Source organism: Fibrobacter sp. UBA3718, from assembly GCF_002371935.1.
Taxonomy (GTDB): Bacteria; Fibrobacterota; Fibrobacteria; order Fibrobacterales; family Fibrobacteraceae; genus Fibrobacter.
In genome coordinates this window covers 1-56,614 of record NZ_DFHR01000024.1, presented here as the reverse complement: position 1 = coordinate 56,614, position 56,614 = coordinate 1, and the positions used below count along the sequence as shown (strand labels likewise).

Below are 56,614 nucleotides of genomic sequence, written 5' to 3'. Positions count from 1 at the left end.
GCTGATTGTGGCGTCGGCGACGCTCGATGCCAAGCTCTTCGAGGAATTTTACGACAACAGTTGCGTGCTCGAAGCCGAGGGAAGAACGTTCCCCGTTGATGTGGAGTACTATTTCGGCGACGGGAATGGAGATCCCCGCCTTCGCGGGGATGACAATACGGGTCGCGACACCAGCGGCAAGGGCGATTCGGGCTTGCTCGACGAGGCGCGTGATGCGATTCTCGATTTGGAAACGCGCCACCGTGACCATCTGCTCTGTTTTTTACCGACGGAACGTGACATCCAGGATTTGGCGGGCGAACTTGCGCACGAACTGGATTCCGCAACCTTCGACATCTTGCCGCTTTACGGGCGCATGAGTCCCGATGAACAGCGACGCATTTTCAAGCATACGGAAAAGACCCGCGTGGTGCTCGCGACGAACATCGCCGAGACCTCGCTCACGATTCCGGGAATCGCCTACGTGGTGGATACGGGTACGGCCCGCATTTCGCGGTACAACGCGCAGTCGCGCATCCAGGGGCTGCCTGTCGAGGACATCTCGAAAGCGTCTGCGCGGCAGCGCACAGGGCGTGCGGGGCGCGTGAAGCCTGGCGTTTGCATTCGCCTCTATTCTCCCGAAGATTTTGAGAAGCGGGACGAGTTTACGGAGCCGGAAATCCGGCGGAGTAATCTCGCGAACGTTGTCCTGCAGTTGCGCAGCCTCGGGCTGGAACTCGAGAATTTCCCGTTCCTGCAGTCGCCACCGCATTCGGCGTTCCGTGGCGCGTACAAGACGCTTTTTGAACTCGGTGCGCTTACCGCCGACAATGCCAGCGGGCATGTGACCAAGCTCGGCCGCGAGATGACGCGCCTCCCGATGGACGTGGCACTCTCGGCGGTGCTCCTGCGGGCGCGCGATGCCGGCGTCTTGCAGCCCGCGTTGATTGTCTGCTCGGCGCTCTCCATCCAGGACCCGCGCGTGGTACCCAGCGAGGAACCCGAACGCACCCGCATTCGCCAGCTGCACCGTAGGTTTGCAGGCCACAAGAGCGATTTCCTCACGTTCATCTGCATGTGGAATGCCTTCTGCGCCGAATGGGATGGCAAGACCTGGAATAAGCTGCGCAAGTTCTGCGACAAGAACAGCCTGCACTTTTTGCGGTGCCGCGAATGGATCGATCTGTACGAACAGTTCGGGCGCATCCTCGATGTGAAATTCGAGAATCGCGTGTGCCCGCTGGATAGCTTCCATCGCGACAACCTGCACATCGCTTTGCTTTCGGGATTCCTGGGCGGTATAGCCCTGCGTGATATTGAGAACGGTTGCTACCGCCTGGTGAGCGGCCGCGAGACGCACGTGTTCCCGGGCAGTGACCTTTACGGCAAGAGCGTGGAATGGCTTTTTAGTGCCGAGGTGCGGGAGACCAGCCGCATATTCCTGAACAAGGCCGCCGAAATCAAGCCCGAATGGATTATGCAGGTGGCGGAACCTTTCTGCACGCGCCGTTGGTATGCGCCCACGTGGAACCAGGAACGCGGTTTCGTGGAAGCGGTGGAAGAGGTGAGCTTCCGCGGGCTCGTGATTAGCCGCGGCCACCGCGTGGATTTCGCCCGCGTGAACCCCGATGAATGTGCCGAGATTTTCTGGCGCGAGGCCGTTGTGCTTGGTCAGATGGCGCGCCCCTTCGCATTCATGACGCACAATGAACGCGTCGTGGAGGACCTGCATGCGTTGGAAGCCCGCAAGCGTCAATTCGGGCTTGCCCCGAGCGAAGACGCCTTGGTGGATTACTACACGCGCATTGCCCATGAAGTCAATTCCATCAAGACATTGAAGGACTACATCCGCGAACACACGGACCAGTTCCTGAAATTCGATGCGAAGTTCTGGCTGGATCAATTAGACGAAAGAACGGGTGAAGCCCTACAGACGGGTGGCGAGAGGTTTAGAAGTCGGTTGTCGGATTTCATGGGCGAGTTCCCTGAGCGTGCCGAAGGGAACAAGACTGCAAAGAAATCTTCCGTTAAAACACCGGAACTCGGCGGCTCCCTCGAACAGTTCCGCATCGAAGGGCTCGACGGCTCCAGCCGCATGGTGGTGGGCGAAATGGTCTTCGATGCGACCCGCGACTGCGACGGCATTACACTGGACCTGCCTTACGACATGCTTCCGCAGGTGACGCCCGCGGCACTCGCGCTTTCGATTCACCAGTGGCGCGAATGGATGACAGAATCCATTATCCGCGAGATGCCCAAGGCTGCAAAAAAGCAGTTGGAAGGCAAACGCACGTTTATCGATGACGCCTTCTGCGACAAGCTCAAGGAAAACCCGCACAAGGCCCCGTTGTTGCTCCTGTACGAAACGCTTGCGAACCTGAAGGAACTGCGCGATGGCACCGGCGGAACCGTTGTCGATATCCCGACGGTCACGCCCGAGAAGGAAAACCACCTGCGCTTGCACATGAAGGTGTTCAAGCCCGGTTTCCCGGAAAAGTTTGCCGTCGAACTCAATCCCGAGTGGGGGAGTTTCCGGCTCTTTGCCGCGGTGCGCCCCGTTCTCGTAACTTTCGGTATTGACTTTGCGCTTGGCGACATGCGCTTTGGCTGGCGCCTCGGCGAGTCCGCGCTCATGACCCCGGCAGAATCCGCCTTTTGGCAAGCGTTCCGCAAGCGCGTGGAAGGAAGATCCCCGACCGGGTCGGGGATGACAGAGGGGGACTCCTCGCTTATCGTTGATCGCCTGAATATGCTCGAGACGGGCGGCCTCTATTCCGACGGTTTCAAGACGGCTCTCAAGTCGTGGGTTTTGAAGTCGCTCGCTGCCGACAATCTGGACGCAAACCGTTGCGTGCGTTTTTCGGGCCTCGAGTATTCCCGTGGCAAGAAAATTCGCGACTTCAAGAATCTTGCCGCAAGCACCCGCAGCGAAGACGAAGAGATGCGCCTCGCGCTCGTGCGTGCAACTTATGAATCGGCGCTTCTCGGGGCCGACGCTTTCGTGAAAATTTGGGGCTTTCTCCGTGAATTCTCGGTGGCGATGCGCCAGGGCGGAGACCATGCCCGCGATGCCATCGCCGCGCTCATGGCAAAGAACAAGTCCATCTCGAAAATCGTGGCGCTCTACCTGCCTGACCACAAGGAAAATACTTTGTTCGAAAGATTGGCCGCGCTCGGTAGCTCACTTGATGCCGGCGACAAGTTGCTTGCATCTTCAATCGGCGATAAAGTCGACCTCTCCGTCAAGGACCTTCGTGAAAAGTTCCGCCCCTTCCTCAAGGCCCGCTTCATGAAGGACCACGAACTCAAAAATGCCCGCGAAATCCTCTCGAAAATGGAACGCATGCAGCAGGACGATGCGGAATACCCCGAACTCTACCTGCAGGCATCAGCCATGATTGAGGATTTTGAAATCCTCAAGTTCAAGCGCAAGGGCGACGATAGCGAAGAAATCATCGAAGACGATGCCCTTGCCAAACTCAAGGGGCGTTTCGGTCGCCTGAAATAGTTGAAGATTGGCCTTGGACGGGTCAAATTTGCTAAATTTGGGGCGATGAAACTATTTGAGAAAATACTGGCGTGTCTTGTTTTCCTTTGCCTTTCGGCGTGTAACCTGCCGTTCGGCAAGGATGATCCGGTCGTGGTATCGGTTGGAAACAGGAAACTTACGCAGTCTGAAGTCTATCGCATGGTGCCGCAGTGGGATTCCATTTCCGACCGTGAAAAACTGGGCTTTCTGGAACGCTGGATTGACGAAGAGGTTATCTACCAAGAGGCGATGGATGCGAATGTCATGAACGACACCATCCTTTCGACGCAGATCGAAAGCACGATTCGCAAGATGGTGGTCGATTTCTACCTGCAGACGTTTGCCGATACCATGATGATAGGGGACAGCGAAAAACTGAACTACTACCAGACGCACCGGAATGACTATCTCCGTGGAAAGACGACCGTGTCGGGTGCTATCCTCCATTTCAAGGATTGGGCGAGTGCTGATGCCTACTATAAGGAAATGAAAACCCGCGTGTTCAATGTGGTCCCGACGCAGACTCCCCAGGTTAGTTCGATTGTGGAGTTCGAGAACGTGGCCGCCACGCCGGATTCTTGCATGATTCCCGATATCGTGAGCTATCCTCTCGGGAAACTCTCCGTAATGCGCTATTGCAATGGCGGGCTCAAGATGGCGGTGGTCACGGAACGTCTGGATTCTGCCGATGTCCGTCCTTACAAGGAGGTGTCCGAAGACGTGTCCAACATGGTGTGGATTGAGCATCGCAGGGCTGTCATGGATCGCCTCAAGAAAGAATGGAAAATGAAGCGTCCTATCTTTTCGAAGATGAACGTGTTTAATGAAAAGGAAAGCCAATGAAAAAGTTTGGTCTGTTAGTTTTTGCTCTGGGAACCCTTTTGTCGGCGTCTTTTGCCGCCCCGGTGCTTATGGAAGGCATTGCGGCGATTGTCGACGGCAAGCCCATTATGCGTTCGGAGTTCTTGAACAATCTTTACCATTTCCAGGAGACTCCTACGGCTGCCTCGATGAGCGAGCAGGAGCAGAAAGATTACGTTCTCGACAAGTTGATCGAAGAAAAAGTTCTTTTGAGCCGTATCGACCGTGATTCCATCGTGGTGAGCGATGCCGAAATCGACCAGCGCGTAACGGCGCACCTGACCCAGCTTGCGGCAAGCCAGAACATCAACATGGCGACGCTTGAAAAGGCTATCCGTTCGCAGCTCGGTGTGAGCATGGCGCAGTACCGCGACCAGCTTGCAAAGCAAATCCGTAGCCATGTCGAAACCCAGCGCGTTCGCCAGCGCCATATTGGCTCGGTGAGCCCCACGAAAAAAGAAGTGGACGCTTTCTACAAGGCCTATAAGGATTCCCTGCCGAGACAGTTCAACTGCGTGCAGCTGAGCCATATCCAGTTGAAAATTGAACCGGATCCCGCTATTGTGGATTCCGTGAAGCGGATTGCGGAAGCGCTTATCGACAGCCTGAATTATGGCATCAAGTTCGAACTTCTGGCCAAGAATCATTCGCAGGATTCGTCTGCCGAAAAGGGCGGCGATCTCGGTTACTTTAGGCGCGGACTTCTGGATCCGGCATTTGAACGCGCTCTCGATCAGCTGAAGAACGGCCAGTACTATTCGACCCCTGTCAAGACGGACCGCGGCTGGCATATCGTTCGTGTAATCGGCCGTAAGGAAGATGGTGTCCGTTCGGCGCACATCCTGCTCCGTACGATTCCGACGGCTGCGGATTCTGCCCGCGTGCTGCACCTGGCGGATTCCCTCCGTGCCGCAATCAAGACGAAGGAAGACTTTGCGGTTGCCGCGAAAAAGTTCAGTACCGACAAGTCGAGCAACTTTGCTGGTGGGCTTCTGGGCTGGTTCCAGAAAAACGAGATGGAACCTGCGTATGTCGAACCGGTTGCGAACTTGAATGTGGGCGAAGTGTCGGCTCCGGTAGAAATCGACGGTTCTTACCATTTGTTCCGCCTGGACGATTCCCGCCAGATTCGTGAACTCACGCTCGAAGAGGATTACGGTAAGATCGAGGCGATGGCGGCAAACCACCTGGAAAACGAGAAACTGAACGCGCTCATCAAGAAGTGGCGCGAGGAAGTCCATATCGAAATCCGCATGACGGAATAGCTTCGGGAAAAATCGCGAGACGCGAGGTTCACCATGATTCACTTCACCCACGTGACAAAGTCCTACGAGGACAACTGGAAGGCGCTGAACAACATCACCTTCCGTATCAACAAGGGTGAATTCGTGTTCCTGACGGGCCATTCGGGTGCGGGAAAGTCGACCGTGCTCAAGTTAATTTATATGGACGAACGTCCGGATGCGGAACGCGGTGGCCAGGTGATGGTGAAATTCACCGGCGATTGCGTTTACGACAGCAAGAGTTCCCCGGACAACAGGATACAGGCGTTCCGCCGCAAGATGGGAATCATCTTCCAGGATTTCAAGCTTTTGCCCGACAGGAACGTTTTCGAGAACGTGGCGCTCGCGCTCCGCATTGTGGGAACCCCGAGCAGCAAGATAAATGCGGCCGTTTTTGATGCGCTTGCCCTGGTGGGGATAAGCCAGAAACGATTTGCGATGCCCTATACGCTTTCGGGCGGTGAACAGCAGCGTGTGGCGATTGCCCGCGCGATGGTGCACAACCCGTACTTGCTCTTGGCGGACGAACCGACCGGAAACCTCGACCCGAAAAACGCCGACGAGGTGTTCAAGATTTTCAAGGAAATCAACGCCCGCGGGACGACGGTGGTCATGGCGACCCACAACCCTGATTTTTACCTGAACAGCCCCTTCCGCCGCCTGGTGCTTGACCACGGCGAACTCCTGACCCGTGACCTGATTTAATCGCGCTGGTTATTTTTGTAAACGGAAAAGACGTCAAGGCCCTTTCTTTTGGGTTGTGAAAAATTTATTCTTAGGGCATGAATTTCAGCGTCCGCTACAACCATGTCGGCTACGCCCCCAGGGGGCCGAAGGTGTTTTTGCTTGCTTGCGATGTGGTGGACAATCCCCTGAAGGGGATGCTGCCCTGGTTCGAAATCCTTTCCGAAAACGGGGAACGCGTGTTCGGAGCCTCGATGGCTGAGAAGGGGCCATGCACCTATACGGACGAATTTGTATGGGAAGGGGATTTTTCGACAATCAAAAAGTCGGGAAAGTATCGTGTTTCGGTAATCGACGCGAAGGGGAACGTGCTTGCCGAATCCAAATTCTTCGAAATTTCGGACAGGCTTGTGCTGGAACAGCTTTCGTCGACGCTCCGCTCGTTCTATTTCCAGCGTTGCGGCGTGGAACTGACTCCGGACCGTGCCGGAAAGTGGGCGAGGCCCGCGGCCCATCTGGATGACAACATCGAATTCCACCCGAGCATGGAACGGAAGGGAACCTGGAATGCGCATGGCGGCTGGTACGATGCGGGCGACTACGGCAAGTATATCGTGAATGGCGGCGTTTCGGTGGCGACGCTCCTTCTGGCTGCCGAATTCGCGGATGACCGGCGTGTGACTTTCGCCAATGCTGACTTTTTCGACGCGGGCTCGTTCCGTGCGAACTTGCTCGAGGAAATCCGGTTCGAACTTGAATTTTTCCTCCGCATGCAGGACGATGACGGCGGCGTGTTTTTCAAGGTGTCGCCGGTACGCTGGGACGGCTTTGTTTCGCCGTCGCAGTCCGATGCCCTGCAGAAGCGCCAGATTCTGGGGAAATCGACCACATCGACGCTGAATTTTGCAGGTGCTCTTGCGCAGGCGCATCGCGTGTTTGCCCATGCGTATCCCGGATTTGCGAAGCAGTGCCTGGATGCATCCCTCCGTGCTTACCGCTGGGCCGTCGAGAACCCCGAGGTCACCTACCCGCACAATACCGAGGGTAGCGGCGGGTATGGTGACGAGCGCTACGATGACGAGTTCTTCTGGGCGCGCGCGATGCTGTTCCGCGAGGTCTGCGGAAGTATCAAGATTTGCGCGGATTGCGAACGGGATGATTGCGACCACTTCAGGAATCATCTGCTGTCGGACATGGAAAAATGCCCGCCCGATTTGGGCATGAGCTGGCGCGATACGCAGAACCTGGGCTGGATTGCGCTTGCGTTGCAGTCGCAGGACCTTGACTTGCAGGTGCGCGCACGCAACACGCTGAAGGGCGTTGCGGACAAGATCGTGAAGCTTGCTGCCGAAGATGCCTACGGGCTTTCTATCCGCAAGTTCGTATGGGGTTCCAACGGCGAAATTGCGAACCACGCGCTAACGTTGTTCCTCGCAAACGAATGGTTCCCGTCGGCCGCTTATGCGGACTGTGCAAAGCGCATGCTCGACTTTATTTTCGGCAAGAATCCGGTGGACCGTTGCTTCGTGACGGGTTCCGCGTGGAGCTCCCCGAAGTTCATCCATCATCGCATAAGCCATTCCGACGGCATCGCGGAACCTATCCCCGGGCTTCTCGCGGGCGGCATCAATGCCGACAGGCAGGACATGCACAGGTTCCCGCATTATCCGGGCCCGCAGCCGGGACTCTCGTACACGGACGAACGTTGCTCCTTTGCGAGCAACGAGACCGCCATCAACTGGAATGCCCCGCTGGTAGCGGCACTCAGTTTCTGCTGCTAATTTTTTTTCGCAAATTCTGTTACGCTGCTTTAAATTTATATGTATATTAGAACCTGATGAAGTCTATCGGGTTCAGATTTGTGATGCTCCGCGTGCTAGTCTTTTCGTGGCTGGCTTTTTGCTGTATGGCTTGTGACCCGGTGGATGAGTGGGGTGATCCCGAATATTGGACAGACATTGCTGCATATAAGCCCGACAAGGTAGATTCCCTGGAATTGCGCGTTACGTACCAGGCCGGGGACACGGTCTGGGCGGATACATCCGTAGTACAGGATTCGGTGAATAGGATTGTTTGCAGGGACACTTGCGACAGCCTGTTTTCGCTAGGTCGCGAGAACAAGGTTTCTGTAGATATCTCCTTCTATTGCGGTGACAAGGTCGTTGCGCTGCCCACGTACGAGATTGACAGCCACTCGGAATACTGGAAACCGGATGACCTCAATTTCCGCTTTGTGGAATATGACGAACGCTCCGTCCGTGGAAATTTTGAGTTCGAGAAATTCTTGCCGCCCGAGGATACGTCCTGTGGCAAGTTCGTGAATTATGCCGCCCTGAGGTTGAAATGTTCCCACGGATGGTGCTATTAGTTGCTTGCCTGGCCTGTGCGGCGCTCGCCTTGGATGATTCGGGGTTCGCGTATTTCGAGGTGTCCCTGGGTGGCCATTATGCGTCGTACAGCATCAAGACGGAATCCTTCACGCACTGGTATCACGATACGGAACGCGACGAGATGGTCTATGACGAGGACCTCACGTACGATATCTTCTCTTTTGAAGGTGGCGGCCCGATGCTCGGTGTGCAGGCGGGATTTTCTCCTGGCGAAAGGTTCGTCTTCTTGTTGGATTTCGGTCTTTTCGTATCGATAGGTGATTCCCGCTACAAACTTTATTCCCGCGACAAGGATGAATACGCCGAAACCGAGGTTATGGTCCGCCCGCTTTTCGGCTTCGGACTCAAGGTTTTCCCCTTCACGTCCAAAAACTCTGCCTTGTACGGGTTGTTTGCGGGTACTACGCTCTCTTTCATGTGGAGCGACAACCAGTGGGAAAATTATGGGATGGAGTATTGTGATTTTGATGTCGGCTTCAAGGTCGAGGCGGGCAAACTCTGGAGCATATCGGAATATTACCTTGTCGGGTTCACCTTGACTGCGGGATTTCACGTCACTGCCGCTGGCCCCAATAACGAAGAATATGGCGACGATAGATTCCGGATAGGGGAGAACCCGAAACGCGACCCCGTCGATGAATGGAATAATTTCCACTTGGGTTTGTCGTTGACCGCCGCCAGTAAGTTGTTTTAAAGTGGCTTGATTTCCCTGATTTCGCCTGGCTTTAAATTGCCCAGTGTGTATTTGTCGAACTGGATGCGCATGAGCCGCATGACTTCGTAGCCGAGGTGGGCGAGCATGCGGCGGATTTCACGGTTCTTGCCCTCGGACAATTCAATTTCGAGCCAGCAGTTCTTTTCGCCAACGCTCGCGATGGCTGCGCGCTCGGCATGCATGAATTCTTCCTTTTCGCCGAAGACGCGGGGCGGTACGTTGAAGCCGGCTTCCATTTTCGCAAGGTCGTCAGCGGAAGGTTTGCCCGCGACCTGCACGCGGTAGATTTTCAAGTGGGATTGCTTGTGGATTCTATCGCCTGCGGCTCCAGAATGACAGCGGGTTTGACTCAGCAGTGTGTCGGCCCATTGCGTGTCGTTCGTAAAAAGCAACAATCCTTCGCTGGCGGCGTCGAGGCGGCCCACCGGCGATATGTGCGGTACGGGCCTGCAGGGGAACATCTTGGCGTATTCTTCGCGGAACAAGTCCATCACGGTCTTGCGGCCTTTTTCGTCGCTTGCGGTAGTGACGATTCCGCGGGGCTTGTTCATTGCGAAATAGAACTTCTGGGCGGCCTCGACTGGCGTGCCGTCCACAAGGATTTCGTCGTTCTCGTAGGCGGGCGTTTCGGGGTCGCGCACGATTTTACCACGCAAAGAAACCCGGCCCTCGCGGACCAGGTTTTCTGCTGCGCTGCGGCTACAGAAGCCACGCTTCGAGATGACTCGCGCGACTCCGTGAGCCTTTACTTGCCGAGATATGCCTTGATGTTTTTGAGGCATTTTTCGTTCTGCGCTTCGGTGCCCACGGTAATGCGGAGCACGTCGCCCATGGCAGGCTGCGGACGGATGATGGTGCCCTTCATCTGCAGGAACTTGAACGCGTCCATCGGATCCTTGAAACCGCTCACGGCGATGAAGTTCGCGTGGCTATCCACATAGGGGAGGCCCATTTCGCGGAAGCCGGCCTTGAGCTGGTCGAGGCCCTTCTTGTTGAGCTCGCGGACCTTGTTCACGTATTCCTGGTCGTCGATGGCGCCGATGGCGGCGGCCTGGGCGATGCTGTTCACGTTGAACGGTTCACGCACGCGGTTGATGAGGTTCACGATTTCGGGGCGGGTGATGCAGTAGCCCACGCGCAGTCCTGCGAGACCGTAGATCTTGCTGAACGTACGGCAGCAGATGATGTTCCTGCCCTCGGCGATGCGGCTGTTGAAATCCGGGACGAGTTCCGGCGTGTCCTCGATAAATTCGGTGTAGGCTTCGTCCATCACGAGCACGCAGGTCTCGGGGAGGCTGTCGGCGAAGTCGATGATTTCCTTGGCGGTGAGGTCGGAGCCCGTCGGGTTGTTCGGATTCGCGAGGAACACGATGCGGGTCTTCTCGTTCACGGCGGCGCGCATGGCCTTGAGGTCGTAGTTGTAGGCCGGGGCCGGCATGTCGACTTCGATAATCTTGGCGTTCATCGCCATGGTGGCGAGCTTGTAGACGGCGAAGCTGTGCTTGCCCATCACGGCTTCGGTGCCGGGGCCGAGGAACACCTGGGCAATCATGTCCAGGAGCTCGTTGCTGCCGTTGCCCACGGCAATCTGTTCGCGCTTCACGCCGCGGAACTCGGCAATCTTGCCGATGAGGTCGTAGCTGCCGCCATCGGGGTAGAGGTTGATTTCTTCCAGCGCCTTGCGGGCTTCGGCCATGCCCTTCGGGCTCGGGCCGAACGGGTTCTCGTTGCTCGCGAGCTTGTCGATGTCTTTCGGGTCGAGGCCAAATTCGCGGGCGGTGTAGGCGATAGGTTTGCCGGTCACGTAGAGGGGCTGGTTCAAGATGTGCTTTTGGGCGAGTTCGTTAATATCCATTTTTTGTTGCCAGTTGATAGTTAATAGTTTTTAGTAATCGCCCACAATATAGTTCTTTTATCGTCTGTTGCCTTGCTGTTTTGTGTGCTTGGGCCTTTTTAATGTATATTTATCGTATGAAGAATGTTTCCATAAAGATTCTACTTGCCGGTCTTGCCGCATTTTTTTTTGCTGCATGCACCGCGACGGGAGAGCCTGTCGGCAGTGATGATTCCTCGCCTAGCTTCAAAAAGGTTTCTTCGAGCAGTGTCGCAGAATCGTCCGATGCAGATGCCAAACGCATCTACGAGGTTGTAGAGGAAACCGGCCTGTACACGACCAGGGATTCCGTGGCTGCATACCTGTGCAAGTTCGACAAGTTGCCCGCGAACTATGTCGGCAAGAACGAAGGCAAAAAGCTTTACGAATCCAAGACGGGAAATACATTCGAAAAGTGGAATTTCAACCCGTTGACCACAATCGGTGTAATGATCGGTGGCGACAACTTTGACAATTTGGCCTCGAATCCGGAGAACTTTCACGAGACGTTGCCCGAAGGTTCTTACCACGAAGCCGACGTGGATTATTCCGGAGCAAATCGCGGAACCAAAAGACTCGTGTACCAGCCGGACTGCGTAATCTACTACACGTCAGACCACTACGAATCTTTCACTCAGCTGAAAATCCGTTAATTAGTTCTCTTTCGTCAAAATCATGCAGATGACGGGGAGTTTCTTGTCCACCTCGTTCTCGCTCGGGATAATTTCGCTTTCGAGAATCTTGCAGTTGAATTCCTTCATGAAGAACTCGAGCTGGCCGCGGTCAAAGCCCAGCCAGATGTGCCCGTGCGTAGTGCGGAACGATTCTTCCTTGTGCTGTGCGAGGTCAAGGAAAGCAAGCGTTCCGCCCGGCTTGAGGATGCGCACAGCCTCCTTGAGGGCGAGTCGCGGGTCTGTCGCGTGGTGCAGCACCTGGCTCATGAGCACGAGGTCGGCGTAGTCGTCGGGGAGGCCTGTCTTTGTCATGTCGGCGACTTTCGGCGTGATGTTCTTGATGCCCTTCTGCTTCAGGATTTTCGTAAGCCCGCTGATGACCTTCGGGTCGTAGTCGAGCGAGGTGACGTTCTTGCAGCGGCTTGCGAGCATGAGCGAGAGGTCGCCGCCTTCGCCGCACCCGATATCGACCGCGTTTTCAAAGGGAATCATAAGCTTGCTGAACAGGCTGATTTGCGCCTTGAGGCTTCCGCCCGCCTGGTTCAGCTTGTGGATTTGCCCCTTGGTCTGGTCGGTGCGTTCTTCGAGCACCTGTTCGGCCCGGCAACGCAGGATATCCTTGTCAGCAAGTTCGCCGTATGCGTCGCGGATTACGGAAAGCACGCGGTTGCTGAGCAGGAGTTCTTCGCTCAGGCGGTAGTAGGCCTTGATGCCATCGCGCCTGTCCTTGAGGAGGCCGCAGGCGGAAAGCTTCGAGAGGTGGCGGCTCGCATTGCTCTGGTGGATGTCGAGAATATCCTTGATTTCGTTGACGGTAAATTCCGCAATGTCGAGGAGCATCAGAATCTTGAGGCGCATCTCGTCGGAAATGGCGCCGAACAAATCCATCGTCGGGGTAATCGGTTCGCGTTGCATACGCTATGCAATATAATTATTTAACTTTACGGAGTGTCGCGCTTTTCGTTGAAAATCTGCATTTTCGCTATCCTTGCCTGTTGTGTTGCGGGGGCGCCTGCATCGCAAACCGTGGAGCGCCATTACGAGGTCTCGCTTCCGCTGGACATGCCGCTGACCTTTTTTTCTGCTTTTGCGAGTGTCTACGGGAATTATCTCCTGAGCAACATGTCGGTGTCCGCACCGGAGGACATGCCTGCGCGCGAGGACCTTTTGCCGTGGGACCGCGCCATTGCGGGGCGCTACAGCGAGGCGGCGGGAGATGTGAGTACGTGGTTTGCCGTGCTTGGGGCGGCTCCTGTGGCCCTTGCGGGAATCTCCTGGTTCCGGGGGGATGCCGCCGGGGGAGATTTTGCTGCCTATACCCTGATGTTCGCGCAGGCGCTCGCTCTGCAGAACGGGCTCAATCTTGCCGTGCGTTCCATGAAGTTCTGGCCGCGTCCCTACATGTATGCGACCGGGGGGGCGGGCGCGGATGCTGCTGCGGAAGCCACGGGGGAGGCCTACGGGAGCTTCTTCAGCGGGCACGCCTCGGCTGCCTTTACGGTCGCCGTGTTTACGGGCGAGTGGTTCTCGGAAATGTACCCGAATTCCCGGTATAGGTCTCTCGTCTGGGCGGGCTCGCTCTCGCTGGCGGGCTTTGTGGGGGTGCTACGCATCGCGGCTGGCAAACACTACCTGACCGATGTCGTGATAGGTTCGCTCGCGGGGGCCGGAATAAGCCTCGCCGTGATTGAACTCCATAAAAAATCGGTACGAATTGGCCCACTTTCGATTGCCGGAGTCTGGGGCGGACCCGGAGCGCTCGGATTGAGCCTCGCTTTCTAGTTTTTTAACATTTTTTTTTGACGAAGCTCCTTTTTTCCGAGCTTGTATATATATTAAGGAAAAGTTTTTACCTCTAGAGGTGTATTGAATGTTTCGACTTGTTGGCCGTTTGGCTGTGGCCTTTATTTTTGTAGCAGAATTTGCTTATGCGGACCCCGTTGTGAGGGATAGCCGCGACGGGAGAACCTACAGGGCAATCGCATCTGGAAAACTGAACTGGTTTACCGATAATCTTTCTTACCAGAAGACAGTCGCCTTCAGGGATAAAGACAAAAACGCTTTCTACAAGCAGTCGGGGTGGATGGCATCGTGCCCTGCGGGGACGCACCTTCCCGACATCCAGGAATGGACTCTCTTTGCCAAGGACCGTTTTACGGGCCCCCGCAAGCTTTCGAACGTGAAGTCCTTTGCCGGGAAGACGAGAGGCTTTTATGACATGGCGGACCCTGCGAGAAACATCCAGGGCAAGGACGCCGCCTATTTCGCGGTTGCCGACCCCGACGGGGCGCGGGCCATGATGCTCGACGTGAAGCGTGGCAACGCGAAGATGGTCACGCTCCCTCCCGAGGCGGTGGTGACGGTGCGCTGTGTCTCCGAACGCGACTTCTATGCCGAAAAGTTCGTGGACAGCAAGACGATGAAACTCACCGACCCGCGCGACAACCAGGTCTACAAGGTCGAACAGCGCGACGATAGGCTGTGGATGGTCTCGAACTTGAAATATAGCCTCACGAGCGCGAAGCAGTGCCTGCTCGAAGACACGACTTTCTGCAAGAAGTTCGGCCGCTATTACACGCATACCGAGGCGAAAAAGGCATGCCCGAGCGGCTGGCACCTGCCCGACGACGGCGAATGGCGCGATTTCCAGAAGGACCGAGCGAGGCTCAACTGGGATAACCTGGGCCGTGGCGGCTGCAAGGACTGGGACGGCTACTGCAATAGCGACATGACCGGCCATTACTGGTCCTCGACCTCCATCATGAAAAACACGGGACGTTCATGGGAATTCAGGCGGCAGGCCAAGAGTATCGACCGCACCGACCAGAATGTGCAGAAAGGACTTTATGTTCGTTGTGTAACGGAGTTGAACTGATGAAGAAGAAAGCTAGTTTCCTGAAAATCTGTGCGGCGTTGGCCGTGGCATCTTTCTTTGCCGTTGGTTGTTCCGACGATTCTTCGGCGACCAGTGGCGACGATTTCATCGATCGCGGCGAGGTGAACCTCCCGATTCCAAGTTCCAGCGCCAAGGCCCCGGCAAGTTCTTCTGCCAAGGAAGAGGCTGCGGCTTCGAGCGAAAGCAAGCCTGCGGTGTCAAGTTCTAGCGAGAAGGCTCCCGCAAGCTCTGAGACGGCATCGGCGGACTGGCGAGACTACTGTCTGGAGGTCGTAAATGCAAAGCGCGCGACCGAAGACCTTCCGCCCCTTAAACGAGCGACTGCGGAACGTGAATCCTGCGTGGAGGAACAGGCCGCCGCCGACATGAAAGCGGGCAAGGGACATGCGAATTTCGGCAGTTGCAATGAATCGGCGCAGAATACCGGCCCCAATGTCAGCACCAAGTGGTATGGTACCCCCGAGAAGATTGTCGATACCTACGTGAACATGATGTGGGACGATGAGAAGAAGCTCGTGACGAGCGGAGAACGCGATCCGAACAAGTCCGAGGACTATTCCTACATCGGCCACTACCTGAACATGAAGAATACGCGCTACACCTCGCTGGCGTGTGGCATCGCCTATAGCGAGGACGGCTCCAAGGCCTGGTTCAACATGAACTTCTATTAATTACTTGAACGTGGAGGTCAGGCGGAAGGCGAAAGCCACGTCGCTGATTTTCTTTTCGCTGTAGACGCTGAATTGGAGCCTCGAAGAACCAATCTTCTTGTTCCAGGCGACGGTCCAGGCCCAGTCGTCGTAGGTATGCTTCGAGACGGCGTACAGGTTGTCGCGCTTGTCGATGAATTCCCATTCCACCATGAGGTCGCTCATGAGGATGTTCCAGAAACCGCTTTTGGGGGCGAAGTCGAGGCCCAGGTAGAACGGCTGGAAGTAGATTCCCGGCTGGTAGTACTTCGTTTCGGGGGCAATGTAGTTCTTCGCGTCCTTGTTGAGGTCGTCGTCCTGGGTGTAGACGCAGGAGTATTCGCCGTACAAGCGGAGAATCGGAAGGACGTTGTAGCTTGCGTAGGCGGCGATACGGTGCGTAATGTAGGCGGTGTTCTGCAGGACGTCGATGAGGTTTCCGCGGTAGGCGACCTTCATTTCGAGCGGGAAGGTGAACTTCATGTCTTCTTCCACGCGGACGTACCCGCGGTTCGCGAACTCATCCTTTGTGGCGAGCATGGCGGTCAGGTAGCTGAGACCGTGCTTCCAGCCGAGTTCGAGGGCGTTGTGGCTGTAGTCGCGCATCCAGAGGCCGCGGGCCGTGAGTTCCTTGTCCACGTAGGTACCGAAATGGGTGGACTGCGACCAGTCCGTCTTCCAGTGACCGATCTTCAGGTTCAGCACGTCGTTTTCGCTGAGCTTCCACTTGTAGTTCGCCCAGTAGAGGTCGGCGAGAATCTTGTCGTACATCTTGCCTTCGATCTTGTTGCCGAATTCCGGCGCGAAGATGCGCAGCATGATGAGGCCTTCGAGGTTGTCGCTCTTGTACTGGCCACCCACGTTGGCACGGAACCAGCCCTTGTTGAAATTGGTGGAGTCGTTGGCGATGGACTTGGTGACCTGGGTCTGGATGTTGCCCTTGAGGCTGAATTCGCCATCGATGGCGAATGCGGAGGTCGCCATGCCGGCGACTAGAAGGGCAGCTGCAATCTTCAAACGTTTCATTTATTTCTCCTACAGGAAACCGTCCGGGAAGACGGTGTACACACTCCTTGAAAATCCGTTGACAAAGATAGAATTGTGCACCCTTTTTTCAAATACATGATTGCACGATTGTGTGATAAAATTCTATTTTTGGCGCGTAAATTGAGAGGTTCTTTATGAAGGTATCCGCTTTGGCCGTGTCTGTGGCCGCTTTTTTGCTTCCGGGAACTGCGCTTGTTCATGCGGGCTCGCTTGCGCCCAACAAGACGCATGCCGTGCTGAACGTCACCTACACGAACTACGATGACGTGCCGCAGGTTAAGAAAAAACTCGTATTCGTGGGGCAGAAAAAGCCGAAGAACAAGATTACGGTGACGACTGATACTTACGGCGAGGCCGCCTTCATGATTCCGCGCGAGGATTCCTATACGATCCTTTGCGAGAGCCTGACTGGCCCGTTCGAATGTGGCGAGACACCTTATGTATCCAGGACGGCAAGCACGGGCGGCATTACGGTGCTCTTTGACGACACCCGTGCCGAACTTACCGGCGTGAACTTCAAGGCGGGCAGCGCGGAACTGATTCCCTCTTCACTCAAGACGCTGGACAATGCGATTGCCGGCCTCAAGCGGAACGCGAAGGCCAAAATCGAAATCGAAGGCCACACCAGCAGCGAAGGTAGCGAAAGCTTTAACCAGAAACTTTCCGAAGACCGTGCGAATAGCGTCATGGAATACATGATTAGCAAGGGAATCGCGAAGGACCGCGTGAGCGCCGTGGGCTACGGTTCCAGCCATCCCAAGCAAGACAACGCTACAGAAGCGGGCCGCAAGGCGAACCGCCGCATCGAAATCCGCGTCGTGAACAAGGACGAAGTCGGGGCTTCCGAGGAATAAAGCTATATTTTACCCACCCAAAGGTTTAACTCTCAAAGGTTCAACTCTCAAATCAAGGCAAAAATATGTCAGATCGTTTTATCGTGACCGGAAACTTTACCGATGATCCGTTCGCCATCGACATGGCGCAGTACATCGGAATCCGTGAAGACATCTCCGACGTGGTCTCCCTGAAGACCTTCGCCAACTCCGAATTCTGCCCTCGCTACATGCTGGACGTGGACGACATGGAACATATCGGCCGCCGTCTGGAAGGTAAGATCGTGTTGATTTGCTCGGTTTCGAACCATGAACGCAGCCGTAACGACTACGCCATGCGCAACTGCATCCTGGCCCGCGCCGCGAAGGACAATGGTGCCGAGCAGGTGGTGCTTGTTGAACCCGACCTGTTCTACAGCGCTCAGGACAGAGGCCCCCACCGCATCGGCGAACTCGAAAAGGACCGTCCGGATGTCGACCTCAAGAAGTTCGATGGCCAGGCCTTCACGAGCCTCCTCTATGCCGAACTCCTGAAGAAGTCCGGTGTCGACGCCGTGGTGACCGTGCACAACCACAGCATCAAGGTGCAGAACCTGTTTGCCGACATCTTCGGCAAGGACAATTTCCACAACCTGATTCCGACCGACGTCTATGCCCACTACATCAAGAACAGCAACTTCGTGCAGACCGGCAAGGACGGCAACAACCTGGTAATCGTCTCTCCGGACAAGGGCGCTCGCCCGTTCATGAACGCCGTCTACGAGGCACTCGACCTGCCGGAATGCAAGCGCGTGGTGATGGACAAGGTGCGTACCGGCGAACGTGAAATCAGCATGACCTTCAACCCGGAACTCTCCGACATCAGCATCGAGGAAATCCAGGGCAAGGACGTGATTGTGTTCGATGACATGGTGCGTACGGGTACGACCATCGTGCAGTGCTGCGAGCATATCAAGAAGGGTAATCCGAACCGCGTGTGCTTCGGCGTGACGCACTTCCACACGAGCCCCGAGGCCCGCGAAAAGCTCAACAGCCCGGCCATCGACGAAATCCTCACGACGTCCACCCTCCCGGACATCATGAACCGCGACTGCCAGGGTCGCCTGCGCAAGAAGCTCACCGTGATGAAACTCGGCAAGTGGATTGCCCGCCACGTGATGCAGATGTACGGACTTGACGACGGACGCTTCGAAAGGGACTTCTACAAGATAGACATGTCCTCGAAGAACCCGCGTTGGCCGCCCCAGTTCTTCTAGTCGAATCCGGCTTGAACCGATATTCGAAAGGCTCCCCGCAGGGGAGCCTTCTCTTTGTTGTTGTAAGGTGCTAGATGCTCCGGAACCCGTCGTCGTCGAGCATGATTTTCCCTTCGCGGAAGAGCGTCCCCAGGATTTTCTTGAAGGTCTTCTTCGACATGCCGAATTCGCGGCGGATGTCCTCGGGATCGCTGTGGTCGCCGTAGGGCAGGAATCCGCCCGCTTCTTCGAGTTTCTGGAGGATGGCCGCGGGGCTTTCGCTTTTCATGATGCCCTTGTAGCCCACGGGAGTGAGGTTGAGGGTTATCTTTCCATCTTCGGTAAAACGTTGTATGTAGCCTGCCATCGTGTCGCCGATGTAGATGCGCGGCGTCGCGGGATTGACCATGAGGCGTCCCGTGTAGCGGTAATCGACGAGGAAGTCGATATGGTCGCGGGTCACCTCGTAGGCGGCGAGCTGGACTTTCTGGCCGATGTGGAGTTCCGAGGTGTCGGTGTCGATGAAGCTCTTGATTTTTTCGGTCGCGACGATGCGTCCGCTCTTTTCGTCTTCGAGCACGAATACGACGCAGCGGTCGCCGCGTTCAAGTTCTCCCAGCTGCTGCTTGAAGGGGAGGAAGAGGTCCTTGTTTAAACCCCAGTCCAGGAATGCGCCGAAGCGGTTCACGTCTTTTACTTCGAGAACGGCAAATTCGCCGACGGTGGCGAGCGGCTTGTCGAGGGTCGCGATGGGGCGGTCTTCGGAATCCATGTAGACGAACACGTCGAGAATTTCGCCTTCTTGGAGCGTGAACTCGTCTCGCTTGCCGGGGAGGAGCACGCGGCCTCCCGTTTCGAGTTCCAGGTAGTAGCCCTGGGGCATGATTGCTTCGACGCGTGCGCGGTTATATTTTCCTATTTCCATGGGGGACCTTCCGTTCAAGTGTTTGTGGAGAAAGATAGCAACTGAAAAAGCATGGCGCATGCATGGGCGGAGCCATTAGTTGTTATATTGGAGGTATGACGGATTCCCTTGACTTTATTGGCGACGTTCACGGCCATTGCGATGAACTTCGAGCCCTGCTGCAGAAGCTTGGCTACGAGGAATCCATGGGCGCATTCCGCTACCCGGGTGGCGAGCGTTCCGTCGTATTTTTGGGGGACTACATCGATCGCGGGAGCCAGTCGCGCGAGGTTATAAACCTGGTGCGTGCCATGCGCGACGCAGGTTCGGCGGTCGCCCTAATGGGGAACCACGAGTTCAACGCGCTCTGTTTCTGGCAAATGAACGGCGCCGGCGGCTCTCATGTGATTCACTGCATTCCTGGGGGCTACCTGCGCGAGCACAGCTTCAACAAGGTGGCGATTCATGCGAAGACCGTGGACAGCTACCGTGGGCGCCGTGCAGAATTCGAGGACATGCTCTTGTTTTTGAGGACGCTCCCGTTCTTTATTGAAGAGGATTCGTTCCGGGCGCAGCATGCCTGCTTTGACTTGGGGGCCGCACGTGCGCTGGATGCCGTGGGCATCCGCAGTTTTGCCGACGGGAACTTTGACGAACTTATTGCCCGCGCGAACGACCAGTTCAACGAATACGCCGATTCACTCTTTGACCCGATAAACTTTTTCCTGAAGGGCCCCGAGATGGACCTGCCTGCGGGAATCACGTTCCGCGATGGCGAAAACGTTCTTCGCAAGCGTGCGCGGCTAAAATGGTGGATTGACCCGAAGGGCAGTAGCCTGCGGGAACTCGCTTTCCAGCCGGGAGTGGAACTGCCGGCCTGCGATGCGCCCGCGGAAGTCCTTGGGCATGGCTATTACGGCGAGAACGAACGGCCCGTGTTCTTCGGACACTACTGGCTTACCGGACTCCCGAAACTCATACGCGACAACGTGTGTTGCCTGGACTACAGTGTGGCGGGTTACCGCGGTGATGGGCGGCTTGTCGCCTACCGTTTTGATGGCGAACAGAAACTCGACGAAAGCAAGTTCGTTTGGGTGGAGGCTGTTTAGACGAAAGTGGAAAGACGAAGGACGAAAGATTTTTTGAAAAAGTTGGCTTCGCTGAAGGTGACTGTCGCAATTCTCGTCGCTTTCCTTGTGCTTACGTTCTGGGGAACCCTGGCGCAGGCGAATGCGGAATCGGCCGGTTTTTCGGCATCGGTTGCCATCGACCGTTTTTTTGACAGCTATTTCATATGGACGCTGGGTGTGGTGCCGCTGCCTGCGTTCAAGAGTATCGCAATTCTTGCGTGCGTGAATCTTGTCGCGAGCATGGTCTTCCGGATGCCCCGCGGCTGGAAGAATGCGGGGCTCTGGCTTATGCACGTGGCGCTCCTCGTGCTTCTTGCGGATGGCGTTGCCGGAAGCGGAATCAAGCGGGAATATAACGGGTTCGGTGTCGTAACGGCGGATTCGACGGCTTTGGATGTATCCTTGGGGAAGAACCTGAAGTTCTTTGCTGCAGACGATAGCCTTGGCATGCGTCCTGTAGAGATTGCGGATGCGTGGCCCTACTATGTGCATTTCCGTGGCGATGTCCCGATGGCGGGAAACAAGAATGTCGCGATGTATAAGGCCTATTACGACCCGTTCCATTTTGTGCCGTATGCGTTCATGGCGCTGTTCCTGCTGGGGGCGGTGTTCCATTACGTGGTGAAGGTGCGCGGTGCGCGAAAGAGCGCTGCTCAAGCATCGGCTACTCGCGTGGCTTCAAAAATCGTGCCAGTGCTGGCGTATGTTGCGTGCCTTGTCGCGATGGTGCCCGCCAATTCGCAGGCGTCGGCGCGACCGGTTCCTATTTGGGTAGGCTTGAAGGCTGATTCTCCTGTTCTTGTGGATTCTGCGGTGCGTCCCTTCGATTCCTTTGCCCGCGGGTTCCTGGACGATGTGAACGGGCGCGTGACTTACAAGTGCGGGGCTGGAGTCCCGTATTGCGAAAAGCAGGATGTTCGAAAGATTTCGGCAGGGAATGTTGTCCGCTTGATACTGAACAACCCGGAAGAGGCGAAAGACCTTGCAATATTCAAGGTGCTCCGTAGCGATGTGGCCCAGGCGCTGCACTTGCCCGAAGACCGCCGTTATGTGAGCTATGCGGACTTGCTCCCGGCGCGGAACTTGCTGGAACTCTATGCGAGCCGGGATGACAGCCATCCGGCGACTCTTGAAATGCGCCGGTTGCTTGCGAATGTCCAACAATACGAATCGATTGCGAAGCGGGTGGCGTTTTCGGTCGTGGTTGACTCCGAAACTAGTGTGGATAATTCACGCCTTGCGGCGGAAGTGCTTTACCACAAGGCGAATTTTGCATTGATAGCTTTTATCCTGGCGTGTATCGCCTGCTTGCTTGCCTCGCTGAATATGGTTTTCAAGTCGCGGAAAATGGATGTTGCCGCAAATGTGGCCTGCATCGCGATGGCGGGAATCCTCGCAGTGGCGTTTGCCTTGCGCACGTATGTTGCCGCACGAGCTCCGCTCTCGAGCCTGTATGAAATCGTATTGCTTGTGGCGATGCTGCTGATGGCGTTCGAATCGGGGGCGTTTATATTCTGCAAGCGCCGCACCTTCTCGCTCGTGGTTCCCGTGACATTCATGGCGGCTCTCATGCTGTTCTTCGCGAAGTTCGTACTGGAGCCGGGCGATACGTTCCGACCGATTCCGGCGGTGCTGAATTCCTCGGTGTTCCTCACGCTTCACGTGTTTACGATTGCGCTCGGGTTTGCGGGCATGATTCTTTCGGGAGTTGTCGCACATGTGGCGCTGTTTCGGGCCTCCTCAGAAAAGGAACATGCGGCCATCCCGCTCGATTCGCTCCTGTACGGAGTGCTCGTATTTGGTGCAGTGTTCACGACGCTCGGTACGCTCCTTGGCGGCGTGTGGGCCGATTACGCGTGGGGGCGCTTCTGGGGGTTCGACCCGAAGGAGTGCGGAGCGCTGTTTGTCATTTTGTGGGCGATGCTTGCGCTTCACTTGCGTGCGGGTCGCATCGTTTCGACCCGCGGGTTCGCGCTGATCAACTGCTTCAACGTAATCGTCACGTTCCTCTGCTGGTTCGGCGTGAACTTGCTCGGTGTCGGGCTTCACAGCTACGGGTTCCAGGGCGGCACCGCCGCATGGCTATTGGGATTTTGTGTTGCAGATACGGTCGCGGTTCTCTGGCTTGTGTCCCGGGGGCCGGCTCAGGGAAAGCCTCTGCATTAGCGGGATTTTTTTGCACGCACGGCGAGGCGAATTCCGTCTGCCGCACTCGTGACGATACCGCCGGAATATCCGGCGCCTTCGCCAAGTACGAAAAGTCCTTGCGTATTGATACTTTCGAGCGTCTCGTTGTTGCGCGTGATGCGTAGCGGGGAGCTCGTGCGCGTCTCGGGGGCTACAATCAGGCCTTCTTCGATGAATCCCGGAATCTTGCGGTCGAAATTTTGGAACCCTTCGGCGAGCGACTTGCAGATTTTCTTGTCGAGCCAGTCCCACAAGTTGCATGCGGCAAGCCCGCACGGATAGGTCGACTTGGGTTGGTTCTTGTCGGCGCGGTGGGCGAGAAAAGCCTTGATGGTCTGTGCGGGGGCGGCGTAGCCTTTGCCTCCGACTTCGAATGCGTCGCATTCGGTTTTCCGCTGGAATTCAAGGCCGCCAAAGAGCGTGTCGCTGGCTTCCACGGGAACGACGATGGCGCCGTTTGCGGCCCAGCCGTTGCGCCTGCTGTAGCTCATGCCGTTGGTGGCGAGCGTCCCCGGTTCCGAAGCGCAGGGCACGAGCACTCCGCCGGGGCACATGCAGAAACTGTAGGCGCTGCTCGTCTTGTTGAGCGTCGGGGTGGCGAGGAAGTATTCGGCGGAACCCGTGAGGCGCGTGTCGACACCCCTGCCAAGCTGTCTCATGTTGATGAGCGTTTGCGGATGTTCCACGCGGACGCCCATCGCAAAAGCCTTGCTTTCGAGTGCAACTCCGCGTACGTGCAGCATAGTGTAGATGTCGCGGGCGGAATGTCCCGTGGCAAGCACGAGCGCTTCGCAACTTTTCCAGCTAGCGGCACTGTTTGCTGTCGAGACATCGCGTATCTTGATGGCGTTTACCTTCCCGTCGCTGATTTCAATATCTTCGAGCGCGGTGTTGAAATGAAATTTTCCGCCGAGCTGCACAATCTCTGCACGGATTTTCCTCAGCATCAGCACGAGCCTGTCGGTACCGATATGCGGCTTTGCGAACGTGACGACGCTTTCGTCGATTCCGAATTCCACCATGTCGCGCAGAACCGTTTCGCTGAAGATGTTGCGGGTGCGCGTGTTGAGCTTTCCGTCGCTGAAAGCACCGGCCCCGCCTTCGCCGAACAGCACATTGGAATGTGCGTTGAACTTGCGGTCAACGAAGAACCTGCGGATGTCGCGGAATCTCTCCTCTACGGGCTTGCCCTGCTCGTATAAATCTACGGTGAATCCGCGACGCAGCAGGTGGAGGGCTGCCCACAGCCCTGCGGGTCCCGCGCCTACGATGTCCACGTGCGAAGCCATCGGGATGCTGTGTGCGAATTCATCGCCGTCGAGCGCCTCGCGCTCCCGCGTAGCCTCCACGAGGCCACGCGCCGCGTTTCCCGAAACGCGCAACGGCTTTTCCACGTCGAAGATGACGTTGTAGTTCCATTTCGGATCGCCCTTCCTGCGGCAATCCAGCGAGAACCTCTCCACCTCGAGATTGAAAATGCATTCGGGATGCACGCGCAGTTCTCGTGCCAGGGCCTCGCGGACTTGGCCTTTGCGGTCGAGTGCGACCTGCAGTTCTCTGAAGCGGTAGGTGAACATTGCTGTCAAAAATAAAAAACTCTGCGTTCAAAAAAAGGCGAACCGTTCGGCCCGCCTTTTGAAATCTGAATCTAGGTTTAGAACACGTAGTGTGCGTTCACGCCCACGTAGAAGTCGTTGTATTCGTTGCTCGGATTGTCCGGACGGTAGTACAGCGCATTGCCCAGGAACCATTCCGTGTAGAACTTCTTGTTATGGTTCACGCGGAGGTTCGCGTTGCTGAGAACATCGATTTCGGTTTCGTCGAAGCTTTCGCCTTCTTCTTCCCAGTCGGTGTTCATGTAGCGGAACGAGGCGTTCACGGTCAGCACGAAGAAGCGGTTCTTGAACGGCATCTCGAATTCATCCTCGACGGTGATTTCGAATTCGCCCATGTTGTCGCGGTTGTAGCTCTTGAAGCGCGGAGTGACGGCAAAGCGGTTCTGCAGAATGTTGAGAGTCGTCGTGACGGACATGGGGTAGCTCTGTTCGAAGTAGTCGGAACCGCCGAAGAAGTAACCGAGCTTGTCCCAGGTCGTGTTCGAAAGTTCCATGCCGTCGATGAGGCTGTCGCGTTCGAATACAGAGCCGTCGGTGCGGTAGGTCCAGCGACCGTTGACCTTGAATACGGAATTGAGGGCACGGAGGGAGGCTCCGAGATTCCAGGTATGCTTGAAGAGGCGTTCCTTGAAGCGGCTCGCAATCCAGGGCTTGGTGGCGAGGCTCATGTATTCGCCCCAGCGTTCTGCATCCACGTAGGTGGTGTCGCCGTTGTCGTCAATCGCGGTGGAATCCCTGCCCTTGCGAGCATCGAACCAGTCGTCACGATAGATGCCGTCTTCGAGGATGTAGTCTCCGTGCAGCTGGAACGGACGGTACTGGTTCTTGTATTCGAAGTTGTATGCCGCGGTCACGTCGATGTCCTTGTTAATCTTGAACGTGTTGTCGAGGCCGATATTGTGGATGTACTTGGTACGGTCGTTGTCGAGCTCGTGCTTGTCGAACCACGAACCTTCGTCATCGGCGAAGAGCCCCCATTCCGAACCTTCGCCCAGGCCGAAGATGTTTGTCTTGTCTCCCTTGGCTGCATTCTCGACGTTAATCTGGTATTCGAATCCGAGATCCCAGAACGTGAGGATTTCCTGCTCGATGCGGCCACCGAATTCACGGGTGTCGGAGAGCTGGTCGGGAGAGCCTGCGCTGTAGAATTCTTCGCCCACGTATTTGATGTGGCCGTTGATGCTTGTCTTGTAGATGTTCCAGTTGAGCGATGCGCCGATGGCGAAATTCTGGCTGCCCCAGTTGAGACCCAGCACGCGTCCGTCGTCGCGGTCGTTTTCTTCTTCCGTCTGGACGAGCTTTGCCTTCTCGATAAGGGTCTTCAGCTTTTCGATCATCTGGCCCTTGCGGAGCGTCGTGTTGTCTCCGAAGATGGAAAGAAGTTCCGCTTCGGTAAGCTGGTCAATCCTGTTGGGGTTCCTCATCAGCTTGCGCAGGAGGTTGTAGGAGGCCGAACTGATTCCTTCTTCGGCGAAAACCTTGTTGATGGCGCGCTGGCGGATGACGTCGGCAGTGTCGGCGCGGCCGACGGCAATCTGGCCGTTGAGCTCGATGTCGCCCGGGAAGAACAGCCAGTTCCCGTCGGCATAGAGCGTGAGGGATTTCTGGATCGGGTCGCTCGTGGTCCAGTTGCCGCTAGCACCGTCGCGCAGGAGCGGGTCTTCGAGTTCGTCGGTCGCGTAGACGAGGCCGAACTTCGCATCGAAGCGGCGCACCGGGGCCCACTTGATGAAACCGCCAGAAGCGAGACGCTGGGCCTGGAGTTCACCGTCGTCGATGTAGTCGTTGTAGATGTAGGGATGGCGAGCGCCTTCCACGAGGCTCCTCTTGGCTTCTCCGAAGAATCCGTTCAGCTGGAAGAGCGGCTGGTTCGCGTTGTTCTTCAGGAGCGATACCGTGTAGTCGGCACCGAACACCGGAAGGTTCGCCATGTAGGTTTCCCCGCCGACGAGCTGGAAGTCGCCGAGGGCTACGTTATTGTAGCTGTCCGCATAGCGCAGGCTGACAGGATTGGGAGAGAAGTGGTTCCAGGAATCCACCGTAAGGTCGGTGTTGAACTCGATAGTCTTGCCGTCGGGAGACTGCATGTAGAGGTAAGCGCTGGCCCTGCCTGCAAGTCCGGGAACCTGGAAGATGTTCTTGTAGTCCTTGCCCGGAGCGATCGTGTCCCCGTTGGAAATGTAATCTTTGCCGGTTTCGTTCTTGCTTGTGGTGACGAGGTGGAACGTTCCGCCGAGCATGGCGTTTCCGATGACTGTCCAGCGCTTGGCGGTAGTGTCGGCTGCTGCGGCCCTCTCGCTTACGATGTCGGCAATCTTGTCGGTTTCGCGGACAGGACGCTGCTCGACGCCCGGAATTTCGGGGTTGGGCGGGAGCGCCGAGGAGGCTGCCACGGCCTCGTTGTTCATGTCGAGTTCATTGCCCTTGACGTTCTCGATGATTTCGGGAGCGAGCACTTCTGCCGAAGCAACGCCCAGTCTGTTTTTTTCAATCTTGGTGTTGCTCAGCGAGACGATGCTGTTGTCCATGCTCAGAAGGCCGAGCTCGTTGTCCGAAATTTCAGTCGAGGAGATGGATACGCTTGCGAGTTTCGAATTCAGGATGCCGATTTCGTTCTTGGTGAATGTGCTGCGTTCGATGGAACCGTCGGCATAGTTGGATATGTGGACCGCCACGCGGTTTCCCTTGAATTCGCAGTCGCTGACCTTGATTTCGGAATTGCGCGCAAAGACGCCGCGAACGGAGGTGTTCTCGACGCTCGAATTCTGGAAGTCCATCGAGCCGTTTTCGACGGCGATGGCTGCTTCGGCATCGCTAATCTGCAGGTGGCGGATTTCGGCGCGCTCGTCACCCGTAATGGATATGCCTTTCCAGTCCCCGCTTTTCGGACGGTCGAAGGCGGAACGCATAATGACGGGCGAGGTCTTGGAACCGGCGATGACCAGCTGGCCCTTGTTGACGACGAGGCCGGTCCCGGGCTTGAAGTAGAGGACGACGCCCGGCTCGACAATGAGGCTCGTATTGGGGGCGACGGTCAGGTTTTCGGTGACGAGGTAGGGCGACTTGTCCAGTTTCAAGAAGCCATGGACGTTGCCCGAGATTTCTGTTCCCGAAAGCAGTGACGGCGGGGGTGTTGTCGTGTCGGCGACAAATCCTGCGGCTGCGGAATCGGCATTGACAGTTGCCGAAGAATCGGCTTTGGCCACGGCGGGTTCTGCTGCGGGCGCTGCAGCTTGCTCCTCGGGAGCTGCCATTGTGCTGTCACTTGCAGTGGAGTCGGTTACAGCCTGCGGGGAATCGGCAGGTGTTGCCGCGGCTGTGGAGCTTTCTGCAGGCGCAGGGCTTGCTTCGGGTGCGGTTGTAGCTTCGGGAGCAGGGGTGGCTGCGGGTGTTGCCGCTGCCTGCGAGGAGTCGGCGGACGCCGCTGCAGGAGCTTCCTTGACTGCCGGGGCTGGTTCTTCTGCTACGGGGGCCGGCGCTGCCGGTTGGGTAGCCTGGGCAAAAGCCAGGGTGGAACCGAGTGCAATGGTCGAAATAAGGGTCTTGTAGGAATACTTCATTAGCGGACCTCGTAAGTCTTGGATTTAACGACCTTCATGCCATTCTTCATGTCTATGGTGACGGTCACTTTTGTCGTTTCTCCGCGGGTCAGGTTGACTTGAACGTCGTAGTCAAGGTCGGTAATCTGGCCATTGCTAATGTTTAATAGCGACTTGTTCCCCTGCGTTACCTGGAGGCGCCTGATGTGGGCCGGGTTAAGCGAGTGGACATTGGTGATTCTGAAATGCATGTTCCTGACGAAGGTGCTTGACATTCCTCGCGGCGGAGGCGGAACGCGGAGGCGCTCGAAATCGCCGCCGGTGAATTCCACAGACGTGTTGCTTTGGGGATGGCAGCTGAGTTTCTTTTGCAGGGTGCTTCTGTTGTCGGCCTGGTCCTTGGCCGTGAAGGTGTAGGTGTGGATGCCGCTCTTGAGCTTGATCTTTATGGGGTCGTCCTGCATGAAGGTGGTTTCCTTGATGAGGTCTCCGTCAATTTCGCTTTCGACAAGGACGATGTCGCTCTTTGCACCGGAAACCATGAAGGTCGCCTTGCAGCGGAGTGAGTCGCTCGACGTGAACGATACGATCGGGCGTCCCTGGTTCACCTGCTTGCAGGTCTTGTCGATGTCGAGTTCGATGTGGACGCTGCGATTTCCGCTCTTGCCCTTGTATTCGACGGTCGCCTTCTTCACGTTCCAGTTCCCGACGATGTCGTTGATGGTAACGGTGTGAGAGAATTCGCCGTTCGCGCTTAGCGGGACAAGGTTCCGGGATGTGTAGTTCCCGAGCTTCACATAGAGGGAGGCTTCGGGGTCGCTCGGGTCAAACGTACCCTCGATGGTCACGGAACCGGGGTCGCAAACCTTTACCGGGGAGGCCGTCTTTATCGAGAAAGACTTGGTGCTGGAGGTGTCTTGAACCGAGGTGTCTGCCACGGCAGTGTCCGCAACGACGGTGTCCGGGGAAACGGGAGCCTTGTAGTAGGTATGCAGTTCGCCGCAGTTGAAGGTGAGTGGCTTCGAGCATGTTTCGGGTTTCTTCTGCTTGCCTTTCTTGGAATTCTTGTCGGTGCTGTTCTTGTCGCAAGGGGTGACTGCTACAATGGAGCATGTAGCCGGGAATTTCTTATCGCCGTCCGCACTCGGGGCCCATTCGGCCGGAATGTCGAACGCGTTGCCGGTACCTTTCTGGGAGGCGCCTGCGATCTGCAGGGTCGTACCGGAGGGGCAGGATCCCTTGATGGAAACCTTGTTGACCGTTACGGTGTCTTCTAGGCTTTCGAACGTGCAGGCGCTCTCCGTGCTGATTTTGGAGAGTAGCTGTAGCAGGTTCGCGTCCGCATCTTTCAGAGATTTCGTGATTTCTTCGATGGACAGGCTGTCGTTGTCGAGGATTCTTTCGAGCTCATTGACGAAACTCGGGTCGCCGGAAGTCTGCGTTTCCACGACGTTGCAGTTGTCGTTGTTCTTGGTGAAGAAGAGCGTCTGCCCCGCGCTCACGTCACATTCCCTGCCGGTCTTGTTGTGCGTGGTGCGTATTTTACCTTCGCTGGCAGAGACGAACGCCTTTCCGCCGGGGGTTATACCGATGAAGGCGACCGTTCCGCGGATGGCTGCCGTTGCCACACCGGTCTTGAACTTGAGGTATCCACCGTTTTTCTGCTTCTGGGCTTCGAACTTGATTTTACCCGTCTTCACGTCGGTGAAGGCCATCTGGACGCCGTTCTCGGAATCCAGGGTGTCCAGTTGGACCAGGGATTGTTCTTGCACGGTGATGGAGGTTCCGTCGGGGAGGCGCACCGTCACATAGGATTCGGCGCCGGTACTGATCTGGTCCCTTTCGCGGATGCGCGCGCCTACTTGGATGTTTTCTTCCCATTTCCCGGTCTTGGCGCTCTGGACCTTGACGTCACCGACGCGGTCGGTCACTCTGCCTGTGGTGCTCTTTGCCATGGCCATGGTGCCGAGTGCCACCAGAAGGATAACGGATGTTTTTAAATTTTGCGAAAAAGACATGTAGCCTCACTTGCAAGATGAATACCATAAACAAATATATGTATTATTTTGCCCGAGGTGGAAGAAAAATGTATCTTTGGTGTGAGTGTTTTGTGATTTTTTTTTAGCGAGGTCCAAAATGAGCATGGAAGTTGAAGAACCGACCGTCGAAATGGTCGATGCCGAAACTGGCGAACAAGTGATCAAGGAACTGGACAAGGCCGTCCTCACCAAGGGCGCCTGGCAGACGATGATGTTCCTTTGTCAGGAAAAAAACGCGAAAACGGGCGAATTCGGGGAACCGAAGGTGTACCTCCGCCGCTACCAGAAGGCTGGTGGTGCTTTCAAGGCCCGCAGCAAGTTCAATATCAGTGGCAAGGCCCAGGCCGAAGCCATTATTGAAAATCTCAAGAAGTGGTATAACATTTAATGGCAGACCCTGCTAGTAGTAAAAAGAAATTTTACAGTATAGAGTTCCTTTGCGAAGGCGATATCGAAAGCTTTCCGTATAAGGACAAGTTCGAAAAAATGGCGCGCAAGCTCCTTGCCGAAGAAGGCAAGGAAAGGAGCGTCAATATCGTACTTTGTACGGACGAGTTTGTCCGTAACATGAACCGAGATTACCGTGGGCTCGACAAGGTGACCGATGTCCTTTCGTTCGAGTGGCACGATGACGGATTCCCGGGTGCCGAAGAAATGCTCGGTGAAATCTACATCGCGCGTGACCAGGTGAAACGTCAGGCTCCCGAATATGGCAATACGTTCTATGCCGAAATGAAGCGCGTGATTGTCCACGGGCTTCTGCACCTTTCGGGTTACGACCACATCAAGGCTGCCGATAGAAAGGTGATGCGCAAGCGAGAATGCGAATTCCTGGGGCTCGACCCCTACAAGGAAGGTGCATAATGGAAACGTCCGAAATCCTCGCTATCGTATTCCTCTGCATCTTTATCCTGACTTCGGCGACGTTCTCCGCGACCAAGTGCGCGTTCAGCCTCATCTTCGCAAAGCGCGATCCGCATGACCGCAGCGAGCGTGAAGAAAAAATAGCGAAGCTCGTCCGCTGGCACGGATTCAACGAGTGCGTCTCCATCGGGCGCATTTTCGGCAACGTGAGCGCGGGCGTTCTCGGGTTCTTTGTGCTCGCCAATTCGCAGTGGGATTTCGTGCGCACCTATCCCTACTTGAGTGTCGCTGCGTATCTGGTATTTGCGAGTGCGGTTCTCTATACGCTTACGGTGTTCATCCCGTACCTGCTCGCCAGTCTCAAGCCCGATACGTTGTCTGTCGTCCTCGTGCCGCTGTTCAGGCTCATTCGCCTCCCGTTTGTGCCGGTGGCCAAGTTCTGCCATGTGGTGTTTGTCAAGATGCTGAACCTTCTCGGCTACGATTCCAAGCTGAACTTCTTGCCCGAAGAGATGCGCGATGCCGTGCAGGCCGACCTTTCCGATGTCAAGTCCGGCGATGCCGAGGGCCTGGAAAAAGAGGAACAGCAGATGATCCTCAATATTTTCGACTTCGTGGAAACTCCCGTGCGCGAAATCATGACCCCGCGTGTGGAAATGTGCGCTATCGACGTGGATACGCCGCTCGAGGATTTGGTGAAGGTGCTGAACAACGAACGCCATTCGCGCTTGCCGGTCTACAAGGATACGATGGACAACATCGTGGGAATCCTCTCGAACCGGGACTTCCTGGAATGGTATACCGAACATGGCGATGAACCTTTCGACATCATGAAGATAGTGATGCCGCCGGTATTCGTGCCCTACCACAAGAAAATTGACGATCTTTTGACCGAACTGCGCAAGACGGGTAACCAGCTTGCCATCGTGATCGACGAATACGGCGGAACCGCGGGCCTCGTGACGCTTGAGGATATCCTCGAAGAAATCGTCGGCGAAATCAAGGACGAGGACGATGCCGACGAGGAAGACGACGTGCAGAAACTGAAGGACGGCCGCTACATCCTCGACCCGCTCATGACGCTTTCGGATTTGGAAGAGGAACTGGGCGTCGAACTTGAGGCTCCCGAGAATTCCCATGTGGAAACCCTCTCCGGACTCATCCAGGCGACTCTCGGCGTGATTCCCTCCCCGGGTGCCGAAATCAAGGTCAAGGGCTACACCTTCCGCGTCCTCAAGATGGACGGCACTCGCATGGAAAAGGTCATGATGATTTTGCCGCCGGGCGAAACGACACCGACGGGAAGCTTCAAGGCTATCGCCAAGTAGTTTATTTGTACATCGCTTCGATCTTGTCGGCGTACATGGCTTCCGCGACCTTGCGCCGGATTTTCAACGTAGGCGTGAGAAGTCCCGATTCGGTGGTGAGTTCGTCGCCGACGAGCGTCCACTTGCGGATTTGTTCCCAGTGGTTCAGCTTCTTGTTGACGCGCGTGATGTGGCGGTTGATTGCCTCGCGCACGCGCCCGGACTGAAGCGCCTTCTCGATGCTGAATTCTTCTTTCTGGAACTTGAGGAGCCTGCGTGCGCCTTCGGGGTTCAGCCAGATGACCGCGGAGGTGAACTTCCGATCGTTCGCGATGACGAGCGCCTGCTCGATGACGGGGTGGCGGCAGATTTCGAGTTCGATGGGACTCGGGCACACGTACTTGCCGGTACTCGTCTTGAGGAGTTCCTTGATACGCCCGGTGAAGTTCAAGAAATCGTCGGAGTCGAAGAATCCCTGGTCGCCCGTCTTGAAGAAACCGTCTTCGGTAAAAGCCCTGCTGTTGGCCTCGGGATCGTTGTGGTAGCCGCGGAACACGCTTTCGCCCTTCACGAGGATTTCGCTGTTGTCGCCGATCTTTACCTGGAGGTGGGCGAGCGGCTTGCCTATGGTCCCGGGCTTCGAGGAATTGGGGCTGTTCGCGGTGACGACCGGACTGCATTCCGTCATGCCGTAACCTTCGAATACGGGAAGCCCGATGTTCAGGAGGAACCGGAGGATAGACTTGTTCAAGGCGCAGCTGCCGCTCACGATGAGCTTGAACCTTCCGCCGAGAGCTTCCCGCATCTTGCGGTAGACGAGGCGGTCGTAGATGCGCTGCATGGGCGAACGCCTCTTTCCGGGCTCGCTTATCTTTGCAAGCTTGATGGCGTTTTGGATGAGCAGCCGCTTGGGGCCTCTCGCCTTGTCGCCGATGATGGTTATGCTTTCGTAGAGGCGCTCGAGGATGCGCGGGACGACGATCATCACGGTGGGGCGGACCTCGGTCAGCATGGTCGCCACGTTCTTCGGGGTGTCGCCGAAGTAGATGCGCACTCCGTTCAGCGTGTAGAAGTAGACCGCCATGCGCTCGAACACATGCGCGACCGGCAATATCGTGAGGCAGCAGTCCTCTTTCCGGTTCATGTGGTAGAGCTCGAGGAGGTTCTGGATTTGCACTAGCATGTTCCTGTGCGTGAGCTCCACGCCCTTCGGGGCTCCCATGGAACCGCTCGTGTAGATGATGCTGAAAAGGTCGTCGGGGCGTATCGATTGGATCTGGTCGTCTACCCAGCTGAAATACCGGTTCGTTTCTGCGAGCTCCTTGCCCTCGTCGATGAGGGTGTTCCAGTAGATGGCGTTTTCGGGGAGCTCGGAATTGGAATCGATGCAGATGACCAGCTTGAACTGTGGAAGGAATTCCTTGAGCGGAGTTTCCAGCTCGGAGACGGAATTCACGAACAGAATCTGGACGTTGGAATCCTCGCACTGGAACTTGAAATTTTCTGAAGAGATGTTCGGGAACAGGGGGGCCACCTGCGCATGGTTGATTTGCGTCGCGATATCCGCGATGAACCATTCGGGGGAACTCGGCGCGATGATGCCGACACTTTCGCGGGGCTTGAGTCCGCGGCTGTTCAGGGCGATGGATAGGTAGATGGAACTGTCGCGAAGGAATTCGCGCGAGTAGTGCAGCCACTGGCCTTCGACCCGCTTGTACCACCCGCCAAAGTCATTGCGGGAGCAGTTGGCAAAGAACATAGACACAAGCGAGGTAAACTGTAACGGTTCCATGCCCTTAAAATACTATTCTTATTACGAAATTTCATGTTTTTTTTGAAATATTTTGATTATTTTGCACAAAAAAGGATTCGCCATGCTCAAGAAACTCTCCGACTACGAAAAATCGCTCCAGGACCTTGTCGCAGAAGGGGCTCCGCTGACGGAAGCGCAGCTGCTGTCGGTACGTACGCATATCGGATTCTTCCAGCACGAGAGGCTTGCGCACGAAATTGTCCTGGTGCTGTTTGCCCTGTTGACGGTCGGCGGTTTCTTTTTCTTCGTCTCTAACCCCGCACTTGCCGTGTTTTGCCTCGACGTGATGTTCCTTGTGCTTCTCGTGCCCTACATAAGGCATTACTTCGGACTCGAAAACGGGGTGCAGAGGCTTTACGACCTGTACGCCCAGCTTGAAAAACTATAAAAAACGCGCCCTTTCGGGCGCGTGGCAAACTGTGCTTGCCGTAGGGTTATAATAAATTAATCCTTCTCGCAGCCGAGATCATCGCACTTGTACGTGGTTCCGTCGTCACACTTGATGGTGGTGTACGAGGCGGTGACCGTAATGGCGGTGGGGTTGGGACAGATGTCGTTCGCAATTTTACCCATGCGCGGGGAGGTTATCGTGCTGTCGTCTGCGGCGGAGCATGCAGAAAGGACGACTGCTGCTAAGGACGCAAGAAGAATGGCAAATGTTTTTTTCATGATGATGCCTCCCTGTTAGAAGTAGATGAACCCGCCGAAGTTGGCAATGAAGTTGAAGTTTTCATCCGCGAACCCGCCGAACGGATTCGAGTAGAACGTATTGGCGATGGAGGCTTCCACGGCGAAGTTGCTGTATTGGAAGCGGGCTCCGATATCCACGTTCGTCGTTCCCGTGCGCATGCTGATGTTTGTCGTGTTGTTCTTCACGATGTCGAGTTCGTCGTTGTAGTCGGTGATGAACTCTTCGTCTTCCATGGCGAATACGGTCCAGTTGAAGTTCGCGCCTGCAAATACCTTCCAGCAGTTGCCGAGCCTAAGTTCGGCAAAGATGTTGGGTACGGCGTAGATTCCCATGGTGAAGTAGGAATCCTTGTTCTTGTTCGTTTCGTCTTCGAATTCATCGTAGAAGACGAAGGGTGCGCGGGCGTAGATGCCGAGAAGCACCCTGGCGAACTTGTTCTGGAGGATGCTTGCGCCGATGTTGATGGACGGCTGGATGTAGATGTTCGCGTCTTCCCCGGTCGTTTCGGTGGTGGACGTGGAGTTGCCGTTCTTTGCTTCCCTTTCGTAGGCGCTTTCGTGGCGGGTGAAGTTCACGCCCGCGTTCCAGAAGATGCCCTTGGCGGAGGGGTCGTTGCTCACGAACACGTTTCCGCCGATATCCCAGTAGTCGCGGTCGATGTCGGTAGATCTCTTGGTGTCGGCGTCCTTGTATTCTTCGCTAGTGGACGTTTCGTTCTGGTAGGTGAGCCAGAAGACGGATGCGTTCAGGTCGATGGCGCCGAGGAGCATGGCGAAGCGGAGGCGGAGGATGTCACCCGCGTTGACCGTGTAGGTGTCCTCGGTTTCCATTTCGTAGGCGTCCTTGCTCTTGGTAAAGGTAATCTGCTTGCTCAGGGCGTAGCTCAAGGAGATACCCATCATGCCGTTGGCGATACCCGCGGTGGCAAGGCCCAGCCCCTGTTCCATATCGAACGAGAGGAACTTGGTGTTGCCGTTGCCAAAGGCGACTGCGCTGAAGTTGCTCGTGGGTTCCATATAGACAAGCTTGGCGCCGGCCATCTTGTAGGGCTTGTTCAGGTTGTCACGGATTGTTGCGTCTGCGGCCTGGTTGCCGACCCTGTTGTAGGCGATGCCGTGGATACGGTTTGCCTTCGGAGTTTCCGTGGTGGAATCGGTCGCCTGTGCGGTGGTAGGCGTAGTGGCTGCCGGAGCCGGGGCGGCGGGTGCGGGAGCGGGGGCTGGTGCGGGCGCCGGAGCTTCCACGGCAGGTTCTGTCTGCGGGGCTGCGCTTGTGTCTTCGCTGGAATCCTGAGCCATGGCGGTTGCGAAGGCGACTGCCGCAGTCAAGGTAATCAGTTTGATATTCATTGCTTGTCCTTTGTTATTGTTTCTTAAACTTTTTCGCTGCTAGAAGAGTTTCCCACGTCGTCCGACGAACTGGAGGTCTCCTCGTTTGATGTCGAGGATGACGGCTCCGCCGAACTGCTGGAACCCGGATCCTCTTCGCTTGATGAGCTTTCTTCTCCGGCTTCGCTGGAACTCGATTCTTCATCGGCGCTGGAAGAACTTTCCTCGTTATCTTCGCTAGAACTCGATTCCTCTTCGGCGCTGGAAGAACTTTCTTCGTCGTCTTCGCTGGAGCTCGATTCTTCTTCGGCGCTGGAGGAACTTTCCTCGTCGTCTTCGCTGGAGCTTGATTCTTCTTCGGCGCTGGAGGAACTTTCCTCGTCGTCTTCGCTGGAACTCGATGCTACGGAAGAACTCGACCTTGCGGAGCTGCTGGAAATTTCGTCGTCTTCACTGGACGAGGACTTTGCGCTGGAAGAACTCTCGATGGCCTTGCTGCTGCTGGAGGCCTTCTTCGAGCTGCTGGAATAGACGTATGCGCTGTCATGCGGGGTGGAACTGTTGTGCGGCCCTGTGATGGCGGAGTCCGAGGTGCACGCGACAATAAGGGCTAGAATCAAGAGCAGAGAAAGGAATAGCGTCTTTTTCATGTTTTCTCCCGATTAAAATTCGACAATCCCGGTAAAGTTGTACAGGACGTTGTTGCCGCTGAAGCCCCTGAAGGGGTTGCTGAATAAATTGGAGGCGACTCCCGCTTCAAGAGTCAGCTTCTTGTACTTGAAAAGGAGTCCCGTGCTCACGTCGACTGCACCGGTATTGGTGGAGAATCGCGTAAATTTGTTCTTCGTTTCGTTTTCGTCTTTCCAGTATTCGATGTAGTCTTCGTGGTTGCCGGAGGTGGTCCAGGTGTAGCTTGCCGCACCCCAGAACATCCAGTTCTCGTTGAATGCGTATTCGGCGAGTATGTTGGGAGTGAGAATGAGCGATCCGGTTACGTAGAAGTCCTTGCGATGGCTGTCCTTGTCTTCGACCTGGTCGTAGAGGGTGGCGTAGAGGCGGGCGTTGTTGCCGACATGGAGACGCGCGTTCTTCGATTTCAGGACGATGCTGCTGAAGTTGTAGAAGAGGTTCGCATAGATGTAGCTGTCCTGTGCATTGGTCTGGTTGTGGTAGTTGTCGTCGGGGTCGATTGTGCTTTTGTAGGTCGTCTCCCTTGTCCTGTTGTTGCGGGTTGCGCCTATGCCGGAGCTCCAGAAAAAGTTTTTGGCGGAAGGCCGGTTTGTGAGGCTCAGCGAGCCGGAAATTTCGTAGTTGTTTCTGTGGTAATCCAGGTTGTTCTTGCCTTCGCTGTCGGCGTACTCATTTATGGCAACGGAATCGACGCCTTGCGTGAATCTCAAGAACGCCAAGAAGTCGATTGATTGCAGGGGCATGGAGAAACGGAGGGAGAGCGCGTTCTTGCTGACGATTTCTGTGGTTTCGTCCTTGTGGTAGGCGTCCTTTTCGCTGGAAAGGTCCACTTTTTCGTCGATGATGAGCCCAAAGCCCAGGCCGAAGGTCTTTGTAGCGATGCCGAACATGGCCTCTCTGCCCTGGAGGGCGATATAGGAGGTGTGGCTGCCGGAGGCGTAGCTTGCAATGCCGCCGGTGTTCACGTTGAGGTTGATGGAGGCGAGGTTGTGCCCGAACATGAGGTGCGGGGTGTAGAGGTTTCTTAGTGTGGAAGGGGCTTCACTCGGCGCATTTACGGAATAGTAGTAGGCGCTTCCGTGAAGAATATCGAAATTGGCTGTGTCCGGTGCGTTTTCTGCAAATGTTGTTGCAAAAAGTAGGGACAACATTGTCAAAAGTAATCTAGACTTCATCTTTTTTCCAAATTGATTTTCTACAAGAATAAAAAAATAGGCGCAAAAAAGGGGGCGACTTCCGGAATAAGCGTTGTTTTTTGTTGGCTTTTGTATCATGACTTTCCGTGTTTTTTGTAATATTCTACGCAAAATCTGCGTTGAAAATGGTGTTTTTATAAAAATTTGAGAACGTAATTTTGTAAAATTACCTAAAAATAGAGAAAATAATTGCAAGTTGAGTTGAAATTGAATTATATTTTTGAGAAACAATTTGAGAACAAATAGCGGAATGTCTTCGCGGTGTTCCCGAAAAAGGGATGGATGTATGAAATGTTTGGTTATGGCTATTTCTTGCCTCGGTTTGGTGGCCGTGGCGGGTGCCCAGGTGACCCTCGGCGATGCCGGTGGCTGGCTCGAATCTGCCTACGCCCAGTGGGCCTCGGACGGCTCCGACAGTTACAACGTGTATTACTCGGGTAATGGTAAGAGCAATGTTAAGGTCGATGCGGAACTTGTCCGCAAGTACGGTTCTACCTGGCGCGTAGACGTTCCGGGCCTCAAGGCGGGCGACTACACGCTCAAGGTTGTGGGCGTGAAGGGTGGCAAGGAAGGCGCTTCTGCCACTACAAAGACGCTTTCGGTAAAGGCGCACGACCGCAGCGGTTTTGCTTTTGCTAACGGGCGCGTTCCCGGTGCGTACAAGGCCGACGGCACGCTCAAGGATGGCGCCGTGGTGCTCTACATTACCGAAAGCACCAAGAATACCGTGACGATGGACGTGGCTACAAGTTCAAAGGGTACAAAGACAACTTGCAAGAGCTTCCAGGGCATATTGAACTGCTACAAGAAGGGCTACGAGACGACTCCGCTCGACCTGCGCCTTGTCGGCAACGTGACGGATTCGGATTCGCTTGTGCAGGGCGACATGGTGATTGACCTCGGCAAGTCTGAAACCTCCTATGTGACGGTGGAAGGTGTCGGGCCCGATGCTACGGTGAACGGCTGGGGAATTCGCGTCAAGAACGCGCAGAACGTGGAAATCCGTAATCTCGGAATCATGAACGTGAACAGCGATGAAGGCGACAACGTTGGCCTGCAGCAGAACAACCAGTACGTGTGGGTGCACAACTGCGACTTCTTCTACGGCGATGCGGGCAGCGACAAGGACCAGGTGAAGGGCGATGGCGCGCTTGACTGCAAACTTTCCACGTACATTACGTTCAGCTATAACCATTTCTGGGACAACGGCAAGTCGAACCTGCTCGGGCTTAAGGAAGGTACGAACGATGGCTACTACATCACGTATCACCACAACTGGTACGACCATTCCGACAGCCGCCACCCGCGCGTGCGCTACTACAGCGCGCATGTGTACAACAACTACTACGACGGCAATGCCAAATATGGTGCGGGCTCTACGCTGGGTTCCTCGGTGTTCATGGAAAACAACTACTTCCGCAACTGCAAGTACCCGATGCTCACGTCGATGCAGGGGACTGACGTTTATGCGAGCGGCACCAAGCGCGACCCGACGAACAACGGCACGTTCAGTAAGGAAGCGGGCGGTACCATCAAGGCTTACGGCAACCATTTTGAAGGCTCCTACACGTTCATTCCGTATGGCGCGACCTCGTACAAGGTAAAGGGTGTGGAAACGACGGCGGCAAGCCAGGGAATCAATACCTCTGAAGATTTCGATGCGTATGTCGTGGATAGCCGCAGCGCGAAGGTGCCTTCTACGGTCAAGTCGTACGATGGTGGAAATACCTACAACAACTTCGATACCGACAACTCCGTGATGTACAGCTACAAGGCGGACGATGCCGTAACGGCTAGGGACAACGTTGTCCGGTATGCGGGCCGCGTGCAGGGCGGCGATTTCAAGTGGACTTTCGACAATTCTGTTGATGATGCTTCTTCTGATGTGAACCAGCCGCTCAAGGATGCGCTCGTGGCCTACAAGGGCTGGAACGGGAATGTTGTGCCGGTTTCTTCGTCATCCTCGACTCTCGCTTCTTCGTCATCCTCGGCACCGGTCGAGGATCTGTCCAGCAGTTCCGAGAAGTCGAGTTCCTCGTCCGAGAAATCTTCTTCGTCCGAAAAAGCGGAAAGCTCGTCGAGTGCGGAATCCTCGGATGGTACGGACGCTCTCGTGGTCTCGAAATCCCTGCATGGTGAGCCCATGCGCTATATTGCCCGCGAATCCCGCCTGGAAGTCTATGCGGCGGGCCCGTCCCGTGTAGATGTCTTGCAGATGGACGGTACGAAGGTGCTCTCCAGCGCCTCCCGCGTGGTCGACCTTTCGGGCCTGCGTGCGGGAGTGTATGTGGTACGGCTTACGATGGCGGGCTCTGTGCGTCAAATGAAGATTTTCAAGTCTGCCCCGTAGTGGATTTTTATTAAATTTTATGCATGAATATTCGTGTATCTGCTGTCATGCTGGCGCTCGCGTTTGGCGCCGCCTTTGCCGCTGACCCCCGCATAGAACAGGGGGCAATTTTCGAGGCGAAGGGTGAATACGAAATGGCTCTCGGTGAATACAGGGCGATCCTTGCGGAACAGCCCCAGAATTCCGAGGCCTACTTCCTTGCTGCGGAAGTCTACGTCAAGACGAAGAACTATAGCCGTGCGCTTGCCAACTACCGCCTCGCGTACAAGTTTGCGCCCACGATGAGCAAGGCCTACGAGGGAGCCGCGAAAGTCTACGAACTCATGGGGCAGAAGGCGAAGGCCGACGAGGAACGCCTGAAGGACCCGAAGAACAGGCCTGTGGAAGAAGCGCCTGTGCAGCAGGCGGAAGCTCCTGCAGCGCCCGCCGAACCGGTTGCAGAGGCGAAACCCGCCGAACCGAAACCTGCCCCGGTCGAGACCAAGGTTCCCGAAACGAAGGCCGCCGAGCCGGTGAAAACGGCTGAGCCCGTGAAACCGGCCGAACCTGTAAAGGCCGCCGAACCGGCAAAGGCCACTCCTGAGGCCAAACCGGTGGAACCCGCGAAGGCCGAGGCTGCGACGCCGACCGACCCGTTCGAGAAGGGCAAGGTCCTGCTCGCTGCCGGGAAATACAGCGAGGCGGCTCCGCTCTGGCGCGAAGTGCTTGCCAAGAAGCCCGGCGACAAGGGTGCCTATTTCTATGCCGGTGTCACGCGCTACTACATGGGCGAATACGACAAGGCAGAAATCAACCTGAAGAAGGGTATCGAGTACAAGGAAGAGGGCAACGACGCCAACTACTACCTTGCGCTTGTCTACCAGAAGACCAAGCGTGGCGACCTCGAAAAGAAATCCCTGGCGGCGTACCTGAAGAAGGCCGCTCCCGATGCGAAGTTCCGCCGCCCTGCCGAGGACCGACTTGCCGAGATGAAGGCTGTCGCCGATTCGCTGAAGGTTGCGGAAGCCGAGAAGAAGGATTCCATTGCGAAGGCTGGTGCCGTGGAACCCGTGGCCGCCGCACCTGCCGCGGCCCCCTCGACGGCATCCGCCCCCGAGGCTTCTACGGCGCCTGCGTCCGAAGGCAATTCCATCGCGAATGCGAACTTGCTCTTTAAGGCGGGTAGTTTCGAAGCGGCTCTCCAGATGTACAAGGCTCTGCTCAATACGGAAATTTCTCCGGACGAACGCTACTTCGCCATGCTCCAGATGGGCAATATCTACCGCGAACTGCGCGACTTCAACAGTGCGGCGCAGCGCTACCGCGACGTCGTGCAGCAGTTCCCGGATTCCGACTGGGCTACCGAGGCCGAACGCGCTCTCGAAGATGCCGTGTGGCTCCAGAAGCATGCGTCCGAGCTCCCGCGCCGCATGCGATAAACGTTTGTAAAATTTTTCTAGAAAATGCCCCGAAATCGGGGCGTTTTTGCGTTTGTGCGGGGGCTCTCTATTGCGTTTTTGTACAAAAGAGTATAGATTAAGCGAGGTAATAAAAGGTGGGATGTCGGAAATAAACTTTGGATGAGGTTGGTTTAGGATATGAAAAGAAAATTCTTGGTTCTCGCGGGTGCGGTTGCAGTAACTCTTGCCTTTGCTGACCCGCCGGCGAATTTCAGCGGTTGGGAGAAGGTGTTCGAGGACAACTTCGACGGCACTTCTCTCGACAAGAAAAAATGGAACCCCACGTACAACTGGGGCCCGACGCACAACCATCGCGCCTACTGCGCCGAGGAGAACGTGATTGTCTCCGACGGTACGCTTAAGCTGAAGGGCGAAAAGAGGGTGCATCCCGATGCCAACGGGCGCAAGGCGAAGTTCAACAACAAGGAAATCTCGGTGGACTACACCTCGGGCGCTATCGATACTAAGGGTCACTTCGAAGTCAAGTACGGCTACATCGAGGGCCGCTTCAAGGCCCCGTGGCAGAAGGGAACGTGGCCCGCGTTCTGGACATTGCAGGACGGCTGGCCTCCGGAAATCGACATCCTCGAAATTCCTGCGTCGCGCAAGCAGCACCACTACTACCTGCACTACACTGACCCGAGCTGGTACAACAGCCATGGCTCGGCGTGGGATCATGAGGCTTCCTTCGGCGGACACAAGGATGACGACGTGGACCGTTCTGCGGGATTCCACAACTATGCCGTGGAATGGGACGAGGGAACCCTCAGCTTTTACTTTGACGACAAGAAGTTTGCAAGCTACAGCCGCCCGACCGAAATCAAGCAGCTTGCGGCGCAGTACATCATCGTGAACCTCGCCATCGGCGGCTGGGCGGGCGACGATATCGAGATTACCTCGGACAAGCCCGCGTATTTCGAGGCGGACTGGGTGCGCGTGTGGCAGGCCAAGCCCGCGAAACCCGACACCGTGCGCATCATGTCGATGAATTTCGGCACGTGCATGGTGAGGACATCCGAGGACAAGCTCGCGCTGGGCGATTGCAATGGCGAGAATGCTGTTGCGACGGTTACGCCGCTATCTTCGACGACGTTCCGCATCAACTTCGGCGACATCTCTCTCGATACCCCGAACGAGTCTACGGATGCGGGCGTCACGATGGGCCTTTACAAGTGGAATGGGGGCGCCCACCAGAAGGTGGTGATGGAAAAGCAGTCCGGTTACGAGGGCTCCGTGGTGCGCATGAAGATGCAGCACAGCAACATGTACCTGCGCGCGACGACGGACGGCGAGCGCGTGGTGCAGAGCTGGGCCGACGACTGGGAATGGAACCAGATGTGGCGTTTGTTACCGGATACGGCGAAAACCGACACGGGTACGACTGCGCTGGGTGATTTCGCAAGCGTGTACGGAACTTCGGTCCATTACGCCGAGAACCATCTGTTTGTAGAACTCGGAAGCAGGTTTGTTGATGGCGCGGCCGTGAGTGTTCTTGACCTGCAGGGGCGTGTAATCATGCGTAGGCAGGCGGTGCGCTCGGCGGTTTTCGATGTGCAGGGCCTTGCCCCGGGAATCTACCATGTAGTTGCCCGCAATGGAAACCGCACCGATATTGTCCGGTTCAAAAAGTAAAGAACGGCGTTGCGTGAAAAAGCTATATTGAAAAAATATAGCGTATCACCTTGGACGTGGAGTCCATAAACAAACTGGAACCTTTTATGGCCGAACAGAATAAAGCAGAAAAATTCGTTTTCTACATGTACAAGATGACCAAGTCCTATCCGCCTAACAAGGAGGTGCTGAAGGACATTTCCCTCAGTTTCTACTATGGCGCAAAGATTGGCATCATCGGCCAGAACGGTGCCGGTAAGTCTACCTTGCTCCGCATCATGGCGGGCATCGACAAGGAATTCCAGGGCGAAGCGTGGATTGAACCGGGCCGCACCGCAGGCTACCTGCCACAGGAACCGCAGCTGGACCCGAACTTGACCGTCAAGGAAAACGTGATGCAGGCCGTTGCCAAGAAGCAGGCCGTGCTCGACCGCTTCAACGAGATTTCCATGAAGTTCGCTGAACCCATGGAAGACGATGAGATGAACAAGCTTCTTGACGAACAGGCGAAGCTACAGGACATCATCGACGCGCAGGACCTGTGGAGCCTCGACCGCAATATCGAAATTGCGATGGATGCACTCCGCTGCCCGCCGGGCGACTGGCCGGTGACGAACCTCTCCGGTGGTGAAAAGCGCCGCGTGGCTCTCTGCCGCTTGCTCCTCGAAGAACCGGATTTGTTGCTCCTTGACGAACCGACGAACCACCTGGATGCCGAAACGGTTGCCTGGCTCGAACGCCACCTCCGCGAATACAAGGGCTCCGTGATTTTGGTGACCCACGACCGTTACTTCCTCGACAACGTGACGAACTGGATTCTGGAAATCGACCGCGGTCGCGGCATTCCTTGGGAAGGCAATTACGCCCAGTGGCTCGACCAGAAACTTGAACGCCTCCGCGGCGAAGAGAAGGGCGAATCCGACAGGCAGAAGCGCCTTGCCCGCGAACAGGAATGGGTCAAGCAGAGCCCGAAGGCACGCCAGGCCAAGAGCAAGGCACGTCTCAAGGCTTACGAGGAACTCTTGGCCGAAGATTCCCGCGAACAGATCAAGGTGGCGCAGATTCACATTGCGAACGGCAAGCGCTTGGGCGATATCGTTATCCAGGCGGAACACTTGCAGAAGGCCTTTGGCGACAAGGTGCTGTTCGACGATTTGAGCTTCAATCTGCCGCGCTCCGGCATCGTGGGCATTATCGGCCCGAACGGTGCAGGAAAGACAACGTTGTTCAAGATGATTATGGGCCAGGAAAAGCCCGATGGCGGTACGCTCAAGATTGGCGAAACTGTCGAAATCATCAGCATGGAACAGGGCCGCGACAGCCTCGATGATAGCAAGACCGTGTGGGAAGAAATCACCGGCGGCAACGACGAGATTATGGTGGGCGACCGCAAGATGAACGGCCGCGCCTATTGCGGACTCTTCAACTTCACGGGTGCCGCCCAGCAGAAGAAACTCACGACGCTTTCGGGCGGTGAACGCAACCGCGTGCTCATGGCGAAGAACCTGCAGAAGCCGGGCAACCTCTTGTTCCTCGACGAACCGACCAACGACTTGGACATCGAAACGTTGCAGGCTCTGGAACAGGCTATCCTCAAGTTCGCAGGCTGTGCTGTGATTATCTCGCATGACCGCTGGTTCCTGGACCGCATCGCAACCCACATCCTCGCTTACGAAGGCGATTCCAAGGTCGTGTGGTTCGAAGGCAACTGGAGCGAATACGAAGCCGACCGCAAGAAGCGCCTCGGCGAAGATGCCGATAATCCGAAGCCCATCAGGTACAAGACTCTCACGAGACAGTAATCAAAAAGGCGGCCGTTGAGCCGCCATTTTTGCTCATTTCATGTAAGCGAAGATAATTAATTTTACTTTGCGTCTTTTTTTTTACATGCAGTGCGTTGAAAAAAGTTTATATTTTTTTAATAGGGGACGGGAGAAAACAGAGGAAGGTTTTCATGAAGAAATCATTTATCTTTAGTTCGGCTCTTGCCATGGCGCTGGCTGCTTGTGGCGATGACTCGCCTTCATCCTCAAATCCTGCAGATTCAGAACTTGACAGTTCTAGCTCTGTAGAAGAGACGCTTTCTTCGTCATCGGTTGAACAGAAAAGTTCCTCGTCAAAGGATGTGTCGTCATCATCAAAAGAAAAGGCGAAATCGTCCTCTTCTGTAGCTGAACAGAAATCTTCTTCGTCAGAAAAAGTTTCGTCGTCTTCGGAAGCCGTCGAGGAGTCGTCTAGTTCGGAACCGCGCGATACGACAACAGTGAACACCAGTTCTTCTACGGAAGAAGCCTCCTCGTCTTCGGGGCCGCAGGAATTGGATGTCCAGGTGTCAATGAATTGCTTTGCTGATTATCCTATTGGGGAAGTGCCGCCGCTTGCCACCAAAGCGTATATGCAGCCGGATTCGAACGGAAGGTTCTCGGGATCGATGTGGTATGTTGTAGATAACTGTAGAAGGCAGGGAGGCACCCTATCCAAGACGATGTCTGGGGACACCTTGGTCATGAAATTTGTTGACGTGCAGGCAAGTACCTATTGTCTCTGCTGGTCTGATTTCGCGATAAGTTATGGATCTGAGCTTGAAAATATCAAGTATATTGATTACACGGCGCCTTACGCCAAGCATAGCACTTACGAAGTTGTGTATGAGCCGGATCCGGGCAAGCCTCCCATGCCCGAATCTTCATGTTCGATGAGTGTTCATGATTTGTTGTCGAGTGCGCGGACACTAGAGTCTTCGTCGAGCTCTTACTGATTGCATTCGCTAAGACGGTGGCCATCGGAAATTTTTTTAGAACCAGAATCCGAGCGAAGCGTTGGCGGTAAGGTAGAAGTCGTTGAAATAGAGGCTGCTGAGGACTGTTGCCCCGAGAGAAACTTTCCAGTGTTCGTCAATCCACTTCGATACGCCTGCGTATTGGCTCAGTATGAACGGGTTGTCGACGCGCGTGCGTAAGGTGTTCCCGTGCATGTCGTTCTCTTGCAGCTCGTATTCCTGTTCTATTGTGGGCACGTAGAGTAGCGGTGAGTAAGAAATTGCCAGACCATTCATGTAGAATGACGTGTAGATGCCTGCACCCAGACGGCCTTGACGGACATTTTCTTCTTCAAGGTGTTTCTCTTCGGTTATGTCCTTGCATCCTTCCTTAGTGGGGGCGCTGCATTCGTAATAATCGAACGAAATGTCGCCCACGTTGTAGAACTCGATATCGAAATAGGCGCCGACTTCGAAATTCTTCTTGTTGATTCCGCCGATGACCCGAGCGTAGAATCCCGGGTCCAGGCCGATGGAATATCCCCATGCAAGTTCGTCTTTCGCCTTGAAAAGGTGCGTGAATGCTGCCGAGACGGGAAAGCGGTTTCGCTTGTAGCTGAACTTCTTTATTTTTGTTTCGGACATGATTTTTTTGTCATCGTCGCATCCGCTGATTAGAGGGTCGTAATCGCTTTCTTTGAGTTCCGCGTTCTTGACGTTTTTCATTTTCATTTCTTCTTCCGTCGTGTAGTCGAACGAAAGTGAAACCCCCTTGATGGACGAGCCTGCTGCAAATTCCTTGCCTGCACCGGTGAAGTTTTCGGGAACGCTTGTCTCGAAAACGCCTTGCGTCAGGTTCCCCTGCCTGTACACGGGCGTTCCGCAGCCAGCCAGGAACATGGCGGACAGTGCTGCGGCAATCCACAAAAAACGTAGCGTGAACATGGTATTCCTCCTTCCCGTAATCGCAGGGACTTTGCGATCTTAACAACCTTAATGTATATAATTGAAGATGCAAATTTATCGGAATCGGGGAACTTTATCGTGCGTTCGATGCGGATTTTTCGCTATTTGATGCATTTATGAAACAACGTGTTTCATCTGGAACACGTTGAAGCAGTACGCGGCGTTGGCGCTTTGAAGACAATTATTTCAAATCGATCGGCATCCAATTCGAATCGAAAATCATTTCTTTGCAGATTATGAACGAATTGTCCAGGCTCACCTCGGACTTGCCATATTTCCCGCCGCCCTGGTGTGCCTGGGTTGCGGTGAGGCCATGGCCCAAATAGAGTCCGGGCTTGCCGGGGTATTCCACAACGATGATGCCTTGCTTGCTACGCGAGATGGGTATGTCAAATGCGTTTCTGTGGATGGACCACGAAGCAGTGGCGTCGGATCCGAATGCCACTGCCTTGATTTTGGCGGAGGGGCTGCCAGCCTGTACGCGTTTCTTGATTTGCGTTTCCAAGGCGGTGTCGCGGTTTTTCTTGGGAGTCTCAAACGGCAACTTGTGAGTTTCTGCGTCGGAGATGCGCTTGTTGAAGAGCTCCTCGGCGGTACGCAGTACGGGTAGCGGGTTTTTAGCGAGGAGGTCGGCGGGCAATGCGGCTACGCCATTCTTGATGCGCTCGGTATAGAGGATTTCGTCATTAGGGATTACCTGCGGATATTCCACGGTGTGTTTCTCGCGGTTGACGATTACACGGTAGAGACAGACGAGCTTGCACTCGTTGCTCTTGCATTGTTCAGACTTGTCGAGCATACCCTTGATGTAGCCCGAAATGTCTTGGAATGGCAGCGGTACGTCTAAGTTTTGGTTGAGTTTGTATATTTCCGACCAGTATTTTGTGCTTCGTCCGGGAAATTTGTTGTAAACCTCAGTTTTCACAAATTCCCATGCTTCGAGTGTCAGCTTGTCGGCAGGATCTTTAATGGACAAACCTTCTTTGCTTTTCTCGAAATCCTCATATTTGACCCCCACCTTCGCGTCGAACAGTAGGTTCCAGCTGGTTACCATACGGTCGGCGTATACAAGGCGGAAGTCGACTTCTTTGTTGCGCTGGGCTTCGGCGTCTCTCTGATATCCATAGTAGAAAGCGCGGCATCTGTCGAGAATGGAGGTCGTGGAATCCTGCTTCTCAAAGATTTCCTTTGCCTCGGCCATCCATTTGTCCTTGACGTCATTCTGCGCGTCTGCGCTGTAACTTACGCTCGGCATAATGATTGCCAGCGCCACCAATGCTTGAATAATTTTTTTGCGAATTTTCATATTTTTCCTTTGACTCGTAAAGGGTCGCTATAGGGTTTGAAACACGAAAAATCCCCCGTCGTAAGAGGGGGGCACACGAAGAACGTTCGATGTAAAAGAAAGAAAAGCTAAGAAGCCGGTTATATCACCAAAACTACTGCACAAACAAGCAGTTGTGGGGGGGGTAAGCGTGTTACATAGTTTTGACTTCATAATAAAAATATAAGAAACGAGGATGATCTTGTCAACTTGCCGGAGTTCCCTGCGTTACTTAATCATAATAATACTCATTCACGTCCGAGTCATAATAGCGAGGCTTATTGAGAATGATTATCAGGTTGACCACCCAACCTATTCCGAACAAGCCAAGTGTAAACATCCACAGTAATGCTGTCCAAAATTTATCTTCGTAAAATCTGTGAATCCCTAGAAAACCTAGAAACAAGCATAGAAAGAATGCTTTTGTTCTGGAGTATATGGATACGTGAATTTATCCATAGAATACCCCTAATGAAATGACGTTTCCTTTCTAATATACTCTTTTCTATTGTATTCTGCAGTACAAGATGTCTATATAAGAATCATTTAAAACGCCTCGTTTATTGTGACGCCGCCGTTCAGGTAGCGATGTACAAGGCTGTTGATGAGCGTCTGGTAGCTTGTTCCAAGACGGGCCGCTTTTGCCTTCATGCCTTCGATATCGGCATCCTTCATCCGGATGGTGATGTTGTGGGCTGATCCTCGGATTTCTGCTTTGATTGCTTCGAGTTCTTCTTTGGGTACAGGCCTTGTGTCACCGCGTTCAATGGCCTCCATGAGAATACGTTCTTCTTCGTCCATCGGGTCAAATTCTGAGTTCGCCATTTTCGTACCTCCGCTGGTAAAGACGACTTTTGAATGCCGTCTTGAGAAAATATGTTCCGTCAGGTTCCTTGACGAATGGAGCACAATGGGCGTAACCGTTTACAAGTACAATAAACATTTTTTGCCCGGGATGTCCGTCTTGGTTTACGACATCGTCCATGTCAAAACGCTCGGCAAGTATTTCTTGCCTGACTTCTTCCATGACGACACCGTGTTTTTCGAACACGTTTTTGGCTTTTTCCTCGTCAAACCTTACTTTTATATCTGCAATATACATATATTATGCTCAAAAGTCAATATGTTTTGACGGAAAATTCTGCTTTTTAGGCAAATTTTCCTGTTGGCATTTAGCGGGATGCCGCTAAAGCACCCCACGTTGCGTAATATAAAATTTTAGAGTGTCAAATTATGACAACTACAAATTTTAGAAGTAACTAATAAAAATTAATCCGCCCGCTCCTAAGACGGCCATGCCGGTGCCAACTCCGATGCCCAATTTTGCGTCGAATTGATTGTAGTCGTCATTTCCGATTTGAACGGAGCTAATAAGTGTCATAAGTAATCCGCTAAAAACTAACGGAACGGCTATACTGGTTATAAGTATGTCGCGGATAGGGTGTTTTTTTGCAGTAGTATCTATGTCTGTTGCCGTGCTTCGATCTTCTTGCATTTTTAGAACAAGCGGTGGAGTAAGTGACACCGCAAAAGAACTGGAAACAAGCAAAGAGAGGCTTAGAATAAATACTGCCAAAAATTTCATTGATGATCTCTCGTTGATTTTATGATGCCGTTGAAGGATTTGTTTTTGGCGATGTTCTTTGCGACCTCAAGCATGTTGTCTCCGGCAAGGTCGAGTGCTGCGGCTTCCTTGAAATCGAGCTTGACGTTCGCCTTGTTTGCCGCGATGACAGCCTGAACTGTGCGGAGCACGTTGCCTCCGGCGAGGTAGTGCGCTTCAAGTAGGTCTAATTCGATAGGGTAACCTTCGCTGCGGCCGAGGACGCTCGCTTCAATGATGGTTTGTATTGGAACCTTGCGCAGTTTCATACTGACAAGTCTGAAATAGCTCACATTCACGTTGGAGTGCAAGGCCTTGATCCATTGGAAGAGTACTTGCAAAAGACCCATGCTGATGATGGATATTATAATGGCGATCGCGATGATAACGATTTTGCTGATGTACTGGACTTCCACAGATTTTCTCCGATATGATTTTTTTGTAATATACCCAATTTCACGCCATTCCGCAAGAGAAAAATGGAATAATGTTGGCTGCGGCGGGAAATGATTCAATCTGCAATCCAGCCTTCTTCGGCTCTCTTGTCGCGATCTTTCCAGGATTTGTCAAATTCTTTTTCGATAGCCTTGAAGAAATCTTTAGCGTTCGGGTCTACATGCTGTAACATCCCCGCCAAATCCTTCATCCAGTTTAAGCGAACCAATGGGTCGGCAAGATCGAAAAATTCTTTAGTGATTTCATCTCTAGTCGACTTATGCTCTTTTAAAAGCTCATCGATGGCTTCATTGTCGCCGAAGTCGTATAAGGTCTTTTTCCCTAGATTAGAGAAACCTGTACTGATGAGTTTCATGATGGTTTCGTGTCGACTCTTGAAGAGGGTGAGATTTACTACTTGTAATATATCTTGTTTTACTTGCTTTCGCAAGCGAATTGGGGCTGAGAAATCAAAAAAAAGATTGGTTCGTGATATTAGGGCCATGTTTTTGGAAATTTGTTCCTATTGACATTTTTTGACGTTTGCTTTGTGTATATTTTGTGCAAGGAGTTTTTATGGAATCGATGTGTGTTGGTGCCATTGTTGTGCTGATGATAGAGGCTGTGGCCTTTGCTTTCGGCTTCTTATGGGCTTTTGTGTGGCTTGCAATTTTGAAGCCCGCTGGCCGTTTTCTGCATAAGGCTCGCCTTCTGATCCCCGTGTCATTTGCGCTGGTGTTGCTAGCATCGTTTTGGCTGATGTACAATGACTTGTTGAGTGGAACTTTGGCTGTCTGGTCTTTTGTTGGAGGCATTCTCGCTTTGTGCGGGCTGATTGCCTGGTTTGTTTTCGATGTTCTCGCGGGGCCACGGAATGATTGATTTCCTCCAATAAATATATTGCTTCTATAGTTAGTGGAGTAAATTCAAGGAAAAAGCCCAAAAATGTATTGACAAAAGTGTAAATACAATATATGTTTGCAAAATGAAGGCCTCCGCCCGAAGGGCGCACGGAAAGGAGATAAAGCTCTATGAAGAAAAGCATGGACGTTGATTTCTACAAGAAACATGACTTCGGCGACGAAATGCGCGAGGCTGTGGATTCCGGACGCGGTTTTGTCGGTGAGAACATGACTCCCGACCAGTTCTTCGCCATGGCGCGGGCCAGAAGCGAGGCAAGGAAGGCCGAGAAGGCGTCGAAGGCCGTCACTATACGCATTCCCGTGCGCGTAATTGAGGGCTACAAGAAGAAGGCTGCGTCTGATGGTGTGGGTTACCAGACGCTAATGAATGAAGTTCTAGAAGCAGCTCTAGGCTAGGATCTATTTTCTGAATATACTTTTATTTATTCGGTTCCGCAGGCGAAAAACGGATTGATGTTGGCTTCGGCGGGTGGAAGCCCTTGTGACTGTTAGTCCCTGCGGGCTTCCTTTGAAATGTTTTTCCCTCGGCTTGTAAAAAGCTCCTATAAGATCGAAAACGACCAGTCGAAATGACCGGGCGGTGATTGGGGGAAATCATTTGCTTGGTAGGTTCATCGGGTATTGGTACATACATTCCTTTATCCGACCATCCTCAATATCTTTTGTAAAGTCCTTTAATTTATAATCCATTTTCTTGTGCCATAAATCAAAGGCGTAGGTGTAAGCATATTTTCCTTGGAAGAAGAATACTCTTACTTCAACGGCTCTCCCAAGGTCTCCAACATTCGGAGAATTGCATGTCATGAACCATGCCGCTTTGTTTCTTGCGGGTTCCCAGCATTTGTCACTTGTCGTGAACTGTTCCGACTTTGGGTCGAAAGAAACGGAGCAAACATCGCTCTCGAATGTATAGGTAGAGGCGTTTTTATTTATTGATACGCTGCTTTTGCCAAACAACTTGATTCCCGTGAAAACGAGCAGCGTAATTACTGTTATCGTGACGAGAATGAGAATCCAGAGCCTTGTTAGCGTAAATTTTGTATTTGATTCCATACCCTGAATATAACCTCAAAGAACTTGTTCTTTAGTATTTCCTCGGCTCATAAAGAGCCTCTATAAGTTTACCTCCTTAATATACCCAATTCCATCCCATTCCGCAAGTGAAAATAATTGTTTTTGCAGCGTCTTGGCCCATTCTTGTCGCGAATAAATCTATCTTTTCACCCAAACCCATGCTCCACGTTTTTAGACACGAACTTCGCCTGATATTCCGGGATCCGCGCTTCTGGATTCCGTTCATCATCCCGCCGGTGATTCTCGCGGCGAGCCAGGGAATTGCGGTTTCGCGGTACGGCGGGCAGATTATGGAAGGCATGGAAGGCTACATGATGCTCCTGCTAGGTTGCCTCATGGCCCCGATGGGTTCGCCGTTGGCAGGCGATTCGTTTGCGGGCGAGCGCGAGCGTAATTCGCTTGAACTGTTGCAGCTTTCTCCCATCGCGCCTGCGAGGCTCTTCTGGGGCAAGTTGCTCGCGATTGTTCCGTTCCCGGTGGGTTTCGCGCTCCTGGCGCAGTTCGTCTACTGGGCGTCGCATCCCGATATTTCGACCGTCGCAGCGCTCGCTTCTATTCTCGGCGCGCTCTCGGCGGTGTTCCTCACGACATCGTTCTCGCTGATGCTTTCGCTCCGCGTAAAGACGGTCCGTGCCGCGGCCCACATCTCGCTTTTCGTTGTAGTCCCGCTGCTCCTCCTGGTCCAGCTTTTCCACGAGACGTTCCTGGTCGGGCTTTTCATTCCTACGGTTACGTTGTTTGTAAGTCTGGCCCTCAGCGTACTCACTGCTATCCTAAGCATGCGCAAGTTCGTGAGCATGTAATTCAACAAGGTTCTTGATGCATTATCTGATTGTTCCCGGTTACAGCAATTCTGGCCCCACTCACTGGCAGACTTATTGGGCGAACAACATGCCCGATGCAAGCCGCGTTGAACAGCACGACTGGGAACACCCGCACAAGGCGGATTGGGTCGATACGCTCGACAGGACGGTGGCTGCGCTCGTGTCCGATACGGTTCTCGTTTCGCACAGTCTGGGGGTCGCGACGACGGTCCTCTGGCTTATGCAGAAGGCGAGGGAAGGTGCCGTTCCGGCAAAAGTCAAGGGCGTGTTCCTCGTTGCGCCTGCGGATATCGATGTGATTGACATTGTCAATGACTTTGCTCCGATGCCTTTGGAAAAGTTGCCGGTGCCCTCGTGCGTTGTCGCGAGCGAGAACGACGAGTATGTGACTATCGAGCGTGCGCGTGTTTTTGCGGATGCGTGGGGCTCGATGTTCTTTGACGTGGGCCGCAAGGGGCATATCAATGCGCTTTCGAACCTCGGCGAATGGGAAGAAGGCCGAGCCCTCCTGAAAGAATTTGAAAAAATTCTCTAATTGCTGGTTTTTCCGTTTTTAATTTTGTAGATTGAGCTCAACCCGTTTCGGGTTGTGTCGGCTGTCGAGTGACGCCCTTTTATTATAGTGTTAAAATCTAGGGGACGATTGTGCCTCGCAAAAATGCGGAGGAAAGTCGCGGATGCTTTATGCCCGCGGTAGCTTGCCTCGTTATTATTTTACTTCTTTGCCTGGGGCGCGCGTGGTGCGCTGAGCGCGACGTGCCCGACAAGGTTTCGCTCGATTTCGTGGATGCGAGCCTGCAGGATGTCGCCCGCTCGGTTTCGCTTGCCTACGGGGTGCCCGTGCTTGTGGACGTCGGTGCGGAGGCGCGCGTCACGTTCCACCTCGATGGCGTCGGGCTGCTGGAGGGGCTCACGTCGTTGTGCTCTACCCTCGGGCTGGAACTCATTCGCGACGGAACGGTCTTCCATATCCGCAAGCGGCTGGAACGTGGCGAGAATTTTTTCCGGGTCGCGGATTCGCTTGTGTCGCTCGACGTGCGGGAGCGCGACGTTCGCGAGTTTATCCGGGATTTTTCTGCGAATACGGGCCTGAACGTGGTGGCTTCGCCCGATGTCGCGGGCCCTGTGAGCGGTCGGCTGGAATCCGTACCGCCCGGGATTGCGCTCCGGGTGCTGCTCGAGTCGCACGGTTTCCGCGTGAGGCGCGATGCGGACTGCTTCCGTGTGGAACGCTCGCGCAATTCTCCCGCGGGTGGCTCGGGCCCGAATGGCGCGGGGGCGAACGGCGTTTCGCCCGCGGGCGCAAATTCCGTGCCGGATATCGTTCAGGACGATTCGCTCTATACGGTAGAACTGGACGGCACCCCGCTGGACGTGTTCCTCAAGGAACTTTCGCGGGTATCGAACCTCAATCTGGTGCTGTACGGTGACGTGCGCGAAAACCTGCAGATGCGTTTTGAGCGCGAACCGCTTGCGAATCTCCTGCAGTCGCTCTTTCGCGGGAGCCGCTACACCTATGCGCTGGATTCAAATACTTTGTTTGTGACGGAACGCGGGGCGAAAAACGTGCTTTCGCGAACGGAACTTTACCCGCTGAAGGCAACGACGCCGGAATCTCTCGTGCCGCAACTTTCCAAGCTGTTGCCGGGTTCGGGGCTTGTCGTGTCGGAAGTGAAGGAACAGAACGCGCTGATGCTGCGCGGCTCGCCCACAGAAATTGCGGAGGCAATCGCCATCCTTGAAAACCTGGACAGGCCCGCCATGCAGGTGACCATCTCGTGCGTGATTGTGGAACTCAAGCGCGGGCGCAATTTCGAAATCGGGCTCCACAGCGGCTCTACGCGCAAGACGGGCGAGAACGACCTGGGCGTGCGCGGGTTCTGGGACTTTATGGGGAAGGACGTTTCCACCTCGGGAGCGTTCGGGAAAATCGGGATTCTGCCGGCGCGTTTCGAGATGGAACTTTCCGCGATGGAAGAGAACAACAGGGCAGAAGTCCTTGCGCGTCCGCGGCTCACGACGCTCAACGGCAACAAGGCGGAACTGAACGTGACGAATACGGTCTATTACTTGGTGAGCCAGGTATCCGCCGACGGCTACCCGATTACGGATTACCGCAGTTTCAATGACGGAATCTCGCTTGAAATCACGCCGACGGTCACGCAGGGCGGGAGCATCACGCTGAACATTTCGCCCGAAATCAAGACGGCGGGGCGCTCGAGCGGCGACGGCCCGCGCGATATCAGCACGCGAAACCTGAAGACGACCGTCACCTTGAAAAACGGCGAGACACTTTGCCTGGGCGGCCTTGTACGGAAGGGCAAGTCGGAGGTGCGCACGGCGGTTCCGTTCCTCGGGAGCATCCCGCTTATCGGTAGGCTTTTCAGTTACGTGAGCGAGGTCGAAGACGAGAGCGAACTGGCCATCTTCATCACGCCCGAGGTGAATTTCTGATGCTGGAACGTGTTGCTTTTGTTGGAGCCCGCCTGTGGACTTGGGAACTTGTGACGAATTTTGATTCGGACGTGTCCCATGAAAAATTGCTGCAATGGCTCCGTGAAGATTTTCCGGAAACGCTTAGGGACCGCAATCCTGTTTGCAGGGAGATGGTGGGCTTCAACAGTTCGGGCGGGCGTCGGCACCGGTTCCTGGTGGCACTTCCCGAAAAAGACGCGGAATGTCTCAGGCGGCATTTTGACCGGGTGCTCCCGCAGACGGCGATGCTTTACGGGGCTGCCGACGCTCTGATGCGGACAAACGATGGATTCGGAAACTTGCGCTATGCGATGCTTGCGGAATCGACGCTCTACATCCTTGTCTTTTTTGAGGGGAGGCTGTGCCATTGGACGGAGGAAGTGGCGCACGACAATGCGACTGCGGAGGAACGCCTTGAACGTTTTGACGAGTTCCTGATGCGTGATGACCTGTTCTCGCGGGCGGAATCGTGGCGGAAGGTCTTTGTGGAATCAAGGGATTTTTCGGATTCGCAGAGAAAGGCGCTTCTCAAGGCGGCATCCAGGGACCCGTTCTGGAAGGATTACGACCTGGACTTGTTCGATGGAATCAAGCCTCGGGCGAAATGGCGTCTCGCCTTTGCGGCGACATTCGCTGTTGCTCTCTTTTTTTCCTTTGTTTGGCGCGGGAGCGGAGAGAATATTGCAAAAGTCGACATGGCGGCTCCGTCCTTGTCGGTTGCCCCGGAGATCACCGTCGTTGATCATCCGATGGGTATGTCAAGGGGCAAGGATGACGTCCGAGTTATGAAGGTGGATTCTCCGGAAGCGTTGTTCCCAGATTCGCCCGCATGCCTTGTGC

The 56,614-nt window shown here is 54.8% G+C and carries 51 protein-coding genes and 1 pseudogene (1 of these 52 cut by a window edge); 30 read left to right on the top strand and 22 right to left on the bottom strand.

Annotated features, from left to right (window positions below):
• The 7 genes from B4A77_RS10685 to B4A77_RS10655 form a co-directional block, all read left to right on the top strand.
• Nucleotides 1-3,487 carry the 3' portion of a DUF3418 domain-containing protein gene (locus B4A77_RS10685; protein ID WP_290740609.1) on the top strand. The gene continues 551 nt to the left of window position 1, outside the view, so only the last 3,487 of its 4,038 coding nucleotides appear in the window; its start codon lies off the left edge, out of view; the stop codon is at nucleotides 3,485-3,487.
• A gap of 45 nt (nucleotides 3,488-3,532) precedes the next feature.
• Nucleotides 3,533-4,351, top strand: coding sequence for a hypothetical protein (locus tag B4A77_RS10680; protein ID WP_173381303.1), 819 nt, complete (start codon nucleotides 3,533-3,535; stop codon nucleotides 4,349-4,351).
• The gene (locus B4A77_RS10675) at nucleotides 4,348-5,634 is read left to right on the top strand and encodes a peptidylprolyl isomerase (RefSeq protein WP_290740607.1); all 1,287 of its coding nucleotides are present in this window, start codon (nucleotides 4,348-4,350) and stop codon (nucleotides 5,632-5,634) included. The genes B4A77_RS10680 and B4A77_RS10675 overlap by 4 nt, the downstream gene beginning before the upstream one ends.
• Nucleotides 5,635-5,667: 33 nt before the next feature.
• Entirely contained in the window at nucleotides 5,668-6,357 is a 690-nt protein-coding gene (ftsE, locus tag B4A77_RS10670) for a cell division ATP-binding protein FtsE (protein WP_290723174.1), read from the top strand.
• A gap of 77 nt (nucleotides 6,358-6,434) precedes the next feature.
• Nucleotides 6,435-8,117, top strand: a complete 1,683-nt coding sequence (locus B4A77_RS10665; RefSeq protein WP_290740605.1) for a glycoside hydrolase family 9 protein — start codon at nucleotides 6,435-6,437, stop codon at nucleotides 8,115-8,117.
• 56 nt (nucleotides 8,118-8,173) lie between these two features.
• The gene (locus B4A77_RS10660; RefSeq protein WP_290740603.1) at nucleotides 8,174-8,704 is read left to right on the top strand and encodes a hypothetical protein; all 531 of its coding nucleotides are present in this window, start codon (nucleotides 8,174-8,176) and stop codon (nucleotides 8,702-8,704) included.
• Nucleotides 8,692-9,420 (top strand): hypothetical protein, encoded by a 729-nt coding sequence (locus B4A77_RS10655; protein ID WP_290723168.1) that lies wholly within the window; start codon nucleotides 8,692-8,694, stop codon nucleotides 9,418-9,420. Before B4A77_RS10660 ends, B4A77_RS10655 begins: the two co-directional genes overlap by 13 nt.
• On the opposite strand, the gene B4A77_RS10650 is transcribed toward B4A77_RS10655, so the two are convergent.
• Entirely contained in the window at nucleotides 9,417-10,223 is an 807-nt protein-coding gene (locus B4A77_RS10650) for a pseudouridine synthase (protein WP_173381298.1), read from the bottom strand. The two genes, B4A77_RS10655 and B4A77_RS10650, sit on opposite strands and share 4 nt — an antisense overlap.
• A complete protein-coding gene (hisC, locus tag B4A77_RS10645; RefSeq protein WP_290740601.1) occupies nucleotides 10,187-11,296 on the bottom strand; it encodes a histidinol-phosphate transaminase in 1,110 nt (369 codons plus the stop codon). Before hisC ends, B4A77_RS10650 begins: the two co-directional genes overlap by 37 nt.
• 116 nt (nucleotides 11,297-11,412) lie before the next feature.
• Between hisC and B4A77_RS10640 the strand changes: the two genes are divergently transcribed.
• Nucleotides 11,413-11,967: a ribonuclease domain-containing protein gene (locus B4A77_RS10640; RefSeq protein ID WP_290723160.1), complete on the top strand. Its 555-nt coding sequence runs from the start codon at nucleotides 11,413-11,415 to the stop codon at nucleotides 11,965-11,967.
• Here B4A77_RS10640 and B4A77_RS10635 read toward each other — a convergent pair whose 3' ends face one another.
• The gene (locus B4A77_RS10635) at nucleotides 11,968-12,903 is read right to left on the bottom strand and encodes an ArsR/SmtB family transcription factor (protein WP_290728965.1); all 936 of its coding nucleotides are present in this window, start codon (nucleotides 12,901-12,903) and stop codon (nucleotides 11,968-11,970) included. It lies immediately after the preceding gene.
• A 33-nt stretch (nucleotides 12,904-12,936) separates the two neighbouring features.
• Between B4A77_RS10635 and B4A77_RS10630 the strand changes: the two genes are divergently transcribed.
• The 3 genes from B4A77_RS10630 (at nucleotide 12,937) to B4A77_RS10620 (ending at nucleotide 15,555) form a co-directional block, all read left to right on the top strand.
• A complete protein-coding gene (locus B4A77_RS10630; protein ID WP_290740599.1) occupies nucleotides 12,937-13,770 on the top strand; it encodes a phosphatase PAP2 family protein in 834 nt (277 codons plus the stop codon).
• Nucleotides 13,771-13,858: 88 nt separating this feature from the next.
• Nucleotides 13,859-14,863, top strand: a complete 1,005-nt coding sequence (locus tag B4A77_RS10625) for an FISUMP domain-containing protein (RefSeq protein WP_290723155.1) — start codon at nucleotides 13,859-13,861, stop codon at nucleotides 14,861-14,863.
• On the top strand, nucleotides 14,863-15,555 hold the full coding sequence (locus B4A77_RS10620; protein ID WP_290740597.1) for a CAP domain-containing protein: 693 nt from the start codon (nucleotides 14,863-14,865) through the stop codon (nucleotides 15,553-15,555). The genes B4A77_RS10625 and B4A77_RS10620 overlap by 1 nt, the downstream gene beginning before the upstream one ends.
• Here B4A77_RS10620 and B4A77_RS10615 read toward each other — a convergent pair whose 3' ends face one another.
• Nucleotides 15,556-16,599, bottom strand: a complete 1,044-nt coding sequence (locus B4A77_RS10615) for a hypothetical protein (protein ID WP_290740595.1) — start codon at nucleotides 16,597-16,599, stop codon at nucleotides 15,556-15,558.
• Between the two features lie 155 nt (nucleotides 16,600-16,754).
• Here B4A77_RS10615 and B4A77_RS10610 point away from each other — a divergent pair, with 155 nt between their 5' ends.
• A complete protein-coding gene (locus B4A77_RS10610) occupies nucleotides 16,755-17,474 on the top strand; it encodes an OmpA family protein (RefSeq protein WP_173365627.1) in 720 nt (239 codons plus the stop codon).
• Between the two features lie 65 nt (nucleotides 17,475-17,539).
• Nucleotides 17,540-18,709, top strand: a complete 1,170-nt coding sequence (locus B4A77_RS10605) for a ribose-phosphate diphosphokinase (protein ID WP_173381292.1) — start codon at nucleotides 17,540-17,542, stop codon at nucleotides 18,707-18,709.
• A 70-nt stretch (nucleotides 18,710-18,779) separates the two neighbouring features.
• Here B4A77_RS10605 and B4A77_RS10600 read toward each other — a convergent pair whose 3' ends face one another.
• Nucleotides 18,780-19,613 carry a CvfB family protein gene (locus B4A77_RS10600; RefSeq protein ID WP_173365629.1) on the bottom strand — a complete coding sequence of 278 codons (834 nt, stop codon included), beginning with the start codon at nucleotides 19,611-19,613 and terminating at the stop codon, nucleotides 18,780-18,782.
• A gap of 95 nt (nucleotides 19,614-19,708) precedes the next feature.
• Here B4A77_RS10600 and B4A77_RS10595 point away from each other — a divergent pair, with 95 nt between their 5' ends.
• Nucleotides 19,709-20,701: a metallophosphoesterase gene (locus B4A77_RS10595; protein WP_173381291.1), complete on the top strand. Its 993-nt coding sequence runs from the start codon at nucleotides 19,709-19,711 to the stop codon at nucleotides 20,699-20,701.
• Nucleotides 20,702-20,734: 33 nt separating this feature from the next.
• A complete protein-coding gene (locus B4A77_RS10590) occupies nucleotides 20,735-22,888 on the top strand; it encodes a cytochrome c biogenesis protein (RefSeq protein WP_290740593.1) in 2,154 nt (717 codons plus the stop codon).
• Here the strand turns inward: B4A77_RS10590 and B4A77_RS10585 are convergent.
• The 3 genes from B4A77_RS10585 to B4A77_RS10575 all read right to left on the bottom strand — a co-directional run bounded on the left by B4A77_RS10585 (nucleotide 22,885) and on the right by B4A77_RS10575 (nucleotide 30,082).
• Entirely contained in the window at nucleotides 22,885-24,486 is a 1,602-nt protein-coding gene (locus tag B4A77_RS10585) for an NAD(P)/FAD-dependent oxidoreductase (RefSeq protein ID WP_290740991.1), read from the bottom strand. The genes B4A77_RS10590 and B4A77_RS10585 overlap by 4 nt on opposite strands.
• 77 nt (nucleotides 24,487-24,563) lie before the next feature.
• Nucleotides 24,564-28,085, bottom strand: a complete 3,522-nt coding sequence (locus tag B4A77_RS10580) for a right-handed parallel beta-helix repeat-containing protein (protein WP_290740591.1) — start codon at nucleotides 28,083-28,085, stop codon at nucleotides 24,564-24,566.
• Nucleotides 28,085-30,082, bottom strand: a complete 1,998-nt coding sequence (locus tag B4A77_RS10575; protein ID WP_290740589.1) for a FecR family protein — start codon at nucleotides 30,080-30,082, stop codon at nucleotides 28,085-28,087. Before B4A77_RS10575 ends, B4A77_RS10580 begins: the two co-directional genes overlap by 1 nt.
• Before the next feature lie 118 nt (nucleotides 30,083-30,200).
• On the opposite strand from B4A77_RS10575, the gene B4A77_RS10570 reads away from it, so the two are divergent.
• From B4A77_RS10570 to B4A77_RS10560, 3 genes are read left to right on the top strand one after another with little or no spacing between them, the layout of a single operon-like run.
• The gene (locus B4A77_RS10570) at nucleotides 30,201-30,491 is read left to right on the top strand and encodes a hypothetical protein (protein ID WP_173365634.1); all 291 of its coding nucleotides are present in this window, start codon (nucleotides 30,201-30,203) and stop codon (nucleotides 30,489-30,491) included.
• Nucleotides 30,491-30,967, top strand: a complete 477-nt coding sequence (gene ybeY / locus B4A77_RS10565; RefSeq protein WP_173365635.1) for an rRNA maturation RNase YbeY — start codon at nucleotides 30,491-30,493, stop codon at nucleotides 30,965-30,967. Before B4A77_RS10570 ends, ybeY begins: the two co-directional genes overlap by 1 nt.
• Nucleotides 30,967-32,295 carry a hemolysin family protein gene (locus B4A77_RS10560; protein WP_173365636.1) on the top strand — a complete coding sequence of 443 codons (1,329 nt, stop codon included), beginning with the start codon at nucleotides 30,967-30,969 and terminating at the stop codon, nucleotides 32,293-32,295. Before ybeY ends, B4A77_RS10560 begins: the two co-directional genes overlap by 1 nt.
• Nucleotide 32,296: 1 nt before the next feature.
• Here B4A77_RS10560 and B4A77_RS10555 read toward each other — a convergent pair whose 3' ends face one another.
• Entirely contained in the window at nucleotides 32,297-34,066 is a 1,770-nt protein-coding gene (locus B4A77_RS10555; protein ID WP_290740586.1) for an AMP-dependent synthetase/ligase, read from the bottom strand.
• An 82-nt stretch (nucleotides 34,067-34,148) separates the two neighbouring features.
• Here B4A77_RS10555 and B4A77_RS10550 point away from each other — a divergent pair, with 82 nt between their 5' ends.
• Nucleotides 34,149-34,475, top strand: coding sequence for a hypothetical protein (locus B4A77_RS10550; protein WP_173365638.1), 327 nt, complete (start codon nucleotides 34,149-34,151; stop codon nucleotides 34,473-34,475).
• Nucleotides 34,476-34,531: 56 nt separating this feature from the next.
• On the opposite strand, the gene B4A77_RS10545 is transcribed toward B4A77_RS10550, so the two are convergent.
• The 4 genes from B4A77_RS10545 to B4A77_RS10530 are packed head-to-tail and all read right to left on the bottom strand — an operon-like array spanning nucleotide 34,532 to nucleotide 37,947.
• Nucleotides 34,532-34,756 (bottom strand): hypothetical protein, encoded by a 225-nt coding sequence (locus B4A77_RS10545; RefSeq protein WP_290723130.1) that lies wholly within the window; start codon nucleotides 34,754-34,756, stop codon nucleotides 34,532-34,534.
• Between the two features lie 15 nt (nucleotides 34,757-34,771).
• Nucleotides 34,772-36,127, bottom strand: a complete 1,356-nt coding sequence (locus tag B4A77_RS10540) for a hypothetical protein (protein ID WP_290734388.1) — start codon at nucleotides 36,125-36,127, stop codon at nucleotides 34,772-34,774.
• Between the two features lie 23 nt (nucleotides 36,128-36,150).
• The gene (locus tag B4A77_RS10535; protein WP_290740584.1) at nucleotides 36,151-36,756 is read right to left on the bottom strand and encodes a hypothetical protein; all 606 of its coding nucleotides are present in this window, start codon (nucleotides 36,754-36,756) and stop codon (nucleotides 36,151-36,153) included.
• A 12-nt stretch (nucleotides 36,757-36,768) separates the two neighbouring features.
• On the bottom strand, nucleotides 36,769-37,947 hold the full coding sequence (locus B4A77_RS10530) for a hypothetical protein (RefSeq protein WP_290740582.1): 1,179 nt from the start codon (nucleotides 37,945-37,947) through the stop codon (nucleotides 36,769-36,771).
• A 346-nt stretch (nucleotides 37,948-38,293) separates the two neighbouring features.
• Between B4A77_RS10530 and B4A77_RS10525 the strand changes: the two genes are divergently transcribed.
• The 5 genes from B4A77_RS10525 to B4A77_RS10505 all read left to right on the top strand — a co-directional run bounded on the left by B4A77_RS10525 (nucleotide 38,294) and on the right by B4A77_RS10505 (nucleotide 46,150).
• Nucleotides 38,294-40,342 carry a pectate lyase family protein gene (locus tag B4A77_RS10525; protein WP_290740580.1) on the top strand — a complete coding sequence of 683 codons (2,049 nt, stop codon included), beginning with the start codon at nucleotides 38,294-38,296 and terminating at the stop codon, nucleotides 40,340-40,342.
• A gap of 23 nt (nucleotides 40,343-40,365) precedes the next feature.
• A complete protein-coding gene (locus B4A77_RS10520) occupies nucleotides 40,366-41,760 on the top strand; it encodes a tetratricopeptide repeat protein (RefSeq protein WP_290740578.1) in 1,395 nt (464 codons plus the stop codon).
• Between the two features lie 159 nt (nucleotides 41,761-41,919).
• On the top strand, nucleotides 41,920-43,413 hold the full coding sequence (locus B4A77_RS10515; RefSeq protein WP_290740576.1) for a family 16 glycosylhydrolase: 1,494 nt from the start codon (nucleotides 41,920-41,922) through the stop codon (nucleotides 43,411-43,413).
• 86 nt (nucleotides 43,414-43,499) lie between these two features.
• Complete coding sequence (ettA, locus tag B4A77_RS10510; protein WP_290740574.1) at nucleotides 43,500-45,194, top strand: energy-dependent translational throttle protein EttA; 1,695 nt, start codon at nucleotides 43,500-43,502, stop codon at nucleotides 45,192-45,194.
• Between the two features lie 152 nt (nucleotides 45,195-45,346).
• Complete coding sequence (locus B4A77_RS10505; RefSeq protein ID WP_290740571.1) at nucleotides 45,347-46,150, top strand: hypothetical protein; 804 nt, start codon at nucleotides 45,347-45,349, stop codon at nucleotides 46,148-46,150.
• 36 nt (nucleotides 46,151-46,186) lie between these two features.
• Here the strand turns inward: B4A77_RS10505 and B4A77_RS10500 are convergent, their stop codons facing one another.
• The 8 genes from B4A77_RS10500 to B4A77_RS10465 all read right to left on the bottom strand — a co-directional run bounded on the left by B4A77_RS10500 (nucleotide 46,187) and on the right by B4A77_RS10465 (nucleotide 50,854).
• On the bottom strand, nucleotides 46,187-47,095 hold the full coding sequence (locus B4A77_RS10500) for a hypothetical protein (protein ID WP_290740568.1): 909 nt from the start codon (nucleotides 47,093-47,095) through the stop codon (nucleotides 46,187-46,189).
• 202 nt (nucleotides 47,096-47,297) lie between these two features.
• Nucleotides 47,298-48,389, bottom strand: coding sequence for a hypothetical protein (locus tag B4A77_RS10495; protein WP_290740566.1), 1,092 nt, complete (start codon nucleotides 48,387-48,389; stop codon nucleotides 47,298-47,300).
• Nucleotides 48,390-48,672: 283 nt separating this feature from the next.
• Nucleotides 48,673-48,879: a TM2 domain-containing protein gene (locus B4A77_RS10490; RefSeq protein WP_290740988.1), complete on the bottom strand. Its 207-nt coding sequence runs from the start codon at nucleotides 48,877-48,879 to the stop codon at nucleotides 48,673-48,675.
• Nucleotides 48,880-48,986: 107 nt separating this feature from the next.
• The gene (locus B4A77_RS10485; RefSeq protein WP_290728927.1) at nucleotides 48,987-49,265 is read right to left on the bottom strand and encodes a hypothetical protein; all 279 of its coding nucleotides are present in this window, start codon (nucleotides 49,263-49,265) and stop codon (nucleotides 48,987-48,989) included.
• Nucleotides 49,246-49,542: a hypothetical protein gene (locus B4A77_RS10480; protein ID WP_290740563.1), complete on the bottom strand. Its 297-nt coding sequence runs from the start codon at nucleotides 49,540-49,542 to the stop codon at nucleotides 49,246-49,248. The genes B4A77_RS10485 and B4A77_RS10480 overlap by 20 nt, the downstream gene beginning before the upstream one ends.
• Nucleotides 49,543-49,689: 147 nt before the next feature.
• Nucleotides 49,690-50,025: a hypothetical protein gene (locus tag B4A77_RS10475; protein ID WP_290740560.1), complete on the bottom strand. Its 336-nt coding sequence runs from the start codon at nucleotides 50,023-50,025 to the stop codon at nucleotides 49,690-49,692.
• Nucleotides 50,022-50,459: a flotillin-like FloA family protein gene (locus B4A77_RS10470; RefSeq protein WP_290740557.1), complete on the bottom strand. Its 438-nt coding sequence runs from the start codon at nucleotides 50,457-50,459 to the stop codon at nucleotides 50,022-50,024. The genes B4A77_RS10475 and B4A77_RS10470 overlap by 4 nt, the downstream gene beginning before the upstream one ends.
• 95 nt (nucleotides 50,460-50,554) lie before the next feature.
• Nucleotides 50,555-50,854, bottom strand: coding sequence for a hypothetical protein (locus B4A77_RS10465; protein ID WP_290740554.1), 300 nt, complete (start codon nucleotides 50,852-50,854; stop codon nucleotides 50,555-50,557).
• A 200-nt stretch (nucleotides 50,855-51,054) separates the two neighbouring features.
• Here B4A77_RS10465 and B4A77_RS10460 point away from each other — a divergent pair, with 200 nt between their 5' ends.
• Complete coding sequence (locus B4A77_RS10460; protein WP_290740551.1) at nucleotides 51,055-51,360, top strand: hypothetical protein; 306 nt, start codon at nucleotides 51,055-51,057, stop codon at nucleotides 51,358-51,360.
• A gap of 149 nt (nucleotides 51,361-51,509) precedes the next feature.
• The gene (locus tag B4A77_RS10455) at nucleotides 51,510-51,797 is read left to right on the top strand and encodes a BrnA antitoxin family protein (RefSeq protein WP_073114749.1); all 288 of its coding nucleotides are present in this window, start codon (nucleotides 51,510-51,512) and stop codon (nucleotides 51,795-51,797) included.
• A gap of 198 nt (nucleotides 51,798-51,995) precedes the next feature.
• Here the strand turns inward: B4A77_RS10455 and B4A77_RS10450 are convergent, their stop codons facing one another.
• Nucleotides 51,996-52,454: a hypothetical protein gene (locus tag B4A77_RS10450; RefSeq protein ID WP_290740547.1), complete on the bottom strand. Its 459-nt coding sequence runs from the start codon at nucleotides 52,452-52,454 to the stop codon at nucleotides 51,996-51,998.
• Between the two features lie 179 nt (nucleotides 52,455-52,633).
• Here B4A77_RS10450 and B4A77_RS10445 point away from each other — a divergent pair, with 179 nt between their 5' ends.
• The 4 genes and pseudogenes from B4A77_RS10445 to B4A77_RS10430 form a co-directional block, all read left to right on the top strand.
• On the top strand, nucleotides 52,634-53,278 hold the full coding sequence (locus tag B4A77_RS10445) for an ABC transporter permease (protein WP_290740544.1): 645 nt from the start codon (nucleotides 52,634-52,636) through the stop codon (nucleotides 53,276-53,278).
• Between the two features lie 16 nt (nucleotides 53,279-53,294).
• Nucleotides 53,295-53,834: an RBBP9/YdeN family alpha/beta hydrolase gene (locus B4A77_RS10440; protein WP_290740541.1), complete on the top strand. Its 540-nt coding sequence runs from the start codon at nucleotides 53,295-53,297 to the stop codon at nucleotides 53,832-53,834.
• Nucleotides 53,835-53,983: 149 nt separating this feature from the next.
• Complete coding sequence (locus tag B4A77_RS10435) at nucleotides 53,984-55,753, top strand: type II secretion system protein GspD (RefSeq protein WP_290740538.1); 1,770 nt, start codon at nucleotides 53,984-53,986, stop codon at nucleotides 55,751-55,753.
• Nucleotides 55,753-56,614, top strand: a pseudogene (locus B4A77_RS10430) (hypothetical protein); the annotation flags it as partial. The gene B4A77_RS10435 and the pseudogene B4A77_RS10430, both read left to right, overlap by 1 nt.

Excerpts from the sequence above, each read along its gene's own strand:
- B4A77_RS10440 (WP_290740541.1), top strand. The coding sequence starts at position 53,295 with ATGCATTATCTGATTGTTCCCGGTTACAGCAATTCTGGCCCCACTCAC.
- B4A77_RS10575 (WP_290740589.1), bottom strand. The coding sequence starts at position 30,082 with ATGTCTTTTTCGCAAAATTTAAAAACATCCGTTATCCTTCTGGTGGCA.
- B4A77_RS10655 (WP_290723168.1), top strand. The coding sequence starts at position 8,692 with ATGGTGCTATTAGTTGCTTGCCTGGCCTGTGCGGCGCTCGCCTTGGAT.
- hisC (WP_290740601.1), bottom strand. The coding sequence starts at position 11,296 with ATGGATATTAACGAACTCGCCCAAAAGCACATCTTGAACCAGCCCCTC.
- B4A77_RS10620 (WP_290740597.1), top strand. The coding sequence starts at position 14,863 with ATGAAGAAGAAAGCTAGTTTCCTGAAAATCTGTGCGGCGTTGGCCGTG.
- B4A77_RS10550 (WP_173365638.1), top strand. The coding sequence starts at position 34,149 with ATGCTCAAGAAACTCTCCGACTACGAAAAATCGCTCCAGGACCTTGTC.
- B4A77_RS10540 (WP_290734388.1), bottom strand. The coding sequence starts at position 36,127 with ATGAATATCAAACTGATTACCTTGACTGCGGCAGTCGCCTTCGCAACC.
- B4A77_RS10460 (WP_290740551.1), top strand. The coding sequence starts at position 51,055 with ATGGAATCGATGTGTGTTGGTGCCATTGTTGTGCTGATGATAGAGGCT.
- B4A77_RS10570 (WP_173365634.1), top strand. The coding sequence starts at position 30,201 with ATGAGCATGGAAGTTGAAGAACCGACCGTCGAAATGGTCGATGCCGAA.
- B4A77_RS10535 (WP_290740584.1), bottom strand. The coding sequence starts at position 36,756 with ATGAAAAAGACGCTATTCCTTTCTCTGCTCTTGATTCTAGCCCTTATT.
- B4A77_RS10505 (WP_290740571.1), top strand. The coding sequence starts at position 45,347 with ATGAAGAAATCATTTATCTTTAGTTCGGCTCTTGCCATGGCGCTGGCT.
- B4A77_RS10450 (WP_290740547.1), bottom strand. The coding sequence starts at position 52,454 with ATGGAATCAAATACAAAATTTACGCTAACAAGGCTCTGGATTCTCATT.
- B4A77_RS10465 (WP_290740554.1), bottom strand. The coding sequence starts at position 50,854 with ATGAAACTCATCAGTACAGGTTTCTCTAATCTAGGGAAAAAGACCTTA.
- B4A77_RS10650 (WP_173381298.1), bottom strand. The coding sequence starts at position 10,223 with ATGCCTCAAAAACATCAAGGCATATCTCGGCAAGTAAAGGCTCACGGA.
- B4A77_RS10635 (WP_290728965.1), bottom strand. The coding sequence starts at position 12,903 with ATGCAACGCGAACCGATTACCCCGACGATGGATTTGTTCGGCGCCATT.
- B4A77_RS10500 (WP_290740568.1), bottom strand. The coding sequence starts at position 47,095 with ATGTTCACGCTACGTTTTTTGTGGATTGCCGCAGCACTGTCCGCCATG.
- B4A77_RS10660 (WP_290740603.1), top strand. The coding sequence starts at position 8,174 with ATGAAGTCTATCGGGTTCAGATTTGTGATGCTCCGCGTGCTAGTCTTT.
- B4A77_RS10585 (WP_290740991.1), bottom strand. The coding sequence starts at position 24,486 with ATGTTCACCTACCGCTTCAGAGAACTGCAGGTCGCACTCGACCGCAAA.
- B4A77_RS10480 (WP_290740563.1), bottom strand. The coding sequence starts at position 49,542 with ATGTATATTGCAGATATAAAAGTAAGGTTTGACGAGGAAAAAGCCAAA.
- B4A77_RS10595 (WP_173381291.1), top strand. The coding sequence starts at position 19,709 with ATGACGGATTCCCTTGACTTTATTGGCGACGTTCACGGCCATTGCGAT.
- B4A77_RS10485 (WP_290728927.1), bottom strand. The coding sequence starts at position 49,265 with ATGGCGAACTCAGAATTTGACCCGATGGACGAAGAAGAACGTATTCTC.
- ybeY (WP_173365635.1), top strand. The coding sequence starts at position 30,491 with ATGGCAGACCCTGCTAGTAGTAAAAAGAAATTTTACAGTATAGAGTTC.
- B4A77_RS10665 (WP_290740605.1), top strand. The coding sequence starts at position 6,435 with ATGAATTTCAGCGTCCGCTACAACCATGTCGGCTACGCCCCCAGGGGG.
- B4A77_RS10600 (WP_173365629.1), bottom strand. The coding sequence starts at position 19,613 with ATGGAAATAGGAAAATATAACCGCGCACGCGTCGAAGCAATCATGCCC.
- B4A77_RS10580 (WP_290740591.1), bottom strand. The coding sequence starts at position 28,085 with ATGAAGTATTCCTACAAGACCCTTATTTCGACCATTGCACTCGGTTCC.
- B4A77_RS10560 (WP_173365636.1), top strand. The coding sequence starts at position 30,967 with ATGGAAACGTCCGAAATCCTCGCTATCGTATTCCTCTGCATCTTTATC.
- B4A77_RS10515 (WP_290740576.1), top strand. The coding sequence starts at position 41,920 with ATGAAAAGAAAATTCTTGGTTCTCGCGGGTGCGGTTGCAGTAACTCTT.
- ettA (WP_290740574.1), top strand. The coding sequence starts at position 43,500 with ATGGCCGAACAGAATAAAGCAGAAAAATTCGTTTTCTACATGTACAAG.
- B4A77_RS10675 (WP_290740607.1), top strand. The coding sequence starts at position 4,348 with ATGAAAAAGTTTGGTCTGTTAGTTTTTGCTCTGGGAACCCTTTTGTCG.
- B4A77_RS10640 (WP_290723160.1), top strand. The coding sequence starts at position 11,413 with ATGAAGAATGTTTCCATAAAGATTCTACTTGCCGGTCTTGCCGCATTT.
- B4A77_RS10525 (WP_290740580.1), top strand. The coding sequence starts at position 38,294 with ATGGCTATTTCTTGCCTCGGTTTGGTGGCCGTGGCGGGTGCCCAGGTG.
- B4A77_RS10680 (WP_173381303.1), top strand. The coding sequence starts at position 3,533 with ATGAAACTATTTGAGAAAATACTGGCGTGTCTTGTTTTCCTTTGCCTT.
- ftsE (WP_290723174.1), top strand. The coding sequence starts at position 5,668 with ATGATTCACTTCACCCACGTGACAAAGTCCTACGAGGACAACTGGAAG.
- B4A77_RS10605 (WP_173381292.1), top strand. The coding sequence starts at position 17,540 with ATGTCAGATCGTTTTATCGTGACCGGAAACTTTACCGATGATCCGTTC.
- B4A77_RS10520 (WP_290740578.1), top strand. The coding sequence starts at position 40,366 with ATGAATATTCGTGTATCTGCTGTCATGCTGGCGCTCGCGTTTGGCGCC.
- B4A77_RS10475 (WP_290740560.1), bottom strand. The coding sequence starts at position 50,025 with ATGAAATTTTTGGCAGTATTTATTCTAAGCCTCTCTTTGCTTGTTTCC.
- B4A77_RS10555 (WP_290740586.1), bottom strand. The coding sequence starts at position 34,066 with ATGGAACCGTTACAGTTTACCTCGCTTGTGTCTATGTTCTTTGCCAAC.
- B4A77_RS10615 (WP_290740595.1), bottom strand. The coding sequence starts at position 16,599 with ATGAAACGTTTGAAGATTGCAGCTGCCCTTCTAGTCGCCGGCATGGCG.
- B4A77_RS10455 (WP_073114749.1), top strand. The coding sequence starts at position 51,510 with ATGAAGAAAAGCATGGACGTTGATTTCTACAAGAAACATGACTTCGGC.
- B4A77_RS10445 (WP_290740544.1), top strand. The coding sequence starts at position 52,634 with ATGCTCCACGTTTTTAGACACGAACTTCGCCTGATATTCCGGGATCCG.
- B4A77_RS10435 (WP_290740538.1), top strand. The coding sequence starts at position 53,984 with ATGCCCGCGGTAGCTTGCCTCGTTATTATTTTACTTCTTTGCCTGGGG.
- B4A77_RS10610 (WP_173365627.1), top strand. The coding sequence starts at position 16,755 with ATGAAGGTATCCGCTTTGGCCGTGTCTGTGGCCGCTTTTTTGCTTCCG.
- B4A77_RS10625 (WP_290723155.1), top strand. The coding sequence starts at position 13,859 with ATGTTTCGACTTGTTGGCCGTTTGGCTGTGGCCTTTATTTTTGTAGCA.
- B4A77_RS10530 (WP_290740582.1), bottom strand. The coding sequence starts at position 37,947 with ATGTTGTCCCTACTTTTTGCAACAACATTTGCAGAAAACGCACCGGAC.
- B4A77_RS10545 (WP_290723130.1), bottom strand. The coding sequence starts at position 34,756 with ATGAAAAAAACATTTGCCATTCTTCTTGCGTCCTTAGCAGCAGTCGTC.